Here is a 57671-nt window from a genome sequence, read left to right as displayed (position 1 = left end):
TGTCTTTCTTTTGAATGGCTGCTTTTAATTCTTGGCGGATTGCACGTGTTCCTTGCTCTTTTCCTTTATGATTCATTTTATTTTTATATTCTAGTTTTCCAAATAGCGCTTTTAATTTCTTATGTGCTTGGTGTTTTGTTAATTTTCCATCTTTAACTTGTTGTTTTATAGCATCAATTTCTTGTTTGTGAGCTTTGTAAAATGCTTGGCGTTGTGCTTTCTCTTGTTCTTTTTTCTTTTGGAATCCTGGTGTTTGTCTTAATTCCATCATTAAGGTTACACGAGTTGCAATATCTTTTGTTAATTGATTCTTTAACTGAGGTGTGGCGTATTGATTGATAATGTTTGTGAGTTCTTTCTGCTTTTCTCCTTTTCCCCATTCATGTTTTCTTTCTTTTTGATCTTCTTTTTGAATAGATACGGATGTTTTTGCAGAATTGGTTGTGTGATTGGCAATTGCAGTCCCAACAGTTGGGGCTAATAAAGCTGCTGCTATTGCAGGTGCGATTAAACTTGATTTAACTTTCATATTGAGAGCCTCCTAATTAATTTAGTTTTACAACTCTCAATTTAGCCACATTTTTTGAACAAGCCATGAACAAAAAATGAAAATTTAACCAAAGATTGATTAAAATATTTAAACCATAAATTGGAATCTATTTGTTATGGTTGATGACAATTTATTTATTAAACACTATACTTTGACATATAGTTGCCAATCCCTCCTAATTTTCTTCCTAAATCCTCTAATAAAGAATTTCAAATTAAGGATGAACTAAGATCCACTAAAAACACGTTAGCTCCTTACTCTAACGTGTTTTTTCTCTGTCTAGATCCGATTATAGTCGGCCTTCCAATTCTTAATGGCTTTCTTAATGTCATCCGGCTTTAACCCTTTGACAGCAGCTTCTTTACACAGATCTGTAAACTCACTATCTCCGGCAAATCGTAACGCGACAATTTGACCCATACTGAGTGCGGGATCGAGCAACTCACCGGTTAACACATAATAACGAAGGCTTTCCTCAGCTCGAATGGCCCGGTCTTGTGCCTTAAGTGCATACATTCTCACAAGTGCTGCAATGATAACGATCATAATCATCATCAATACAAGAATGACAGCTTGAAGAATATTGGTTCCCATATTAAAAGCGAGAACCATATTGGTAATGGCAGCTGCCAACGTTACGAGAACTAAAAGTGACAATACATAATGATACACAGGGTGCATACGAATATGATTCTTATAATCTTGAGATTTCATTAATTTCTCCTCCTATTCTCTATCTATCTTATTTACTCCCATTTGAATGTATAACTCGCGACGACGAACGCACCAATGAGCCATCCTCCCAAAATCAACGCTTCAGATCCTAAGCTCATAAACGATGCACCGACATTCATCGTTTCACGTAATGCATGGCTAAGGTGGGCAATCGGCAAAATTTGTACGATCGGCTGCAGGAATTCGGGCATATTTTTGATCGGGAAAAACACGCCTCCCAAAAACAGCATCGGAAAGGATAAAAATCCTGCAATTGGCGCCGCACTTTCCGGCGTTTTCGCAATGCCTGCAATGATAAATCCAATCGCCATAAATGCCAGAGTCCCTAAAATGACAAAGCTAATTAGCGTAAACCATGAGCCTCTTACTTCAACCCCAAAGATTAAGCGTGCCACACCGAGTACAAGGAGAGCTTGCAATCCATTTAGCATGAGCCTTGCTGAAATTTGCGCTGCAATGAACGTAGAGGCTTTTAATGTTGTTCCTTGCATTCTTCTTAGAATCCCGCGTTCTCGCCATGATGCTATTTGTCCGGCAACACCGTTCATATTGTTGCTCATAATCATCATGGCAACGATACCCGGTACTAAAAAGTCAATATATTTTAAATTTAACGTTTCGATTCCCTTTGCAGTCGTCAAAACTACGGGAGTGTAATCAACCTTCTCTTTACTAATGTCATCCACCGCATTATTCACAAGCTGAAGACCGACTTGGGAAACAGCTACATTTGTTTCATTATAATAAACAGGGATCGAGAACGGTTTTGAGCCTGCAGTTGGGTGTGTGAGACTGTCGCCATATCCTTTAGGTATGACCACGACAAGCTGGATATCCCCTTTTTTCAACTGTTCAAACGCTTTATCTTTACTATTTTCTTTTTTTAGATCAATCGCTTCGCTCTTTTTTACAATTGATTGAAACTCTTTCGATTGTATGGATTGGTCTTGATCCACTACACTGATGGATACTGACATTCCATTTCCATTACCTAAAAAGGAGCCTAGCATCACCATTAGAAAGATCGGAAATGCCAACGTCCAAAATAAAACCTGGCGATTGCGAAGAAAAATGCGCAGCTGCGCTAAAGTTAATTGCCAATAGGCTTTCATCCTTCTCTTAGGCTCCTTCCGGTCATATGGATGAACACATCTTCAAGAGTCGCTGTTCGGGATTGCAAATCCATCAATTGAAGCTGTTTTTCGGAAGCAAAGGTTATTAAACTCGTTAATGTGGTTTGCAGATCATCTGTATAAAGAACATATCCATCTTTATGACTGCCAACCTGCTTCACGCCTGGTATGTCAAGTAAATTCACTTCTTCTGCTTCAGACTGGAAACGGAACTGTACGGCACTATCAGACTGAAGATTTTTAACAAGCTCCGAGGGTGTGTCTAAAGCGATAAGCTGTCCTTGATCCATAATAGCAATTCGATCACATAATACATGCGCTTCATCCATATAGTGAGTGGTCATCATAATCGACTTCCCTTTTTCCTTTAAACGAAGGATAATATCCCATAGCGTTCTTCTTGCTTGCGGATCAAGTCCTGTTGTCGGTTCGTCCAAGAATATAACGAATGGATCGTGTACAAGTGCTAAGGCTATGGCAAGCCTCTGTTTTTGTCCGCCGGATAAGCTCTTTATTCGATCTTTCCTTTTATCCGTCAGCAGCATTTCATCAATCAAGGAAGGAATGGAAACATGCTTGGGATAAAAGCTTGCATAAAGGTGAAGGATTTCCTCTACGGTAAGCAGTTCAAATAATGAAGTAGATTGTAATTGAACACCAATTACCTCCTTAACCTTTTTTAAATCATTGATAATATCATACTGGGCAATCTTTGCGGTTCCTTGATCCGGCTTCCTGAGTCCTACTAACATTTCTAATGTTGTCGTTTTACCAGCACCATTAGGACCAAGTAGACCAAACACCTCACCCTTTTTCACCTCAAATTCTATTCCCTTAACCGCCTTAAATTCCCCATAGTTTTTCACTAGATTTTGCACTTCAATGATAACCTCATCAGAACTCATCTCTCACTCTCCAAATTCTTCATTGTCTTTTGTGAAAAAGTTTATATGTAAGAAAAACTTTATGGGCAATGCTCTAACCATTATAAAACGGCGAATGGAAAATCTTTGTCGAATTCATTGAATATTTACAAATAATTCAAAAAATGCCTTTCATTAGCATGAGAAAATGGATTAACTTTTATTGCGTTTTATGCTTCATCCATGCATGGGCGAAGCCGTCCTTTTGGGTTGAACAATGTCTCTAATTGGCATTTGCATTTACCTAAAAAAGAAGAAAAAGGTAATGGTACAGGGACAAAGGCTGCTAAAGAAACGAGGTCTTCACTAGGAAGTACAAAAACAATAAAAGGCAGCAGACAAAAGCCGGTAATACCAACTTTTGTCCACTGCCTTAATTCGTAAGTAAAATTTACTATAATAGGATTTATCCACATGAACTAATTTGAAATCAGATAAAAAACTAGCTTGCGCTTTCTTTCTTGTAAATGTATGTCCAAACATCGGAAGCGTTAGGGTTGATTAAAAGAATTTCAGTTCTTGTTTAAAGCACCTTACTTAAGAAAGCTTTCGTTCTTTCATGATGAGGGTTGCTGAATAATTCATTTGGTTTGTTTTCTTCTACAATATAGCCCCCATCCATAAAAATAACCCGGTCGCCAACTTCACGTGCAAAGCCCATTTCATGGGTAACCACGATCATGGTCATTCCTTCTTTCGCAAGCTGTTTCATAACCTCTAGAACTTCCCCGACCATTTCAGGATCAAGGGCAGAAGTCGGTTCATCAAAAAGCATGATTTTTGGATTCATCGCCAGTGCCCTTGCGATGGCAACCCGCTGCTTTTGTCCTCCCGATAGTTCTCCCGGGTAACTATTGGCTTTTTCTTGCAGACCAACTTTATCTAGTAAATCATAAGCTATTTTTTCAGCTTCTGCTTTGGAAATCCCACGAACCTTTATAGGTCCAAGGGTGATATTTTCTAGGACAGTTTTATGCGGAAATAGATTAAATTGTTGAAAAACCATTCCAACATCTTGTCTTACTTTATTTATATTAATTTTTGGATCTGTGATATTGTGCCCGTTTATCACTACTTCACCGCCGGTAATCTCTTCGAGGCGATTTAGGCAGCGCAGGAAGGTACTCTTTCCCGACCCGGATGGACCAATAACACAAATCACTTCTTTTTCTTGTATCTCAGCATTGATATCTTTTAAAACTTCCACATTTCCAAACGATTTTCTTAGTTTTTTTACAGAGATGATGCTCATCGAAGCTGAAACCTCCTTTCAACAAAATTAGCAAGAAGGGTTAACAGATAAATGATAATAAAATAAATGATACCAACAGCGAGCCAAATCTTAAATGCTTCGAACGTTGCTGAAGCTTGAATTTGCCCCTGCTGTGTTAAATCCGCAATCCCAATAACGGATAAAAGAGAAGTATCTTTTAAACTAATAATCGATTGGTTTGTAATTGTCGGAAGCATTCTTCGAAAAGCCTGTGGCAGGACCACGTAGCGCATCGTTTGTGAACTGGTAAAACCAATTGATCTAGCCGCCTCTGCCTGTCCTTTATCAATTGATTGAATTCCCGCTCTGATTATCTCCGCAAAATAGGCCCCTGCATTAATAGCAACGGTAATAATACCGGCTGTCGTACTGTTCAAGGAAAGCAAATGCAAAGAATTTATTCCAAAATAAATAAAAAACAGTTGTACAATAAATGGTGTTCCGCGAATCGCGTTTACATACACCTTTGCAATCCAGTTCAAAATCTTGCTGGGCGCAAGCCGCAGCAAAGACATTACTAAACCGATTAAAAAGCCAAGAATAATAGCAATAATAAATATATAGATCGTAACTTGAAGTCCTTCTAACAATATTGGTAAAGCTGCAACAATTACATCCACATTTTTCATCCCCTTTCAAACAGAAAGCGCGCTTATAGCGCGCACCCGTATCTTACAGAAATCTTTATTTAGCTAGATAAGTTTTTATAATTTTATCATATGTCCCATCTTTTTTCAGTTCAGCAAGACCGTTATTGATTTTTTTCAATACATCTTGATTTTGCCCTTTTAATACAGCAATTCCATACTGGTCGCCATTCAATCGTTTCCCCACAATTTTTAACCCCAGGTCTTTTTGGGCAATCGCATAGGAGATAACCGGGTAATCTTCAATCAGTGCATCAGCATTTCCATTTGAAACCTCCTGGAACATCGCCGGACTATCGTTAAATTGCACAACTTTTATGCCAAGTTTTGATGCATTATCCAGGGCATATTTTGCACCTGTTGTTCCTTTTTTTACTGCAACAGTTTTGCCAGTTAGGTCATCAACTGATTTAATGGTTGCATTATCTTTTTTAACCACTACAGTTAACCCAGCGTTAAAATAAGGTGTAGAAAAATCAACAACTTTTTTTCTTTCATCTGTAATACTCATTCCAGCAATGGCAACATCAAGCTGATTTGCTTGCATTGCAGGAATAATTCCACCAAAGTCCATTGGAGAAAGTTCAATTTTAATTCCCTGGTTTTTCGCAATAGCATTAATTAAATCAATATCGATCCCCTTATACTGATTGCCTTCTTTAAATTCAAACGGAGGATATGTAGTGTCTACACCCACTTTATATACTTTTTCACTATTCTCTTTCTTTCCTGCTGAATCTTTATTTCCGCAAGCAGCGATCACAAGGGTGAGAATTAGAAGTAAACTAAATAAACCAAACTTTTTCATACAAACCTCCTAATAGTTAAAATTGTGTTAATTCATTAAATTCTTTATTAATATAGCATATATAGTAATTATGAAAAAGTATAATCTTTTGGAATTTCACACCTTTTTAAGCGAAGAACCATGTATTTTAAGTATTTATTATTAAAGAAGAATTTATGCGGACAAGCAGTAAACTTTATTAAAATTTTGAGGTTACATTATTACCATATTATTCTGAGTTTCTTTCTAAAGTCTGCTAAATTGCCCCTGTTTTCATAACCAAGCATACCATTCTTTCGAAATTATGATAAGATTTAAATTATTGGAGGTGGCAATTTGAGTTACATAAATATGGGGGGTTCCTTACAACAGAATGTTGCTGCTAAAACTAACCTTGTATTTACCAATAAGCAATTTAAACATTACAAAGGGCTTTCAATGGTACTACTAGGGGCCGTTCTTTGGGGAGTGTCAGGTACGGCTGCCCAGGTTTTATTTCAACGCTACGGCATTCATTCCGGATGGTTAGTGACGGTTCGAATGAGCATTGCAGGATTGTTGATTTTAGCTGGTATTTCAATGAAATCAGGCCTGATATCAATCTTTACCATCTGGAAAGTAAAAAGAGATGCACTAAAGCTGGTTTTATTTGGAATCATCGGTTTACTAGGTGTTCAGTTTTCCTATTTCGAATCTATTAAATATGGAAACGCAGCAACAGGTACGATCTTACAATATATGGGTCCTGTTTTTATAACCATTTACGCTGCATTACGACGCAAACATTTGCCGCATATCTCACAGGTTATTTCAGTGTTTTTTGCGCTTTTTGGCGCTTTTCTGCTCGTAACAGACGGTAACTGGCAGCGAATTTCTATTTCTCCGTTGGCTGTTTTTTGGGGGATCCTTTCAGCGATAACGTTGGCTTTTTATACGATCTATCCAGGTGGTTTGCTGCAAAAATATAGTGCGGCAATGATTTCAGGATGGGGGATGCTCATTGGCGGTATTGGAATGGGATTTTTCCACCCGATTTGGCGTTTTTCTGGAAACAACTCTTTAAGCACATGGATCCTTGTCAGCTTTATTGTTATATTTGGCACACTGATCGCGTTTTCTGTTTATATAGCCAGCCTTAAATATATTTCTGCTTCGGAAGCTAGTGTGTTATCATGTGGAGAACCTTTATCTGCCACCATCATTGCAGTTCTATTTTTACATGTACAAATGGGATGGGCTTCTTTTGCAGGAGGCCTGTGTATCCTTATTACGGTGACCATTATGGCTCGCAATGGATCAATTGAAAACTAAATTATTCAACGTTTACTATAAATCAAACATATGAAAAAGCTTGGCGGTGATTGCCAATCTTTTTCTATTTCATTAGAATGATTCCCCATAGCAAAAAGGACAACCTCTTTAGGTGCCCTTTTTGTGCCTGGCAACGTCCTACTCTCACAGGGACATGCGTCCCAACTACCATCGGCCCTCCAGAAGCTTAACTTCCGTGTTCGGTATGGGAACGGGTGTGACCTTCTCGCTATTGCCACCAAGCCTACTGCACTGAATAATCTTCCTTGCTGGCTTGCGACGAGCTGAACATCAGCTTCATCGAGTAAGCTTTGGCGCAGGAGCAGACATTCAATGTGCCATGATTATGAAATTAGTTAAATGAACTTTTAATATTGAGGTTCATTCCCTCAAAACAAGATAATATAGAAGAAGTTTTTCTGAACGAGTTCGCTTTACTCATTTTGTCTAGCTCCAGCGACTAGTGTACTTAACGAATCAGCCTGTTTATAATAGCATCGTTCTTGTTATCCAACAACGGAAAATTTTTCAGTTTAAGGTGGCTAATCCGTTATCGTTTTTTTATTTAGTTTTTCCATTAATTATTGTTCTTTGTCGCAAAAAAGAGCAGCTTCATCGCTTAATCAATGCGGATAATTCACCCTCAAAAACTTTTTCTTTTTTATCATTGAAAGCAGATAACAATACTGTAAGGATGCCCGTTTCATTTTTTGTTGCTTTCTTGTCAATAACCTTAACAATTACCTGCAGTTCATCTCCAGGATATACGGGCCTGATAAATTTAAGATTATTCATCCGCGTTCCAGCAATGACATCTTCGCCATAGATTCCTTCTTCAACCCAAAGCTTAAATGTAAGAGCTAGAGTATGTATACCTGAAGCAATAATTCCATGAAACCTTCCCTGGTTTGCTTTTTCCTCATCTAAATGCATATATTGAGGGTCAAATTCTCCTGCAAATCTCATAATATCCTCTTTTGTTAATTTAAAAGACTTTGTTTTGAAAACTTGTCCAATTGACAGCTCATCTAACTTCATAAATACACCTCTATTCACAATTGTTGTCCTTTTTATATTACCATTAACATACTCAATAAGTGAAAAATAAGTAACCAATCTGACTTTTTTAAACTCCTATTCTTTATATTGGTTGTCTTCGTTCTAAAGCTCTACCACTATTTAAAAATAGGTATTACTAAACACTAATGCATAATAATGCTATGGGAGTGAAAATTTAGATTAAAATCCTTTTTTGGGAGGTAATGGTATTGTCAACAAACCATCAAATAGAACTAACATCAGCAGAAATAGCAAGCCTTTGGTCGAATTATATGAGTGACACCGCAGCAATCTGCACAATTGGAACCTTCTTATCCCATGTGGATGATACAGAAATTTGTTCCGTCCTCGAATTTGCCATGCAGCTATCTCAAGGTCACGTTCAGAAATTACAATCTATGTTCACCGAGGTACAGCATCCCATTCCAGACGGATTTTCAGTAAATACAGATGTTAATAAAGAAGCGCCTCGATTATATACAGATGATTTTTACCTTTTCTTTATTCAAAATGTAGGGAAAATGGGTATGGAATTCTACACCATGAGCCTGTCAAATTGTGCCCGTTTGGATATATGTGAATACTTTACTGAATGTTTAAATGAATCAGCAAGGCTCCTCAATAAGGCTACTGAAATTATGTTAACAAAGGGAAATTTCATCCGAGCACCATTTATTCCTGTATCGAAAAACGTGGAATATGTCCAAAAGCAAGATTATTTGGCAGGATGGTTTGGTCATCACCGCCCTTTAAACGCGATTGAAATGTCCCAAATTTATTTTAATCTGATACAAAACCAGTTAGGCCGAACGTTGCTTATGGGATTTAGTCAGGTGGCGAAATCCAAACAAGTCCGTGATTATATGGTAAGGGGAAGAGATATTTCTGACAAGCACGTTGAAATTTTCAGTTCATTATTAAGTAAAGAATTTCTTCCTTCGGCTAGTGCGTGGGACACAATGCCGACTGAGTCTACTGTTTCGCCATTTTCAGATAAACTGATGATGTTCCATACCTCCACATTAAATACCATAGGAGTTGCCCATTATGGCAGAGCTCTAGGTTTAAGCCCAAGACGTGATTTAGGAGCCAATTATGTTAGACTAACAGCGGAAATTTCACAATATGCGGAAGACGGGGCAAATATTATGATCAAAAACGAATGGCTAGAGCAACCGCCTCAAGCAACCGACAGAGATCAATTAGCAAACGGATAAGGATTTAGAAAATAAATTTAAGAAGCTTTCTACATAGCATTAGAGGTGTGACCCCCATTATGTTAAAGCGTTAACGCATCGGGGGTCAGGCACCAGAATTAGAATGTATGTTTAAATAGAATCTTTAATCATTAGATTGGAATGACTGGTCTAAACTCATATAGCGATATTCCATCAGATTTTTTAAAACAGATATTTGCTGTAATAATCGCTCTCCCTCATTCGTTTCCCGAACCTTTTTTCTCTCGAGTTCTTTATCAACCACTCTCTTTACTGACAATACATCTGACCCTTTTTGTAGGACATCTTTTTTTGAATGAAACTTTTCATGGGCGACAAGTTGCATACCATAGGAATTATATAATAACGTATATCCAGCAATACCAGTTGTTGATTGATAAGCCTTGGAAAATCCCCCATCAATGACAATCATTTTTCCATTTGCTTTGATTGGATTCTCTCCTTTAATTTCTCTAACAGGTGTATGGCCATTGATGATATGACCTTCGTCCGGATTAAGATTGAATTCTGCTAAGATTTTACGGCAGATTTCCTCTTTTTCACGTAAATGGTAGTATGGGTTTTTAATCTCCTCATGGGTTTCTTTGTCCTTAATGAAATACCTTTCAAATGTCGTCATCGCTCTTTTTCCAAATAATGATGAATGTGCTCCTGTCCATAAATACCAAACCATATCTGTTGCAAGATCATCTGTCTGTTCAGGATGTGCAAAAGCATGTCGTAAATAACGTTCAAAAATATCAAATAAATCATGACCAGCATAGGTCTGATTTTCAATCACCATTTTTTCCATATTTCCGTTTTCATCAATTGGGATACAGCCATGTATTAATAGGTTCCCATTATATTTCAAATAAAGACTGCCTTTCTTCACAAGAAAATTCATATGTCTGGCCAACTTTTCCGAATGCTGGACAGAAAACAATAGCCTGTCCATCACTTGCTGTTCTTCCTCTAATAATTCACCAGGTTGTTCTGGATTAATGGTAGCAAAGCAAGTATTTTCCAGTGGGTACGTTTTCCCATTAATTGTTATTTCGTTTTTGCCATAATCAATTTTCTCAAGCAAAAGCCGTTCTGACATATTAAAATATGGGCGTCTCTTTATGATTGGCATTTCAAGCTTAAACTGAATCATCGCAATCGCTTGATGCATTTTTGTGATTTGTAAAAGTTCATGATCAGATTTTTTTTTATCCGAATGGCTCTTGGGTCTAAATCCTGGATTGTCCCCATAGTACTTTTCCGCCAGATTCAGAAGTGGGATAAGGTTTATTCCATACACATCTTCAATAATACTTAAATTGTCGTATCTGGCACAGATACGAATGATATTAGCCAGACAAACCTTTGATCCAGCAAAGGCACCGATCCAGAGAACATCGTGATTTCCCCATTGAATATCTACAGAATGATAATTGATTAGAGTTTCCATAATTTTATCTGGTTTAGGTCCGCGATCATATATATCACCCACGACATGGAGATGGTCAACCACCAGCCTCTGAGTCGTATAAGCCAGACCTGTAATGAGCTTATCAGCCTGACCAAGAGAAATAATTTGCTGGACAATTTTTGTATAATATTGTTTCTTATTTGCAGATTCATCCGTTTTGTATAGCAGCTCTTCGATAATATATACAAACTGTTCAGGCAATGCTTTACGTAATTTGGAGCGTGTATATTTAGATGAGGAATAAGAAATAAGCTTAATCATCCGGTCAATGGTTTCTGTGTACCACTGGTGTAGTTCTTGTTTATTGCCACACTTATCTCTAATTAACATTAATTTTTCTTCAGGATAATACACTAATGTCGCAAATTCATTAATTTCTGTATCAGATAGTTCAGCTTCAAAAAGGTCTCGTATTTTCTCTTTTACTCTGCCCGAACCATTTCTTAACACATGTTGAAAAGCGTTATACTCTCCGTGTAAATCACTAACAAAATGCTCTGTCCCCTTTGGCAGATTGAGGATGGCCTCAAGATTAATAATCTCAGTTACCACTTTTTCTTCACTATCATATTTATGAGCCAGTAAATCTAAGTATTGTATGTTCAACTTTATGGGATCTCCTTTATAATTTTCTTTATTTGTTTTTTCTCGAAGATTACGCTTAATTCTAACATATTGAACACCCTCCCTAAAATTCTTTAGAATTTTTGAGGAATGCGATTCCTAAAAGGGGCCACTAAGAGACTTAGCAGCATCAGACCATTGACCGTTCAACCAGGCAATAGTTTTTCAACTTTCTATCGTAGACAAATCTTTTTCCACTAAGTCCGGAAGAGCCACTGGTGAATTTTTTTGTAACTAAATGATTTCCAAGGTAAATACAAAGTCTAACAGATTCATTCCATTCATAAAATAAAACACGATGTCCTTTTAACTCTTAAAGTTCTACTATCAAATTTGAAGTAATTTTTAAATAATCTAGTAAAAAATGACGTTATAGGGAGTGTTTTATTTTGTTTGACTTTACTGATCAAGTTCCTTTTGATGGGGTAGAATTTGCCGAAAATCCTGAACCTCGCTGCCCATGTGTATTATTACTTGATACCTCAAATTCCATGACAGGGCAACGTATAAATGAATTAAATAAGGGATTACAAACCTTTAAAGATGAACTTATGGCAGATTCTATGAGTATAAAACGTGTAGAATTATCGGTTGTAAGTTTTGGTCCTGTTAACGCTGAAACAGACTTCCAAACTGCTGATCTATTTATCCCCCCTACTCTTCAGGCAGATGGCATGACGCCAATGGGCGAAGCAATCGAAAAAGGGATTGAACTGATCCAACAGAGGAAAGAAAAATATAGAGAAAACGGTATTTCCTATTATCGGCCTTGGATGTTTTTAATTACAGATGGGGCACCCACTGATCATTGGCAAAAGGCGGCGAATTTAATTAAAGATGCTGAAACAAATAAATCGCTTATGTTTTTCGCTGTCGGAGTTGAAGGAGCCAATATGAATATATTAAAGCAAATTTCAGTTAGGGATCCGCTTAAATTAGATGGGTTACGATTCAGAGATCTATTTTCTTGGCTATCCAATTCATTAAGCTCGGTTTCAAGATCTACTCCAGGTGATTCAGTTCCCCTAGAAAACCCAGTAACACCAGGTGGATGGGGAATGATTGAATGACAACAAAAAACGATTGGAAATATACTTATGTATCAGTGATTGGAGCTTCTCATCAGAAAAGTAACTCACCATGCCAAGATTCAAGTATATGTCAGGTCATACACGAGTCAAACGGTGAAAAAGTACTAGTTGCCGTTGTATCCGATGGTGCTGGAAGTGCGAAGTTTTCTGATCAGGGATCATCTTTAGCATGTTCATTATTTGTAAAAGAAGTGACAGACTATCTTGCTGGAGAGAAACGAGTAAAAGACTTAGAGGTGTCATTTTTTAAAAATTGGATTGACCAATACCAAGACGTAATAAGCTCCCATGCAAAAGATTTTAAGGCAACTATTCGTGAATTTGCATGCACATTAGTAGCAGCTGTTGTCGGAAACGATCATGCTGCTTTTTTTCAGGTTGGTGACGGAGCTATTGTCATTCTTGATCCAGAGCCAGAAAATGGTGAAGATCATTACAAATGGAGCTTCTGGCCTGCTAAAGGCGAGTATGAGAATACCACCTTTTTTATTACAGATCCTAAGGTTAAAAAAAATATCCAATTTGATGTTTTACCGAAGAGTGTCGAAGAAGTTTCATTATTTACGGACGGTATTCAGCATTTAACACTCCACTATCAATCAAAAACGGTGCATCATCCTTTTTTTAAACCAATGTTTCATGTTTTAAGAAAAGTAGAGAAGGGTAATTTCGTGAATTTGAATTCCTCCTTAGAAAAATTTCTTAACTCTGAAAGGGTAAATGAAAGAACGGATGATGACAAAACATTATTATTAGCCTCACGAAAAGAGGTGTGAGACGAATGGTAATGACTAAAACTACAGTTTCAAAATATACAGATAGCAATGGTAACATGATTAAAATTGGAAAAGTGATTGGTAAAGGTGGAGAAGGAACGGTTTATGAAGTACTAGGGAAACCTGGGGCTGTCGTAAAAATCTACCACAAGATTGATGAAGAACGGTCAAAAAAGATAACATGTATGACGAATCTGAAAAATGAAAGGCTTTTAAAATATACGGCTTGGCCAACTGAGACAGTAAAAGATGAAAACGGTAAAGTGATCGGTTTTTTAATGCCTGCTGCGAATGGAAAAGAGGTTCACATTCTTTATAGTCCGAAAAATCGGCTCAATGAGTTTGATCATGTGAGTCTCCCCTTTCTGATCCATACCGCGGCAAATATTGCACGAGCATTTGCTGTGGTTCACGATCATGGTCAAGTCATTGGCGATGTGAACCACGGTAATATTGTCGTGGCAAAAGACGGAACAATCAAACTGATTGACTGCGATAGTTTTCAGATTGGCAGGGATGGACATTTATTTTTGTGTAAAGTTGGGGTTGGAACACACCAACCTCCTGAATTACAAGCTAAATCTTTATCCCATACAATCCGTACAACCAATCACGATTATTTTGGCTTAGCCATTATTATCTTTCAGCTTTTGTTTATGGGAAGGCACCCTTTTTCCGGTCAATATACAGTTACAGGAAATATCGAAATGCCTATTGAAAAAGCAATCGAACAGTATCGTTTTGCTTACGGAAAAAATGCCAACCAAAGACAAATAAAACAACCTCCAGGTACACTTCCTCTTGATTTTTATTCAAAGGAATTGGCAGATCTCTTTGAGAAGGCATTTTCCCAATCAAGTACGAATAATCGGCCAAATGCAGTTGAATGGATTGCCGCCCTTGAAAAAGTAAATAAAGAATTCATTCGTTGTCCAATCAATCAAGCTCATACATATGACAGAGCTCATGATCAATGTCCCTGGTGTGACTATGAAGCGAAAACAGGGCTAGTTCTGTTTTCATTCATTGTAAAAACAAACGGGGACAATGACAATGCATTTCAAATGGATTTAATGTGGAAAAGAATAAGTAATATCCCCCCCTTTTTCAATCAAGAATTGCCTGATCCATATAAGAATTTCTACACGCCAGTAGAAGAAATTCTTAAGGCAGGAAGAAAATTTAAACGAATAAAAAGGATAAGAATTTTGGAAGCAATCATGATCGGTATCACTTCAATATTGTTAACTTTTTATGGTGGAATGGGTTTTTATCCACTAGGTGGTATTATTGTTTCTTTTCTTGTCGGTACAAGAAAAATAAAAACGGTTCATTTGAATGAAATTCAGAAAAGATATGAAACGATCAATCAAAAATGGGAATCGGTTTTAATGCGTTGGAAAAAAGAAGCCTCAACAGATCAATTTTATACGAAGCTAAATGAACTAAAGGAATACAAATCAAAATATGAAGAAATTCCATATGTTCGTGCAAAAAAACTAAAGCAACTTGAAAGTGATCAGAGAAGTCATCAACTTAATGAATATCTTGATAAATTTACGATTCAATCCAGCAACATCGATCATATAGGACCCAGTAGGAAAGCCGTTCTTCAATCATATGGAATTGAAACAGCTAAAGATATCTCCAAACAATCATTAGTAAGGGCTCCTGGGTTTGGGCCATTTATAAATGATCTAATCGAATGGCGAAAAAGTATTGAAAAACATTTTTCATTTGATCCAAAGAAAGGTATTCCAAAATCTGATTTGTACGCACTGGAAAAGGAAATGCATGCTTTAAAATGTGACCTGGAGAAGAAATTAACGGAAGGTGAAGCAGAATTAAATCATATTAAAACCAACATTCTAACTTGCAAGGAAAATCTTAAAAAAGAGGCTGATGAATGCCTGCAAATATTAGGGCAATTAAAGGCCTATGTTCAATCTTAACAAAATGTCTTATCGTTCTTATAAAGGGATTGCCCATCCATTTTCGAAAAGTTCAATAAGCTGTACCAAATTTTTTGGTGCAGAAGCTACTGCTGCCTTTCTTGTTCGGGACTTGTATTTTCAGATTCTCCATTATTACGAGCAGACCATGAAACTGACTAGGAGGAATCCCCCTAGTCATTTATTCATTGTGGTTATTCTTTTGTAACTTGTTGCTTTTAAGAAGTTAGCATGGGGACGGTTCTTGCGTCTCTCGGAATGACACAAAAGAAGAACCGTCCCCTTTTCAACCTCAAGAAATATATGCATTTGTCCAATATTTTCGTGAATGTATAAACAATTATGAGCCCTTGGGTATTCAGAAGCTAATTTCATCCGTGAAAAAGGATACCATTCCTGAAATCAAAAGTTCCCTAAATTTTTTACAAACAGAACTGCAAGCCACCCTAATATCGATTCATTACAAATACAGCAATAGTGTGATAGAAGGGAAGTTTTCAGCTATTAAAAAGCCGAGTATTATATCCTTTAAAAACTGATCCGTATTTACCCAAATAGACCCAATCCCGATGTTTTTACGCTGTTTTTACATTAATTATAGTGTAAACTTCTTCGCAGGTCTGTGTCTTGCCAATATCAATTTTAAGCTGATACTGTAAAATAGCGTTCACATAAAACTCTTTGAATATAATAAAAACTTACTTATAAGTAATGAAACTATGGATTAATACAAAAATCCGCATCAGGTATTTTTCTTGTAACTGGTGCAACCATCAGTGTATCCCTATTAGTTAGAATTAGAGAAGTTTGTGGAATTAGCTGGTTAAGCACTACCTCAAAATTTATTTTTCTGTTTTATGATAGTAGTCTAATGATTTTCTTAGGGAAATTTAATGCAAATAAGTTTAAAAAGTATGGTATGTTATTAAAGTCAGATAATTCAAAAAAGGAGATGCTAAAATTGAAAAAGAAATTAACTTTATTAATTACTGCGTCTATATTGAGTATCGCAATGTTAAGTGCGTGCGGAAGCAATTCAAGCCAGGCGAATCAATCATCAACAGCAAAAGTTGCTACAAAGAAAGACGAAACTTCAAATATTACATCATCTAAATCGAAAACAGATGCCAATAATACAACACCTGCTAAGACTGCTAATACCTCTGCAGCCCCTGTTGCCGGTGTAGTTGAGATTAACGAGAACGCAAAGAATTTTGAATATGATAAAAAGGTCATTACTGTGAAAAAGGGAGATAAAGTAAAGATCACGCTACATAATGATAATGGTAGTCATGGTTTGGATATTCCTGCTTACAATGTAAATATCCAAGGGAATGGCAGTGCAGAATTTACTGCCAATAAAGCTGGAACATATGAATTTCACTGTTCTGTTATGTGCGGATCAGGTCATTCAAATATGACTGGGAAACTAATTGTTCAATAAAGGATAAGGAGGCTGACTTAAGAGGTCAATAATTAACGACCTTTTTGGGCCAGCCTTTTCTTTACTTAGTAAAATGAAAAAAATCGATTTGGAATTAGAAATCAGCCTTAAAAGTTTTTGAATACTGTCTTTAGCTATTTGAGGCACCCTCTTAGCTATCTATGTAGCGTTGCGAAAAGGCTCTTTCTTTGCCACGATTAACCCCATAAGAGTTTTCTCACATTCCTATTATAATAGCTGTCAATTTAATCTTCTATGTTTCCAAAAGATCAAAAAAACTCATAATGGATTCGCTCTTCAGGAATTTCCCATTGTTTTAGTGCACGATTCACTGCTCTCATAAAAGGCTCTGGACCACAGAAATAAAAGTCAGCTTGTTTAGATGGAAGGACCTTCTGTAGAAAATCAAGTGTGATATATCCTTCTTTATCATATGATTTAGATTCTTTATCTTCATCGGTTGGTTTTTCGTAAAAGAAAAAAGTTTTGACATTTTTATTACTTGCAGCTATATCATTGACATGTTTTTTAAAGGCATGAAACTTGCTATTAACAGTAGCATGAATCCAATAAATTTCCCTATTTGAATCTTCTTTCGTCACTGTATTTAGCATGCTCATTAATGGTGTCAATCCAACCCCTCCGCTAATTAATACCAACGGAAGTTTACAATCCTTATCTAAATAAAAATCTCCTGCTGGAGCAGATATTGGGATGGTATCTCCTTTGTTCACATGTTTATGTAAATACGTTGATACCACTCCAGGAGGTTGCCCTTCTTTCCTTGGGTCTTCACGCCTTACACTGATTCGATAGTAATCTAAACCAGGTCGGTCTGATAAACTATATTGACGGAGATTGGTAAATTGTTGCTCAGAAATTTCCATCTTTAAAGTAATGTACTGGCCAGGAGTGAATTCAGCAATATTACCTCCATCTTTTGGTTTCAAATAAAAAGATGTAATCACATCGCTCTCTTCTACTTTATGATCAACTACGAAATCTTTAAATCCTGCCCATCCACCTGGTTGAGCTACAGTAACCTTATAAAGATCATTTTCCATTCGGATGAATACATCCGATATGACTTCATAAGCATCTGCCCATGCATCCATAATTTCATCTGTTGCAGCATCACCTAAAACCTCTTTTATCGCTCCTAACAAATTCTCTCCTACAATGGGGTATTGCTCGAGTTTGATTTGAAGGCTACGATGCTTTTGACTGATTCTCTCTAAAACAGGCATGATCTGACTAAAATCTTCTATATTGGCAGCAGCCCCATAGACAGCGTCGGCTAAAGCTTTTGGTTGGTGACCTGTTACCTGATGTGCCATATTAAAAATATTTTTTAATTCAGGATGATTCTCAAACATTCGCTTATAAAAGCGTTTTGTAATCGCCTCCCCGTGTTCTTTGACAACGGGTAATGTTGCTTTAATAATTTCTAGCTTTTTTGGATCTATATAGGGCTGAGTGCCTACATGATTTTAATCATTTTGTATGCAACTAGAATTTTATATTATCCGAGGGTAGTTTGGGCGGACCTAAGAAATGCAAATCGAGTGTTCGGATACTTCATTTACGCTATACCATCTTTTTTTGCGAGCTAAAAATTCTAGCTAACCGCTATTGAAAGTAAAAAAGGTCATCAAAAGTGATGACCTTTTCTTGTTAATGTACTCGTTGAATCAACAAGAACCTTCTTTATTTAACCGTGTTTATGGTTTAGGAGCTGGTGGTTGATCCGTAGGAGTAGGCCCCGATGCATTAGGAGCAGGTGATTGATCCACAGGATTAGGTACCGGTGCTTTTGGAGCTGGCGCTTGATCCGCAGGATTAGGTACCGGTGCTTTTGGAGCTGGCGCTTGATCCGCAGGATTAGGTACCGGTGCTTTTGGAGCTGGCGCTTGATCCGTAGGATTAGGTACCGGTGCTTTTGGAGCTGACGGTTGATCCGTAGGATTAGGTACCGGTGCTTTTGGATTCGTTTCCATATTATTTCCATTACCAGAATGGTTATCTTTTTTATCGTTATTTTGAACTGATGGTTGTTCTTCTTTATTTGCACCTTTAATATACAGTTCATTATTTACTCGATATACGTCGCTAGGCTGCTTAAATCTGGGTTTGTCAGTTTCAATTGCTTCCATCATGTACTTAAACATGAGTTGTGAAATTTTAGTAGTATCACCCATCAAATAGTTGCCTCTGCCATTTTTCGTATATCCCGTCCAGACAGCCATCGTGTATTGTGGTGTATACCCTGCAAACCAACTATCATTCGTAGCAGTGGATGGGTATCCAAATTCTTTACTAGTCTTATCATTAAAATTTGTTGTGCCAGTTTTTCCGGCCACATCTAGTCCAGGGACATTTGCAGCAGTTCCTGTCCCAGAATTTACAACTGTCCGTAACATATCGGTCACCATATAGGCTGTGTAATCATGCATAACTCGCTTTGGCTTCGGAGTAAAGTTAACAACAGTGCCATCTGGAAAGACTACTTTTGTAACAAAATGCGGTGCAGTGTAGACTCCATTATTAGCAAATGCACTGTAGGCTCCAGCCATTTCTAACGGATTAACCGAATTGCTCCCAATCGCATTTGATTCATAGACCTGTTTATTAGGAAAAGTAATACCAAGCTGCTCCGCAAAGTTTTTTGCCTTAGCCATTCCAACGTCCCTTAGCGTAAGGAGAGCTGGGATATTGTACGACCATTGAAGTGCTGTTCTAATCGATAACATTCCATGATATTGATGATCCCAGTTATTAATAGGCTGGCCAGTTGAATATGTTGTTGGTTGGTCATCGATTTGATGAGCGGTAGACCATTTTAAATTCTCAATCGCCGGGCCATAATCGAAAATTGGTTTAAATGAGGAACCTGGCTGACGATTCATATCGATTGCAAAGTTGTTTCCCATGAAGGTCGCATTATAATCATTACGTCCGCTTCCGATTGCCCGAACGGCACCAGTCTTTGAATCCAAAAATACGAAAGCGCCCTGAAAACGGGAATTAGGATAAGCAATTATATCATTTGTGTCCATCATTTTATCCGCATAATCCTGCGCTTTTGGATCTAATGTTGTATAGATGGATAATCCATCTACGCTAATGTCGACATTCTTAAGTTTGGCCTTCACTTCTTTAACAGCAGCATCCAAAAATGCATCATATGGCATTCCCTGTTGAGTTGCTTTCGGAACAAGGCCCGTTGTTACCGGGACCTTCATAGCATCCTGCATTTGTTTCTCCGTGATATAGCCCTGTTTATTCATAGAGCTTAAGACAAGATTGCGACGGTTTGTTGCAGCTTTTTGGTTTGCCGGAATGGTCGGATCATAAATACTTGGACCTTGCGGAAGCCCTGCCAGCATCGCAGCCTCCGGCAGTGTCAATTGATTCAAATGGTTTGAGTCAATGCCGTAATAGCTTTTCGCCGCCGCGGCGACACCATAGGCCCCGTCTCCAAGGTAAATCTTGTTTAAATACATCATTAAAATGTCATGCTTAGAGTACCGATTTTCAAGCTGATACGCTAAATCCCATTCTTCCACCTTGCGCTTGATCGTTTTTTGTGGTGTCAAGAATGAGTTTTTGATAACCTGCTGCGTAATGGTACTTCCACCCTGGTCCCCGAAATTCCCCATTAGATTCACTAAAATTGCCCTAATCGTTCCTTTTATATCAATTCCATGATGATGATAGAAATTGGCATCTTCGGTCGCGATAAAAGCATTCTCCAACTCTTGTGGAACTTGATTATACGTAATTTTTGTGCGATTCTGCTTTCCATATTCATAAAGAAAATTTCCCTTTTCATCGTAAAATTTCGTAGCGAGCGGATCTACTAGCTTTGAAGGATCTAATTTAGGTGTATCCTTAACCATCTCGGCAAACGTAATGGCTCCTGCTCCAACTGTTAATGCCCCAACCAGCACACAAGCAAGGATAATTTTTTTCAACAAGGATCCTTTTTTAGATGACTTACTGCTATTTTGTTTATTTTGTATTGTTTTTTCCAATTGTTTTCGTTCTTCGCGAGAACGATATTTTTCTTCTGACATTCATCTACTCTCCCATATTTAAGTTTCAAAAACGTTGAGAAACTATATATAGTAACCGTTTATTTACCTTAGGTATAAATTGATGAGTATGACATTTAGAACAATTCTTTTCATGTAAAACCCGTAAATAACCTATTAATAAGAATTTATACTATATTCCTCCTAATCGGTCTTCGCAAGAACCTATTCATTTTGATCTATCATTTCAATATTTTTGGTCTGTGTAGAGATATGCTTTTGAGTGCTATCTAAGAATCAAAAATTAACACGCTTTAAAATGAAAAGGTGTCATTATTACTGCTTCTCATGTCCGTTAATGCTTATTGCGAGATTTGTTTCCATTTCTCTACACAAATCCCTATTTCTTGTAAAACCTCTCCCTCTTTACACATCTAGCCCGTTTAATATATTTCCACACTTAATATCATTTTTCAGAATATAGCAAACAAAATATTTCTTCAATTAAAATCTCCCTTTCTACTAAAAAAAATTTTTCAATTACTTTTAGTAATTTTAATTCATTAAATTAATTAATTCTTCTTTCACTAACGCACTCACTCGTTTAAGTCCAAGGGTTCACAATACTTTATATTGTTGAGATAAAATTCCCAGCTCTTTTTACATTTTATTTGTTACTCTCAGTCAATGAATTTATATTTTTAGTCACCTTTTCACTATATGAGTAATCACCATAACAATATGGATATCTCGATTTAAAAAGCCTTTTTTTGCAAGTATAAATCTTAGGGTTCTTTTGAACTTCTAATAGGGAAAAATCTTTGGCTAATTCCTCACTATGTTTTCCTCCATGTTCTGTAACATAATTAATGTAACCAATACCCATATTATAAGCTTGAATAATGGTCGCGAAATCTACCTGTTTTTCCTGACCATAAGTAAGGACTTTTCGAAAATGTTTTACACCTAATTGAATACTTATATTTGGATCTTTAATCGAATTCGGAGATAGACCTATCGATTCAGATGATTGCATTGGGTCTCCACCTTTACCATGACTTTCTTGCTGCATTAATGCAATGAGAACTGGGGTGTATTTTTCAAGATGGTATTTTGCTAATTCATTATGAATAAGCGGGGTGTATTTTTTAACTTTTACAAATGGATCCCTTTGTAAATAAGGGATATCATTGTCCCAATAAAAGTAACTGAATAATACAACTAATGCAGAGATAGACACAAGCAAGACGAAGCTGGATAGATTCTTTTTCAGTCTTCGTGTAATCATTTTTATTTCTCTCCTATTTTTCTTTCCTATCTTAATTATAAAGGATAACTTCTTGATAGTACCTAGAAAAAACCTTCTTATTATGTCAAAATTAGTCTTCCTGATTATTCATTATATTTATTTACCGAAAAAACTAACATATCTTATAAAAACGTTCGTAAAAGTTTTCTTATCAAGACCTAAAAAGTCATAAAAAATAAAGTGCGATACATATTAGTCATGTTTAATATGTATCGCACTTTTACTTATTTCTCAACAATCGCGCCCAATTGTGGAATATTGAATTATGTTTCAAAATATTGTTCCTTAATTTTTTACGTTAGAGTTTCGGTTGATTTGCAAGAACTTGCCGATCTACTGATTTCGGTGGTTCTTCTAACCATCCGTATTTTATAAGTATATTTGCACCATCTTCCGCAAATAACGCAATTTCTGCCGCAAGCCGAGAAAATGTGGTACTTAAATCCATTCTTTGACAAGTTCCTGCTGCCATACCGTAATTTCCTATTCCTACGGCATTCATATAGGTTGTTTGAAACATCATCAATTTATCTGAAAAGGGCGCAACGATATTATCCGTTACATGTGCATCCCAACTCATGGGTGCAGGAATATCTTCATTAATTAGGATTGAACTGAATTTTTCCATATGCTTTTTTGCAATTTCTTTTCCCCTTATAAAAAATTGTTTAACATCCTCATTTTTACAAACTTGTGCAAATGCCATCATCATTGTTTTGCCCAAAGCATTTGTTTGAATGTTATTAAAAAGATGTGTAATTTCAATTGCTGATAAAGGCCGTTTATGCTGTCCTAAAAAATCAAATAGGAAACTTTGTTTTTTTACAAAATCAACGTTTTTAAGCATAGGTATTTGCGGTGTTCGAACATAAACACCCTTTGATAACATAACTTTTCTAGCCTTATCGTGTAGTTCGGAAACGGAAACAAGTAAATCTCTAAAAAATCGACTTACATCTGAACGGGCTGAAAGGCCAATTGCCATACTAACACTTACCATTGCAATTACTTCCAATCTTTGTATATAGATTAGAATAAATGTGTCTGAATACAATCTTGGTGCGTCTACATTTACATCCTTGTCCGTAAATCCTACCGGTATCGGGTGGTTTTCTTTATAAAAAATCTCTGAAATAACTTTGATATCCCTTTGTGCTATATTTAAGGAATTTTTGATAAGAGGGAGGATGTCTTTATCCCTACAAGTATTTTTGAAATAATTCATAACACAAATATCTAAAGTATCGTTTATATATTGTGCCCAAAGAAACCCCAATTCCGAAGCAGAAAGTGGGATATTGTTTTCAGACATTACTTTTTCATCATTCAGATTTGTCATTTCGAAAGTAACCCTCCTCTTCTAACACAGCTTCCATATATTTATGATGGAATTATGTACGGAAATTTATGCAAAAAGGAAAATTTATAAATAACTCAACTTTCGCACCAATAAAATAAGTGCTAATCCTTGATTGTATTAAATTTTAAGTAAATCTATTACATTGCTTGACATGGTTATTAAAAAATGAAAAACACCTCGTTCCTTGGTATAGTGAGATTGACGAGAAATCACTACCACACAGAAGAGGTGTCCTCTATATGATAGACCAAAATAGCCAATATAATCAACTACCAAAAGAACTTGATTCAGTACTTTCAGAGCTTAATATTAATAAGCACTTACGTCATGCAGGCATTAAAAAATCCTTCGGATTTAGTTGTTCATATTTGTTTCAACTTGTCTGATTTTCCAACACAAGAATTGGTTTTCTCTTCTTCAGTCAAAGAAAGCAGACCAATTCCCAGCCAAGGATTCCGTATATCGTTTCTTAAACCAATCGACATTTAACTGGCGACGTTTTTTGCTTCTCTTGAGTTCATTCTCTATTCATAAAGTAGAACGTCTAACAGACAAAAGCCGTCCTAAAGTCTTTATTGTAGATGATTCATCATTTGATAGAAACCGTAGTAAAAAGGTGGAATTGCTGGCACGCTGCCTTGATCACGCTTCTCTTAAAATGCGCTTTTATAAAGGCTTTCGCATGTTGACTTTAGGTTGGTCAGATGGCTACACATTCATGCCAATTGACTTCTCCTTACTCAGTTCCAAGAAGTCTCAGATTAATGGAATCTCGGAAGAGATTGACAAGCGTACTTGCGGTTATAAACGCCGGAAAAATGCGTTGCAGTCAGAACCTGAACAGATTCCTGATATGATAAAGAGTGCTCTGGAAAATGGAATAACTGCCAGTTATGTGTTAATGGATTCTTGGTTTACCCTGCCTCCACTTGTCAAAGCCATTGTTGCACAAGGTTTAGACGTGATTGGCATGGTAAAAGAAACAAAACAGCGATATAACGTTGACGGAAAATTGGTTTCATTAAAGCAACTCTATCACTTAGCTCAACCTATTCAGTTGAAAAAGGGTATCCTTCGCTCCATTTATACAGTTATGGCGAACGGTACACCAGTAAAAGTTATATTCGTTCAAAACAGAAACAAGAAGAGTGAATGGCTTGCCATCCTCAGCACTGATTGCACCCTTTCAGAACAGGAAATTGTTCGAATCTATGGGATGCGTTGGGATATTGAGGTGTTCTTTAAGACAACCAAATCTTTGTTGAAACTTGAAAAAGAGTTTCAGAGTCGTTCGTATGATGGGTTAATCAGTCATACAACCATCGTATTTGCACGTTTTATCGTGTTATCGTGGCAAAACCGCTGTAATACCGACCAACGAACAATTGGTGGTCTGTTTTATGAATTATGCGATGAAATTAATGAACTTGATTGGGCTGTTGCATTGCAACAGTTAATCGAGCTTCTTCAAGACGTCTTAAAACAGGCAAATAAGAAATTCAAAAAGTTAATTCAAAGTCAACTTGAGCAGTGGTTCTCTTGCTTGCCTATTTATATCAAGGCTTATTTGCCAATTTCACTCTGCGAAAGTTGAGTAAATAATAATTGAGGAACTTTCCGTTACCTCATTAAATGGCCCTAAACATAAGGAAAAAGCACAATTCCTGCTGTAGAATTGCGCCCTTTTCTGGAATAACAATATAGTTCTATTAGCTGGTTTTGTTGAATAAGAAAGGCACATTTATATTATGATAAAAATGATTACTACTGTAAGAAACTCTGGTTAATTTTTCCTCTTTTGAGCATGATTTCCTCCAACGTTATCAGATAATAGTTAGTATCCAATAAATCATTATATTTATTCCAATTTATTTTAAAAAGTGTTATTTAATTAGAGAACCAGATGTTATCTTAATCCTCTTAACTCGATTCCAAAGATCAATGTATGAGGCGCCCTCCCCTTTTTAAAAATGAATGAGCTGCGCCTTCTTTAATAATTGCCAATTTTCCTTAAATTACAGAAGTTTATTTTCATGGTAGTTTAAGTGAAATAGTTTACAAATCTTTAGAATCCTGATTGTCCTTTGGAAATATTTAAGTGTAATAGATCATTATTCACAACCGCCAAATGAGCATTAGAATTAATGTGGTTAAAGAGTTTCAGGACCGATTTCAAATGGAAGGTACCGGCATTGTAGAGGTGCACACATGGAGTGTTTTAATGGAACAGGTGAAACTTGTCCAAAAGCAATTAAATATAAATGGATATAATGTAGGATACCCCGATGGATGGTATAGGGCTTCAACTACAAGCGCCGTTCAAAGATTCCAACAAACTCATGGTTTGCAGCCTTAGGAATTTTCGACCCGAACACGTAGGAAATTATTTAATCCCCATGCACAGGATCATATGGATCAGCATCCAAGTTCAAATGACTTAAATTCACTCCATCCACACGTTGCAATACTTGCAAGAAGATTTCTGGAATTAACAAGACCGGGAATGGATTGTTTTGCAGCGTTTAAAATATCCGATTTTTTGTGAAGTAATTCGTATTTTTATATCAATAAAGAAATATGATGTGGAAGCATCGGGTAGCAGGATTTTTATTTTTCCTAACTTACAAGTCAATTCCATAATGTTTCCTTTATCTCCTTTAAAGCTCTGCCAATTATTGAGTTATTTATTCTCCACTCTTTATTGTAAATCCTTCCTAAATTAGCCTGAATTTATGGAAGTCGGACCGGGCTATTCGGGATAAGAATAAATACGATTTAAAAATTTAATAGTTTGTTCATACTTTTTTAATATTAAGTCCAAATCATTATTGTTTAATAGAATTTGGCTATTCATTCTTTCAAAATAGCTTTGTTAATGTTTATTGTGATGAGCTTATCAGACAAATTAATTGTACTAGTAGTGACTTTGTCCGTCATAAAACCGATGAAGGACAGTTTGCTGGTTCCAGTGGTGGATTATGTCCGTCATAGTTTATTGGCTTGCTGTTTTAAGTAGCGTGGGTGGTATTATTAGTATGGAAGGGATACGTTCGCCATTACAACAATGGAAAACACGTTAGACACACTATTTACCAGAGGTATTTAAAAATCAAAGTCAAAGTAATAAGTGAGAGGAGCATTAAAAATGCAAAAGAATGGACTATTAAAAAAAATAAAAAGTAGTCATATTGTTTTTTTTGCCATTGCCGTTGTATTGTTTTGGATCAAAACATATGTGGCATATCAAATGGTATTCAAATTAGGAATAGATGATAATCTGCAGAAGTTCTTATTAGCGATTAACCCAATTAGTTCTGCGTTATTATTTTTGGGCTTAGCGCTGCTCTCTAAAAAGCATACAAAAAAGATTATGATTATGATCAATTTCTTGCTGTCATTTCTTTTATATGCCAATATTGTCTATTATCGATTCTTCAATGATTTCATAACCGTCCCAGTTATGTTACAGGCTAAAGCAAATGCAGGGGATTTGGGGAGTAGTGCGGCTAACTTGATGTCTGTAACAGATATATTTTACTTCACAGATACAATTATTCTAATTGTTCTTGCACTGACTGTATTCAAGAAGACTGTTTCGAATAAGCGTAAAACTTATCAAATCGTCCTATTACTTGCTCTCACTGTGTTTCTATTTAATCTTGGTTTAGCTGAAAAGGATCGTCCACAATTATTATCGCGTTCTTTTGACAGAAACTACTTAGTAAAATATTTGGGTGCTTATAACTTTACCATTTTTGATATCATTCAAAATATTGAAGCAACCAGTCAGCGCGCGATGGCTGGCAGCAGTGATATTACAACTGTAGAAAACTATCGAAATGCAAATTATGCTGCTCCAAATTCAGCCTATTTTGGAAAAGCAAAAGGAATGAATGTTATTTATGTATCGATGGAATCATTCCAAAACTTTATGATTGATTATAAAATGCCAGATGGACAAGAAGTAACTCCGTTTTTAAATTCATTAGCGCATGATGGAAGCACCTTCTATTTCGATAACTTTTATCATCAAACTGGACAAGGTAAAACATCTGATGCTGAGTTCTTAATGGAAAATTCTTTATATCCATTATCGTCTGGCGCGGTATTTATTAATAAGGATCAAAACACATACCAGGCAGCTCCAGCCATTTTAGATCAACAAGGCTATACGACTGCTGTATTCCATGGTAACTATAAGACATTCTGGAATCGAAATGTTATGTATAAACAATTGGGCTATGATCAGTTTTTTGATGCATCCTATTATGATATGTCTAAAGGAAATATTAAGAACTATGGAATGAAGGATAAGCCTTACTTCCAGGAATCAATGCCTATGCTTGAAGGTTTAAAACAGCCTTTCTACACCAAATTTATTACGTTATCAAACCATTTCCCATTTGAAATGGATCCGGGAGATACTAATTTCCCTACGGGTAATTATGGTGATTCGATTGTAAATAATTATTTCCAATCAGCCCACTATATGGATGAAGCCCTTAAACAGTTCTTCGATGCGTTAAAAGCAGATGGTCTTTATGATAAATCAATCATTATTCTTTATGGGGATCATTACGGTCTTTCAGAAAACCATAATGCAGCGATGGCCAAAGTTTTGGGTGTTCCTACCATTACCCCAGTAATAAATGCGAAGCTCCAGCAGGTACCATTGTTCATACACGTGCCGGGTGTAAGTGGCGGGGTTCAGCACCAAATTGGCGGGGAAGTAGATGTTCGCCCAACACTACTTCATTTATTAGGAATTGATACGAAAAATTATCTTGAGTTTGGTTCAGATTTATTATCACCGCAGCATCGAAATTGGGCATTATTTAGAAATGGTGATTATGTATCTAGTCAAGTTACCCAAGTAAACGGAAAATGCTATGAAACAAATACAGGAAACTTAATGACTAACCAAAGTGCTTGTAAGCCAATTAATAATCAGGTTGTAAATGAACTTGATATGTCTGATAAAACAGTAAATGAAGATCTATTGCGTTTCTACACACCTGAAGGATTTAAACCGATTAATCCTAATGATTATCAGTATTTAGGTCCTAAGGGAAAAACAAATCTAAAACAAGTACAAACTACAGGGGAATAAGCGTCACTGGTTCCGTCTCCTATCGCAAAACCTGAAATCACCGCAAAAATGCAACTAAATTTTCAGGACAATTGGCACCGTATTTTATAGTGGTCCTTATAAAAAAATGAAATGGCTCAGTTCTAATGAACTGAGCCATTTCTTATATTAATTTTCAATTGCATCTTCCACTAATGCACCTCGATCGATTAAGTGCAAATCTTCACATCGTCTACAATCCCTAACTTGGAAAAAGTTCCTGACCCCTATTGTGTTAGATGAAATGGATATTGAAATATTTGTACAACAGCTCCTGCTAATCTTCTTTCGCTAATTTACTTTTTTTCCTACCATAAAACAAATATATGAAGAATCCTATGATCATCCATACGACAAACCGAATCCAGGTGATGCCCGGAAGGCTAATAATCAGATAAATGGAAAATACAATCCCAATTAGAGGGACAACAGGAACAAATGGTGTTTTGAATCTTCTTTCAAGCCCAGGACGTTTTTTTCGAAGCACGATTATCGAAGAACAAATTAAGATAAAGGCTCCCAATGTTCCAATATTCACCAGTTCAGCTACCTCATTAATCGGGGTCAACCCTGAAACAATGGCTGTGATTATTCCAATGATAAAAGTTGGACGGTAAGGGGTTTTATACTTAGAATGGACTTTTGCAAACCATTTGGGTAGTAATCCATCGCGGCTCATCGAGAACCAGATACGAGAACCTGCGAGCATAAACGAAAATAATACCGACAAAATCCCTGTAATTGCAGCAACTGATATAATAAAAGAAATCCAGTTTAAACCGATATGACTAAAAGCTTTAGCAATTGGTGCGGCATTATTGAGAATATAGTATGGCACCATGCCGGTAACGACGAGTGACATTCCCATATAAAGACAAAGGGCAATGGTTAACGAAAGGACGACAGCCCGAGGCAAATCCCGCTGCGGATTTTTGGCTTCCTCTGCTGCTGTGGTTAAGGTGTCGTAGCCAAAAACAGCAAAGAATACAAGGGCCGCCCCGCCCATAACCCCTTGAAAACCAAACGGCATAAACGGATGCCAGTTTGCTGGATGAATAAAAAAGCTTCCAATCGCAATAACGAATAAGACAATCACTAATTTTATCACGACCATTAGACTATTAAATTTTGCTCCCCACTGAATTCCTAGTGTAAGAATCCCCGCAATAGCTAAGCTGATTAGTATTGCAATCAAGTCAACTTTATGTCCCGCACCTGTTCCTGGTGCCCCCTGGGCCCATAAAGGAAGGTGTACTCCGAGCTGCTGTAAAATTTCCTGCATATACCCAGACCAGCCAATCGCTACAACGGCAACAACTAAGGTATATTCGAGCAATAAATCCCAACCAATCAGCCAAGCTGCTCCTTCTCCTAATACAGCATAACTGTAGGTATAAGCGCTGCCTGCCACCGGAATTAAACCGGCAAATTCAGCATAGCATAAGGCAGCTGCTGCGCTTGCGAGTCCTGCGATAATAAACGATAATATGACGGCCGGCCCTGCATGTTTAGCTGCAGCAACGCCGGTCAATACGAAAATTCCAACTCCAATGATCCCTCCCAAGCCAATGGACGTAAGCTGCCATAATCCTAAAACCCGTTGAAAATCTGTGCTGGAATTGCCTTCTTGCTGTAATTGTTCAATAGACTTTCTTCTTGATAATGGATTCATGGTCTACCCCCTTTTCTTTCAAATAACTGAAAGGATTTTGGATTTAAATAAAGTTATGAATTTTCAAATGACTTTATACAAAAAACCTTTAACTCTAACGTTATTGTAAAATAAACGTAAAAAAGGAAGCTGGTTCTGAATTATTCGTAAAATACTTTCAAATAATACTTAAATAACCATCTATGTTCCGGTTTAATTAATGAATTTACAAGGACGCTTCTATCACATCTTTAGAAAAGACGTTTTTTTTATCATCAATTAATGAGGGTGTCATGTTTAAATTTAGGAAAACGGCCTCCAGAACCGGGCAAAATATCCTTATAGAGTACTGTTACGGACAAAAAGGCCGCCAGAACCGAGCAAAGTGTCCTTATAGAGTGCTGTTACGGACAAAACGGCCGTCAGGAACGAGCAAAGTGTCCTTATAGAGTGCTGTTACGGACAAAACGGCCGTCAGGAACGAGCAAAGTGTCCTTATAGAGTGCTGTTACGGACAAAACGGTCGCCAGAACCGAGCAAAGTGTCCTTATAGAGTGCTGTTACGGACAAAACGGTCGCCAGAACCGAGCAAAGTGTCCTTATAGAGTGCTGTTACGGACAAAACGGTCGCCAAAACCGAGCAAAGTGTCCTTATAAAGTGCTGTTACGGACAAAAAGGCCGCCAGAACCGAGCAAAGTGTCCTTAAAGAGTGCTGTTAAGGACCAGTTATTAACTACTTTGAATCGTGTATAGATGAAACCATATTTGTAAAGCCTTCTACTAATGAGTAATATCGATGGAGGAAAAGGATTAGACATATGTTTTCATTACGTGGGGACGCCCATAAAATTTATCTGAAACTAAAAAGGGTATCAAACTTTGGACATTCGTTTAAATCAATACAGGAAATAAAACAAATTGAAGAAATTCAAAGTTTTTATCATTCTATTGATAGTCCTACACTTAAAAAAATTTATTTTTGCATGATAAAAGAGAAAAATGGATCTGGAATCATTCCCATTCTTATATCTTCCGGACCATGGCTCCTTCTCTTGTTTTCAAAACAATTACAAGATATTCTTTTCAAAGACGGGAGTTTACTTTGGGTCTTCTTTATTTTTGCCTATATATTGCTTATTACCATAAGTGTGATTCTTCATTTTATTGAAAGATCTTGGGCTTCCGTTCATATTGAAATTATTCAAGAAATTTTAAATGAACGTAAAGAACAATCTTAATATCGTCACCCGTTATGAGATTGGTATTCCCTGATGAAATACCATTTTCCAGTTACCTTCAATCTAACTTCCAAGTGGGACCCCGTAATGCATGTTTATTTCGTTATTCTAAACGTGCGGTGGGAGTTATCAGGTAGGAGTTTTGGAATCATGGTTAAAGGATGGAATGCCTTCTCCGTCTAATGTAATGGCTAAAGAATTGGGGAATTTGCTCGAGAGGACACATATAGTGATAGTGGTACTCAAACGAAAACAGTATATATGCTGTAATTATCCATATTTATGAAGCAATAGTTACTATACTTTAATAGTCACAAAATTTCGGTTTGGAAAATAAAATAAAAAAATCTTCCAAGACGGAAGATTTTTTTATTTTAAATTGGGATATCCTTGCTGGCGCAATGCCTCATACACCAATATAGCAGCTGTATTCGAAAGGTTCAGTGAACGAACATGATCATTCATTGGTATTCTCAAAAAATGATCTTTATTTTTTCTTAGTAAATCTTTTGGTAAGCCCGTTGTTTCTTTTCCAAACATAAAATAATGTTCCTTTGACCCGTCACTGAAATCAAAGGATGAATGTGTTGTTTCACCAAATGTCTCAATATAGTAAAACTCCCCTTGATTTTTTGCAAAAAAGTCATCCAATGAGTCATAATACGTTATGTTTACAGACTGCCAGAAATCTAAACCTACTTGTCTGATCATTTTTTCATCTGTTGAAAAGCCAAGTGGTCGGATTAAATGCAAGGCTGTATCCGTTGCGGCACAGGTACGTGCAATATTTGCAGTGTTAGCCGGAATTTCTGGTTGATATAGTACAACATGTATTGCCAAGAATGGTCACCTCTATCTTATTTTACACTCCAAATTATAGCATATTGTTATGCTGATTCATGGTGGTTGGGAAATGAAATAGGCGCTTTTTGGACTAAGTGACCTCTAGGCTGCAGCTCATCCACTCTTCTTCAACTAGCGGTTATTTGGTTAGTTGAACAAAAAATAAATTATCGGACAAAAAAAGACTCCTGGAATATAGTAAAACCAAGGGTCTTACCTTAAAAATAGACATAACCTAGTTATGAACTTTTTCTAGGGCTAATTTTATACCAAAACCTATTAGTACAGTACCTGTGATTCCTTCAACAAATTTTTTCGTTTTAGGTCTTTTCATAAAAGCACTGATATGATTGATTAAATAAATATAAAGTAAAAACCATATGGCAGTCATTACAGTATAAGTGATACCCATTATTAGAAAAGGAAAAAAGGTACTGCTACCAGAACTAACGAATTGAGGTAAAAAGGTTAAGAAAAAGACAGCAACTTTTGGATTTAGGAAATCAGTAAGGAACCCTTGTTTAAAACAAGATGTGTTTTTAATTTGGCTTTTTATGTCCATCTCAAAACTGGCTGTTTCATCCTTTTTCTTCAAAGACCATAATGCTTTAACACCTAGATAAGTTAAGTAAACAGCACCAACGTATTTGAGGACAGAAAACAATAATGCTGATTTCATTATGATTGCTGATAGTCCTAATGTAGCAGCAGAAGTATGGATAAAAAGGGCACAACAAGTACCTAGAGCTGTTTTAAGACCACCGATTTTCCCATCTGAAATAGTATTTTTTGTCACAATAGCAGTATCGGGACCAGGTAAAATAATCAAAAACACACACAACATTATAAACGGATAAAAGTTTACCAATTTATCATCACCTTTCCAAATTGATATGGTCAGAATTTTTAAACAGTATTATAAATTATATAGTAGTTCTGTATTTATTTAAACCTTAATTCTTTTCGATTTAATTCCTTGTTTAATGGGTTCTTTAACACAAAAGGAAATTAAAAAATTTTAAAAATTTAAAAGGAGAGAATAGAAAATGTGTGATTCAAACAATGGAAATTGTTCTTGCTGTCCGCAAGCACATATTTTCAAGGAAGAAATTTGTGGACTTTTCGATAATGGTGTTGGAACTTCAACTTTTTGGAGAGCACCAACTGTAGGACTTCAATGATTATATTGAAGGTACTTTTGAAATTTCCGTTACTAGCGGATCAGCATTAATTCAAGCTCCAGCCGTATCCCCAACAGTTAACGCCGAAAACTCAACCTAATCACTGTATTAAATCCTTCAACATTTCAAATCAGGAAACTATAATGTTTTATCTTCATATTGTTGTTTATTTTTTAAGAAAATTCATCGGGAGGTCCTATTACAATTGTTTCATCAATTGGGGATAATACTTTGTTTATTTTCCTTGCATTTACATCATACGCCAGTTGAAAAACATCCGGCGGAGTGAATCTTAATACATCTGCTCCCTCTACGGATTGAATTTTCCCATCATTAAAGTTAACCATGAGATGAGCTTCCTCGGTAACACATGTAATCCAGTGCCACCATCCCTTAGGCAGGAATGTGACCTGACCAGGTTTGACATGATAGGTCTGTAACTTCAGAGTGTGGGGATTAAGAATAGAAATGATGACTTCGCCGGAAATAACGAAATCGAGTTCATCGGCATTTGGATGCCAGTGTGGCTCACGAATAAAATCCTTGGAAAGATAGAGATCATTACAACGGTTTGAGAAATTGGTTTCAAAACTTTTGCCAACTCTTTCGCATTAACACCGTAAGCCAATTGGAATACTTCAGGAGGAGTCTTGCGAAGCATATCGGAGCCAAAGATATTTTGGCGCTTTTCATTGTCATATACTGCCACAATATGTGTTTCTTCCGTAATGGAAATAATCCAATGCCACCAGTTTATTGGTATAAAAACCACATCTCCTGGTTTCACACGATAAGTCAGTAATTGAGGGGTAATCGGATCTAGAACAGAAATAATGGCTTCACCGGAAACTACATAAGACAGTTCAGCGGCATTGGGATGCCAATGTGGTTCCAAAATGTGGTCCTTACTTAAATAGATACTATCCAATCCAATATTTTTCATGATTGGTAATTGTGATGAAGTAACTTGGAAAATAATATTCTCTGCATTCCTTCTAAAAAACACACTATTCTTTGAATCGAAGAATAAATTGGGGGATTTCGTTTTAAGCTTTTTCCCTGATACTCCTTTGCTAGTTGGTTTTTTGTTGCTCTTTTGATTACGATCCATTTTTAACGTCCTTTCCTTCCGGTAATTACAGCACTCGCGACGATAACCTGCAATATATATATGCTGGACATGAATAGTTGGACACAGAAAGGACGGGCTTGAGATTTAAGATTGACCATCATGTGTTTAAACCGTAGAACTATACTACAAATACTGATGGCTTTAATTGATTTAAGTAACTTCATTATACAATGGAAAAAATACCGCAGAAAACTGAAGGAGCAAAATCATCAGGAATTGCCATGGCTAATGATGCTTTCAACTGCGGATGTCTAACGTAAAAAATTGGACGATGAAATGTTGGCTGAACTGGAGAAATGGGCGATGAATATTGAAGAAGTGAGAGAAGCGTTAATCGAATGGGAAAATCTAAGCTCGAAAAAGAAAAACCGGGTTGAGTATGAAGCACGCTTAAAAGAACTTCGCGATCTATTGAATAATTTTTAAGGATATCACAGAATGGGAAGAAGGAATTGAAGTAGGAATTGAGCAAGGCATCCAGAAAATAGCAAAAAAATGTTGGAGAAAGGAAAACCCATTTCTGAAATTGCTAAAAATGACCGGATTCCTTTCCATTATAGAAATGTTATTACGGTAGGCGACGACACTTTTTGTGTATAGTACGATGGCAAAAACCCATGTCCTGGTAGGGTGGGTCGTACAGCCAAAAAATAAAATAGGACCAATCGATTTTGTGATTGGTCCAGTTTTTCTTAATCTTAATAAGTTGTATACCACTCAAGCCGTTTATTCGTTCGTGTTCTTGTTCGTTAGCCAAGAACACGAATGAAAGAAATAAATATTTCTATCTTCATAAAGGAAGATTGAATTGCCATGATACTCCGAATCGGTCATTTAGCCAGCCAAATTTCTTGCTAAAGCCATAATCGCCAATTGGCATTAGGGCTTCCCCACCATCAATAAGTTTCTGATAAAGGTTGTTAATTTCCTCTTCAGTCTCACATGTAACAAAGATTGAGAATGAAGGAGTAAAGGAAAACTGATGTTTTACATTACTGTCAATGCACATGAATTCTTGCCCTTTTAAAGCAAAAACAGCTTGCATCACCGTTCCTTCATCTCCGGCTTCATTTGCTCCATATCGAACGATACTTTTAATCTCTGAATCCTTAATTATTGATGTATAATAATTTATTGCTTCTTCTGCTTTTCCACCTTGAAACATTAAAAATGGTGTGACCTTTCCCATTATAAACAACTCCTTAGTTGATAAATATTAAGTCAAAACTTGCCTTCAGCAATTTTATGAATATGTATGATGAATTTGTTTCATTATAGGATAGGTATTCTTCATATAGAACTCTTCCTAATTTAATTATAGCAAATAAAAAATGGTTAATATAGACTATTTATTCCCATTTACTACTGGTAAAATCAATAGAACATTAATGGGTTAGGAGAGATGTGGAATGAGTTCTTTGGTTCTCGGTTTTCAGGAAATGGAAAAAACACAGCTTTTGCTCGTTGGCGGAAAAGGGTTGAATTTAGGGAAATTGTCAAAAATTCAAGGAATACACGTACCAGAAGGATTTTGTGTGACAACAGTGGGATATCAAAAAGCTATCGAACAAAACGAAAATTTTCAAGCATTATTGGATCAACTAACACGGCTAAAAGTAGAGGATCGAGATCAAATTGGTACAATTAGCAGGAAGATTCGACAACTCCTTATGGAAGTAGAAATTCCTTCCGATGTTGCGTGCGCAGTTGCTCACTATCTCTCCCAGTTTGGCGAGGAACATGCTTATGCAGTGCGTTCTAGTGCAACTACTGAAGATTTACCATATGCCTCTTTTGCTGGACAACAAGACACCTATTTAAATATTATCGGCAAAGAAGCAATCTTGCACCATATCAGCAAATGTTGGGCTTCCCTATTTACGGATCGGGCTGTAATCTACCGCATACAAAACGGGTTTGACCACAGTCAAGTTTATTTATCCGTTATCGTTCAAAGGATGGTTTTCCCGCAGGCTTCAGGGATATTATTTACCGCTGATCCGATTACATCTAACCGAAAGCTGCTATCAATCGATGCCAGTTTTGGACTTGGAGAAGCACTGGTCTCTGGCTTGGTATCAGCCGATTGTTATAAAGTACAGGAAGAGGAAATCGTCGATAAGATGATAGCAACCAAAAAGATGGCTATATATGGACGAAAAGACTGCGGAACAGAGACCGTGCCGATCGATCCTGATCAGCAAAAGACTCAAACCCTTAATGAACAGCAAATTTTACAACTGGCACGCATCGGAAGACAGATCGAAGCTTATTTTGGTTGCCCACAAGATATCGAATGGTGTTTGGTTGATGATACATTTTATATTGTCCAGAGTCGCCCGATCACGACTCTATTCCCCGTCCCTGAAGTGAATGATCAAGGAAATCACGTCTATGTATCTGTTGGTCATCAACAAATGATGACCGACCCCATAAAACCATTGGGATTGTCTTTTTTTCTGTTAACGACTCCCGCACCCATGCGTAAAGCTGGTGGAAGGCTGTTTGTTGATGTCACACAACAACTGGCTTCACCTGTCAGTAGAAACATTTTATTAAATGCCATGGGACAACACGATCCGCTCATGAAAGACGCACTTATGAACATTATTGAGCGAGGAGATTTTATAAAATCGTTGCCAGATGATAATAAAGCACCGAGTCCCACTAGAGGCAATACAGATATACTGGCACAAATTGAAAACAATCCATCAATCGTTTCTGATTTGATTAAGCGTAGCCAAACATCCATTGAAGAGTTAAAACAAAACATCCAAACAAAATCAGGATCAGATTTAGTTGATTTTATTCTAGAAGATATTCAAGAATTAAAGAAGATTTTATTTGACCCACAAAGTTCTGCTGTATTTATGGCTGCTATGGATGCTTCTACATGGATCAATGAAAAAATGAAAGAATGGTTAGGTGAAAAAAACGCAGCAGACACGCTTTCTCAATCTGTACCAAACAACATTACGTCGGAAATGGGACTCGCACTATTGGATGTCGCTGATGTGATTCGACCTTATCCAGAAGTCATTGATTATTTACAACATGTAAAAGATGATAACTTTTTGGATGAACTGGGTAAGTTTAAGGGTGGACAGATAGCTAGAGAAGCTTTCTATGCTTTTCTCAACAAATACGGAATGCGATGTGCCGGAGAAATCGATATGACTAGAACTCGATGGAGTGAAAAACCAATTACCCTTGTCTCCGTGATTCTAGGTAACATCAAAAACTTTGAGCCTAATGCAAGCAATCGAATTTTTGAGCACGGGCGGCAGAAGGCTTTGAAAAAAGAACAAGAGTTATTAGACCAATTAAAGCAATTACCGGATGGTGAACAAAAGGTCAAAGAAACAAAACGAATGATCGGCCTAATCCGAAATTTTATCGGGTATCGTGAATATCCAAAATACGGCATGATTTATCGCTATTTCGTTTATAAGCAGTCTTTACTGAAAGAGGCCAAACAACTCGTGCAAGCGGGCGTTATTCATGAAAAAGAAGATATATACTATCTCACTTTTGAAGAACTTCGCGAAGCCGTACGCACAAATAAACTGGATTACCAGATCATCAGCAAACGAAAAGACGAGTACAAATTATATGAAAAACTAACTCCCCCACGTGTGATCACGTCTGATGGTGAAATCATTGCGGGTGAGTACAAACGAGAAAATCTGCCAGCAGAAGCTATTGTGGGTTTACCTGTTTCTTCCGGAGTTATCGAGGGACGCGCTCGTGTCATCTTAAACATGGAAGATGCTGATTTAGAATATGGAGATATATTGGTCACCTCCTTTACTGACCCTAGCTGGACACCATTATTTGTATCCATAAAAGGTCTAGTTACCGAAGTTGGTGGTCTGATGACTCATGGAGCAGTGATCGCACGTGAATATGGCTTACCAGCTGTTGTCGGTGTAGAAAATGCAACCAAATTGATAAAAGATGGGCAACGAATTCGCGTGCATGGGACAGAGGGGTATATCGAAAAACTGTAATAGCTGGGAACGCAGCAACCATAACTAGTGAAATTGTGTGGCTTCAAAGTCCTTTTTTGCGTTTTTTACGATCACTTTTAAATATTCTATCCAACAGGAACATTTAAACGAAAGATTCGCAATAGCTGTATGAAGAAAAATGGATATGTTACCGGAATTTGGGAAAAGTTATGGATAATTCCGAAAGGAGACTTACTTAAAATATGGTAAAACTTATTTTATGGGCTTTCTTTTTATTACCCTGGCTTTCCTTATTCTTCTTAAATAACTCTGCTATTCGCAGATTTATGCCTGTAGCCTTGTTAGCAACCGTAATAAACACCATAATATACCAAATTGCTTGGACGTATGATTGGTGGAAGTATAAAGAAACTCTTTTTTCGTGGGATAAGGTAGCACAAATACATACTGTTTATGGTGTTTTTTTGGTTGGAACTATATGGATATTTTATTTCACATTTCGTAAATTTTGGATTTATTTCTTTGTTAATTTGATTGTAGATTGTATCTATTCATTTGGTCTCAGAACATTATGGAAAAAACTTGAAATTACAACCGGTCCGGGGAACTTATCTCCTCTTGAAGGGATTCTAATTATGACAATAATTGCTATCGCTCTTTACGTTTACCAGTTGTGGCAAGAAGGGCCAAATGGTGGAGAAAATAAGATTAGAGAGGAATAGTTTTCTGTAACTAATCAGGGCCTTAGTGGAACAAAAATTAAACGAAAAGCCTGTATCATGATGATTAAATATTCGATACAGGCTTTTTTTGTTTTACAATTCCATGAATTCACTCGCAATTACTTCTATTCTTTTACGATTTCCAATACCATTTTACCCTTAGCTTTGCTGCTTAGAATCTGGGCTTGTGCTTTTGCCGCTTCTTCTAGCGGCAGTATTGTTCCTACCAGGGGTTGCAGGCCCCCGTTTTTCAGTGCAGCTTCAACTGCAGCCAAACTTTGTTTAAATTCTGCCTCTGGCGCATTCCACACGGCCATGCCAAGGATATCGGCTTCTTTGGCCATTGTCAGGCGAGGATTGAAATCCAATGAGCCGCGGTTGCCTACTACGACCACACGGCCAAACTTGTTTAAATATTTTAAATCCTCCTCCAAATTTACATTGGCGAGCATCTCAATGATTACATCCACGCCGGGACCTTTTGTAATGGAAGAAATGGCTTCCAAATAACCTGGCTGATTGTGGTTAAGTACGACATCAGCTCCCGATTTTTCAACTAATTCCATGCTTTCTTCCGTGCCGGCAGTTCCGATTACTTGTGCGCCTGCATATTTTGCCAGCTGGACGGCCAAGATCCCTACACCGCCTGAGGCACCATGCACCAGTACAGTTTCTCCCGGCTTTAGTTGTCCCCGGTGAAAAAGTGCACGATAAGCAGCTGTTACTGGAACACCAAGCGCTGCTCCTTGTTCGAAGCTGACTGATTCCGGCAATTTATACACAGCAGTGTCATCACAAACCATTTTCTCCGCATATGTACCTGTTTTTCTTTTAGCTAAAATAGAAGCGACAAATACACGATCGCCGATCTTGAGCCTGTTGACACCCGGACCAACCTCATCCACCACACCTGCACCATCAAATCCAGGGATATATGGAAACTCCGGGTTGAAAAAAGCATACCCCCCTGCCCGTATATAAGCCTCAGCCGGATTTACTCCGGCATAAAAAAGCTTTACGCGGACTTCGTTTTCAGCCGGCACCGGTTCTTCAACCTCAACCAGTTTTAACACTTCAGGATCCCCAAAGGACGACATTTGAATAGCTTTCATTTTAGTTCCTCCTCGCTTCTTTAAAATAATCTTAGAATTTCAAAGTACTGTTATTTTTCTTTTCCAAAAAAACTGCACGTTTGATAACTAAATAATAGCGAAATATGGAAAAATAAAAAAGGAGAATAATGAATTTATCAGGGTATAAATTCGTTTATGACTTTTGCTATTTCACTGACTTCTTGTTTTACCTCTTGTCAGCAACAATAACATTGTGAAATTGTCATACGGGGCAGTCCTATTTTATATCCTATAGAAAGAATAAAAATCCTTAAAGTCTTCATTATAAAGGAGCGGAATAGATGATTCTTTCTAAATTTATAGATGAACTCCCCATTCCCTCAATTTTACAACCTCTATGGAAAGATCGGTTTTATACTTATTATGAAGTAAATATGACTGAATTTAAGCAATCTCTACATAGTGAACTGAATGATACTACTGTATGGGGCTATGAAGGCAGATATCCTGGACCTACCATTAAAGTGGAAAGCGGAGAAAAAGTATTCATCAAATGGATCAACAATCTTCCTGAGAAACATCTTTTACCGGTTGACTGCACAGTGCATGGCGCCCATACGGATGTACCGGAAGTGCGAACAGTCGTACATATTCATGGCGCAAGTGTTGAATGGGAAAGTGATGGATACCCGGAAGCTTGGTTTACAAAGGGATTCCAACAAGTAGGGCCTCATTTTACAAAACAAGTATATCAATATGATAATTACATGCGGGCTGTCACTCTCTGGTACCACGATCATGCGCTTGGTATAACAAGACTGAATGTGTATGCTGGATTAGCAGGGTTTTACCTGCTTTCGGATCATCACGAACGTTTATTGAATCTGCCAACCGGAAAATATGATATTCCACTAATTATCCAAGACAAGAGTTTTAATATAGATGGATCACTTTATTACCCAAAGCAGCCAAGAAAACCTGTTCCAAATTTGGAAACATCGGTAATACCTGAATTTTTTGGAGATAAGATCCTTGTGAATGGCAAAGTATATCCATATTTAAAAGTAGAACCACGTAAATATCGATTTAGGCTGCTTAACGGTTCCAACACCCGCTTCTATAGAATTAAGCTTGATTCGGGTCAGCTTATGTACCAAATTGCAACCGATGGAGGATTAATGCAACACCCCATAGGAGTTAAAGAAATCATGTTATCACCCGCAGAACGAGCAGATATGATCATTGATTTTACTAATCTCGAGGGAAAAAATATGATTATGACCAACGACGCCCCCACTCCTTTTCCAACTGGAGAACCAGTAGATGAAAATACAAGTACGGTGATGCAATTTAGAGTAACTCTTCCTCTGGCTACTATTGATACGAGTGTAATACCGGCACATATGATGCCATTTCCAAAAATAAATGAACAGTCAGCTTCCAAGATACGATATCTTTCATTAAAAGAAAAAAAAGATCAATACAACCGTTCGATTATGTTGCTTGATGATAAACACTGGGATGCCCCTATTACAGAAAATCCTAAATTGGGGCAGACAGAAATATGGTATCTTATTAACTTAACAAACGATTCACATCCTATTCATCTTCACTTAATTGATTTTCAAATCTTAGACCGGAGAGATTTCGATGTAGAAAAGTATAAAAGGGAGAAAATAATCCACTATACAGGTCCGGCAATTCCTCCAGAACGACAAGAAAGAGGCTGGAAAGATACCGTCCGGGCTAATCCTAACCAAATAACCCGGATTATTTTGAAGTTTGGTACTTATACTGGATTATATGTATGGCATTGTCATATACTGGAGCACGAAGATTATGAGATGATGAGACCTTATATGGTTATCCGCTGACAAATCCCACCGCTTTAAATCTGGTAGTTGTCAACGTTGCCTTCTCCATGTTTTTTCAATCATTTAAATTGTGCCATTATAAAACCGTATATTTTTATAACCTCTTAAAAAGTTTTTTCCCCTAAGGCAAGAATCACTAATAAATTGGGCAGGCTGCTACTCTCTTGAAGAAGAAATTTATTGCAATTTTTAGTTTGTTTTCTGCACAACGATCAGCTATTTCCGAATGTATTCGAGTTCGAGATCACTCAAAGGATAGGTTTGACAGAGAAAGACATGTCCATTCTTTTTTTCCTCATCTGACAAAGCCTTGGCTGCCCAATCATTCAATTTATAGTGCCCTTTTGTTATTTTCATTTTACACATTCCGCAACCACCGCCATTACAACCATAAGGCACTTTTACCCCTTGCAGTTTAGCAACCTCAACAACGGACATAGTTTCGGGACAATAGAAACTTTCATTTTTTAAAGTTATTCTAAACACTTCCATTACCTTCTTTCTATGTTATAAATTTTAGGAATCATGAAACGAATCTAGTTTCCTATTTTCCTAACACCATTTTTCTATCAAAAATCTGGAACAGTTTGATAAATTATCAAACTTAGTTATGTATTAAATTCATACATTTTCGTAACTGAACAAAACTGACCTTCACGTCTTGTATACTTATCCGTTTGATTCATCCTTCTCTTTTCATTAATAATACGCCACCAATCAGAAAAGTTACATACACCCCCCGTGAAAAAGTTGCCTGACCCTTAGTGTGTTAAAGTGTTAACGCATCGGATAATTTTACAAAATCTCATATTGTTGAAGGTATAGTTCCCAAGGTACCAAACGAAACGAACTAGAATTAATCGATCCTTAAACTATACATTTAAAGTCTGTACCGGTCATCATAATACAGGCTTTTTTCTGCCAGCAGAAAGCGGTGCACAGTTCAATAACAAACGCAGAATATGTCGATGGATTTACAAAAACTTAAATAGATTAAACGGCATTTTTATGATACAAATAAAGCAAGTTCTTTTATTTAATTCTTTGTACCAATGATGAAGACATTCCTCTTAAAACTTCAATAGGAATGAATTGGAAGCAATAACGAACTTTTATTTCGCTTTATTTGCCATAAGTACAAGGAGGTAATGCCGATTATGCAAAATAGTCAAGGATATTATGAATCTGGTAGATTTTTCATGAACATCGTCTCTTTTGTTCTCAATCCGATTGCAGGATTGTTCCTGTATATCGCCCTTTTTGTTCTTACTGCCATTGGGGTTTACTACATGACAAAAAATAACCGGAAAGAACTTATTTGCCACCAATACAAAGATAATATTATATATTTGAATTCTGCTTCCAAGGAATACCATAAAAATCGAAGAGTAATCTGAAGTTTGTACTGAAAATGATTTTTTCCTCCATATGAAAAAGCCACTCAAATTGTTTTAAATAGAATATTTATTCATTTAACTGCTAATAGTATAAAAACCACAATTTGCCTTGCAACCACTCTCATTTCATTAAAAAAGTTAGCTGCTTTGAATAAGGTGCCTGCCCACAGTGTGTTAAAGCGTTAACGCATCGGGGTACAGACACGTGCATCAGATTCTCCCCCATTAGTTAAAATTTAATGTTTTTGTAGATTTATAGTAACTCTTATAACAAAGCTACCCTGTTAAGCTGAATTTTTATTTTGTTGAAGAAACAAACAGCCTGCTATGGCAGCCCGGCTATTCAAGTAATGCACCCATTACATGAATAAGATCCTGTATTCTTTATTTAAGCAGATTCTTCATTTTATTAAAAGTTAAACGATTGCTACGATTATCTTGGAATTTGTATACAATCCCACGAGCTAGCAGATATTATAATTATCGATTTATGGGAGGGTATAAAATGGTGGGGAAACATAATCCAAGATTAACATCTTCTGAAATTTCCGTAGTTTGGAGTAGCTATATGAATAACAGTTTTTCTATATGTATTATGGAATACTTTTTGGCTAATGTTGATGAACCAGAAGTAAAGTCAATTTTAGAATTAGCATTCAATATTTCACAAAAAATGTTAAATATGAGCAAGGAAATACTAAAAAAAGATAATCAACCAATTCCAGTTGGCTTTACTGACAAAGATGTATTTCCAACTTCTCCTCGTCTATATTCAGATGCTTTTTACTTATATTATGTTAAACATATGTCAAAAGTTGGTTTATCTATATATGGTGTGGCTTTGGCAACTGCCGCAAAATCTGATGTCCGTGATTTCCTAAGTCAAGCGATACAATCCTCAATAGAATTATATAATAAAACAGCCGATGTTTCATTATCAAAGGGATTATTTGTAAGACCGCCATATATTTCAACTCCTGATAGTGTTGATTTCATTGATAAAAAGAAGTATTTAGGTGGTTTATTAAATTTAAATAATAGACCTCTGAATGTTATCGAAATTACTCATATTGCAGCAAATATTGAAGCAAATGAAGTTGGTAGAGCTCTTTTACAAGGTTTGGCCCAAGTAGCGAAGTCTAAAAAGGTTAGTGATTATTGTAATAAAGGTAAAGAAATATCTAAAAAGCATGTTCAACTGTTTTCATCCATGTTAACTGAGGATGACATTCCTGCTCCAAAAGCATGGGACCTTGAAGTCACAGATTCAACTTTCACCCCTTTTTCTGATAAATTAATCATGTTTCATATTACCTTGTTAATTGCATCAAGTATTTCGAACTATGCAACTGCTTCAGCAGCAAGTTTAAGAATGGATATTGCAGCATCTTATGTCCGTTTAACAGTAGAAAATGCTCAATACGCCAAAGATGGTTTAGACTTAATGATTAAAAACGAATGGTTGGAACAACCTCCGCAAGCCCCAAACCATAAAGGTTTGGTAAAGGAATAGAGTGTTTAAGGAGGAGTGATACAACTTTAAAATGATAAAAAATAGGATTTATCGATGTGGGTAAAGATGCAATCTCAAAAATAATTATGGATTTGCTATGTGGGATGCGCATAAGGATCCCACGGGGAATCACCCCTCCTTTCCTTTCTTCTATTTGTCTTTGGACCGTTTTTTTGAAGATTGAAGTAATCTACTCTTCTAGATTGAAGATTTTTGGAATGTAATTTAAAGATGTATTTTTATCGATGCTATATTTGGTTCCTGGTGTATTAAAGGTTTTGAAGTTATCGCTCCCTTTTCCCCCCCGTTCACACCGTCCATTTGACTTTCACCGCATACGGCGTTCCAACTAATCCAATTCATTCAATTCTATGTATTTATTTAGATTGATGTTGCTTTCTTCCAAACTCAAATCGTTGCGTACCAGCTTTAATGGGCGAACAGCCCAACCCTTGGGACCGACCTACCACAGCCCCAGGATGCGATGAGCCGATATTGAGGTGCCAAACCTCCCCGTCGATGTGGACTCTTGGGGGAGATAAGCCTGTTATCCCTAGGATAGCTTTTATCCCTAGGATAGCTTTTATCCGTTGAGCGATGGCCCTTCCATGCGGAACCACCGGATCACTAAGCCCGACTTTCGTCCCTGCTCGACTTGGGCTGATCCCGTTTCGCTCGCTGCTACTAAGGGAATTGCAATTGCTTTCTCTTCCTCCGGGTACTTAGATGTTTCAGTTCCCCGGGTCTACCTTCATTACCCTATGTATTCAGGTAAAGATACTGTTCCATTACGAACAGTGGGTTCCCCCATTCGGGTGCCTGACCCTCTGTGTGTTAAAGCGTTAACGCATCAGGGGTCAGGCACCCGAATTTAAGTATGATCGCACTATCTTTCTTGGAAGCTATATTTTTAAAGTATTTACAAGATTATCTGAATATTTATAAAATTGTTATAAATATCACCATTACTATTTATATGATGCTTTATAATAATACGAAGGAGAAAAGTATCACTCCTATTCAATTGGAAAGGAGGTGGTAACCATGTCACTTGCTGATTTTGATGATATTTATCGGTTATGCAGTGATTATATTAAAGATGGTGTGTATGAAGATAGCACAATGATGCGATTAAATCAGCTATCTAGCAAATTACTTACGTATCCAAACAACTTCAAGCTTGACGCGCTGGGAGAGTTAGAAGAAAAAAGAGATGAAGTCTTTGTATAACAAAATAATTCGCTATATGGCAGGTAGTTAAACCTCTTTATTCTTTATACTGTTTATGAAAAAATGTTTTATAAATGTAAAAAAGCCACAAGTATACAAGTAATGTTAAAAACTTGTATATTTGTGGCTCATTAACGTTATTCGTAAAGTGAATGTTAAAGTTCAGGAATATTTTCCATTTTTCTTCAGGATGTATAATTGTGCTTTTTTATAACTGTCTACTCGACAGGGGTCACCCTTTAGATTATTTGCTACTGACAATTACTGTATCTCCTTGGGTATTCATAGACCAGCCTAGAATATCAACAGCAGACTGAAGCGGGATATAAGTGATTCCTGTCGGGCTCTTCCAATCAGGTGTTTTTAAATGAACTGGTTTTCCGTCAACGAATGCTGTATTTCCTTGTACTTTCCATTCAATTTGCTTCTCGGGTGTTTTGAGGAGCAGGCGATTTTCTTCTGTATGCGTGACGTTGCCATTGATGCTGCGGGCAAAATCGTCTAATGGAACCATAACATTGCCTTTCTTATCAACAAATGGGACCTCACCAAAATGGCTTACTCCTAGCAGAGCATTGTTTAGTTGAACTTTGACCAAGGTTCCATTGGCAGATTGGTTAGTCAAATCGCCATCATTATACATGTAAGGTAAAAAGTTCGGATGTTTAAAATCAAACATATCCAAAATGTTGTTGGCATTTGTATCCTTGCTGTTTAACGCCGGCAAATTATAGTTCCACTCAAGGAACTTTAAGATGGAAGTATGGTCGTATTGAACGTGACTGACATAGTTTTCCTTCGCATAAGGAGATATGACTATAGCGGGAACGCGTGGTCCATCTCCTTGTAATCCATCTGCATTAGGAGTTACGGTTGGTGGTGCCACATGATCATAGAATCCGCCGCCTTCATCATACGTAACAATAATGGCCGTATCTTTCCAATATGGGCTATTCATAATTTCGTTAATTGTGTCAACTGTAAATTCTTCTGCAGATGGTGTACTTTGATTACCAGTACCAGGGTGTTCATCGTCACCATATCCAGCTTTTATAAAACTAACTTCAGGTAGACTGCCGCTTTTAATATCCTGCGCAAAGTTGTTGTAATCCTTTAAGTTGTTATTATATTTCCCATCCTCATAGTTTTGAAAATACTGGAATGGGTTGTGGTGAGGCGAATATTTCTTCGCTTCATCTGAAGTCGGATCTGCCTTTGCTGCATCCCATCCTCCAGCATACCAAGCCCAGGACTGGTTTGCAGCGCTTAACTCATCACCAATGTTTGTATAGGTCAGGTTATATTTAAGTCCATTCGTGCTGTCTCCGCCAAATGGACCGTTTTTAGGCGATGGATCACCGGTAATTTGAGAGTTAGGGTTTGTGTTACTTGACGTTTGACTTCCATTTCCAGACTGCCCCGCTACTAAATAGAGTGCTCCTGGTGTCGACGGACCATAGACAGGTTGAAAATAGTTATCCGCTAATGCATAATGCTGAGCATATTGCCAATAAGCCGGAATATCATTGTAATCAAAATATGACATTGCTAATAAGCCTTTATCATTCGTGTCGGTTGGTTTACCACTATCATGATTAACCTGATAGAACTTGTCCATTTTACCACCATCTACCATGGAGATCATTGGACCATAACTATGGTTAACATCTGTTTCTTGAATAGCCGCTTTCCCTGTATCATGCCAAGGATAAACCGGAATTCCATTTGCATCAGGATTATAGACATCCCCATTAGCATCTCTCGTTACATTCCCTGTAACGTATTTAAAGTTTCTTACATCCTTAGGTGTCCCGTTAAGCGGTTTGAATCCCTGAGCATAAGGGTATGTTCCAAAATAGTTATCAAACGTACGATTTTCTTGAAAAATAACCACAGTATGTTTGATAGGAGAAGCTGTTTTCGTTTCTGCAGATGATAATTTCTCTGCTGATGTCGGTTTTATTTCTTCAGCATTTGCTTTACCCACAATAGGTGCTGCCAAAAGCGACAATGCACTTAAAGACACAGCAAAATTTCGTAATCCTTTTCTCACTAAGTTCCCCTCCGTTACAAGTTTGATTTTTTCTACTATATAAAAGCTAACAAATGTTTGTAAATTTAATAGGAATAAGAGTATTAATTTATCGTAAAAAAAAATAGGTCCTGTGGACCGCTACTATAGAACCATCCTCCAGTCATTTTCGAAATAAGTCGATATTTGCGATAAATAAATATTACTAGAATTCACCTTCGACTGGTAAAATAGATCGATTGTTGTATACAAGGAGCGGATTGCCGTGAATAATGAAGATTTACTTAAAAACATAGAAAAGCTGCGAAAAAAAATGATTGCCGCTGGTTTGTCCAAGGGGTTTACCTCTGAAGAAACTATCAAGCTTAGTAAAAAGCTCGATCAATTACTAAATCTACAAATGAGAATAATAGGGAAAATATCTGCTTAATCAATGGACTATTATTAAAGGATCAGATAGGAGAAGAAAAAGCTTGTATCTAACATTACTTAGTAGATACAAGCTTTTGTATTAAAAATATATTTTGGTCTTTTCATCTTAACGAATATTATTTGCCTGAAATGCGGTTTTGAATATCGTAGGTGAATGGATTTGACAGTGTTTTAACATAATTTACGAAGGCGTCAATGTCTACAGGACCTACTGTCCGGTTCTTGCCTTCTTTCAAAACAAAATATTCATCGCCGCCATCCGCCATAAAGTTATTAACAGTTACCGTATAGGTTGCCGCCATATCAAGTGAAGTACCATCAGCTTTATTAATTTGAAGAATTCTGCTGCCTGCCGGTTTGCTGCTGTCATACGAATAGGTCAAGCCGGAAAGCTGAAGCATCCGTGTCTGGCTGCCCCACTGCTGTTCAAGCAATTGCTTGATTTGAGCACCTGTCAGGTCCATTTTTACAAGGTCGTTGTTAAACGGCTGCACTGTGTACAAATCCCCCCATGTAAGCTGCCCTGCCGGCAGATCAGCACGAATTCCGCCCGGGTTCATAAAGGCAAAATCAGTATTCATCGCTTTAAGCATGCTGTCTGCTATTAAATCGCCTAATGCTGATTCACCTGCTGCATTTTGGACACCTGTAATCGGATTTGAAGCATTACCAACTACCTGTTTAACAATTGGCGCAACTTTTGCCTCGTATTTATCAATCATCGATGTAATCGTTGGGTCAGGTTGGATTCCTTCGTGGTAGGTCGTCACAATTTCTGCGCTTTTGCTGACAATATCCTTTGTGCGCGGATCGATTTTCAGATCCACATCAGAGAAAGCTGTTCCGTATGAGTATGATTGAACCAGTAGCTTTCCGTTTACAGTTGCATTCATGTACGCATGATTGTGACCGCCAAAGATTACATCTACATCACTGTCGACTTTATTGGCGATATCAACCAGATCACCTGCTGCATTTGTTCCATCTGTTTTTGAAGTTCCCGGGTCATGTGCTAAAACAACGATTGCATGAATTCCCCGCTTATGCAGCTCCGCTACGGACTTGTTGATCGCTTCTGCCTCATCTGAAAATTTAACGCCCGCTACTCCGCTCGGTGTCACGATGGTAGGAGTAGAGGAGAGTGCAACGCCAATGATTCCAATTGGCATACCGTTTACTCTTTTTACTACGTATGGCGGAAGAATCGCTTTCCCCGTTTTCTCGTCTATGACATTGGCTGCAACGTAAGGAAAATCAGCACCTTCAAAATCGTTTCCGGTTTTCGGATTTTTGCCGCCATAAACTAAACGCAGCATTTCATTTACGCCTTTATCAAATTCATGGTTACCTAAAGTACCTGCGTCAAAGTCAAGTTTGTTCAGCACTTTAATTGTTGGTTCGTCCTGCAGCAATGAAGATGTAGGGGCACTTGCGCCTACCGCATCACCTGCATGCAAAAGCAGAGTGTTCTTCGGATTCGTTGCCTCGCGCTGTTCCAGATAGGCAGCTAAATAGTCAGCTCGTCCTACTTCCTTGCCGCCGACTTTACGTGTTACGTCTAACTGGCCGTGCAGATCGTTAATGCCCAGCAGCTGCACATCAATAAGCATATTATTTTGGTGTACATTCTCATCCCCTTTGCCCTGCTGATTCTGTGCAGCAAATACGGATCCTGCTGACATGCCAAGAGTAATGGCAACAGCTGGTACTACTTTGCTCATCTTTTTCCAAACCGCAGATTTCCCCATTCTTGCAACCCCTTCTCGTTTTTTTAATAGATTAGTAGTCTTTTAATAGTATATCTTCAGAATATTGAGTTTCCTTAAACCCTTTGTAAGCGTTTTGATAACTTCATATATTGAAAGTATAAATTCGAATGGGGATCACTACGTCCCTAAAGCATTGTAATTGTTGTTTGTGTTGTACATAGTCACAGCCTGATGAATAGGACTAAAGTAGTGATATAAAAATGTAAGAAAGGTTCAAAATTATCCATCTTTAGATACCAGTCTCTTTGTAACTTTGGTTTCCCTATTCTCGCACCGAAGAAGAAGGAAAAAGGTATCCAATGATTTTTTGGATACCCTTTTCTTTTTAAAATTATCTCGTTAAACAAGGTTTTCGAGCGGTGCCTAGTACTAGGATTTACCTGGGGCCAGTGAATTTTCCAAAAGGTCCTTCCACTTCTCTTACACAAAGTTCGTAGCCTTCCAAGACAATTTCACTGCGAGCCGGGGATATCTAACTCGCCTCGTTCACCCTTTGTTCATTCAATTGGTTCACCTTTTAAAGCGCCGGCAAAGTCATAGATAAGGTGCCTAACCCCCATTGTCTAAATTGTATTTTTAGCACATAGGGCAATTAATTAAATTATTTGTGTGTTTTGGATTAACAGTTTCAAAATGAAAAATCTTCTCCGGATCATTGATTTACATAATATAATTATCGTTATCTATTTTGATAAACCTATCTTTATAGATTCATTCAATATGGATTAGGACTGAACGTTGACGGTTAAAGTTGGCACAATCTTTGTACCAATTGATGCGGTATCCTTCTCAGGAGTTATTAACAAAAACTGTACTGTCCCGTTTAAATTACATGTATAAGAGTTACCAGAAGAAATTCTGTTTGCATTGGAAGTATTTAAAGATCCCTCCCCACCATCAGTAAAAATCTCAATATTACCTTGATCGAATGCCTCTTTGGTTTTTGCATCAGCTGAAACAAAGGCGATTGTTTGTCCAACTTTAATAGTAAGTGTATTTTGTCCTGTTAAAACTACATTTCCGTTATTGTCCAATTTGAAGAGCACTTGAACAGCACCGGCAGGAGCTTGCTGTGAAGCAGGTGTTTTAGAGTCAACATACTGTTCTCCTTGAAGTGATAACTGATGCATTCCAAATTCCTGACTGCCACTTACAAGAAGTACGTTATCCTTTTGCTTGATTGACATTTCATCGATTTTTAATTTTTCCTCCAATTTACATGTGCCATTTTCATCCACCGTCAAGGCTAATGCCTGCCCGTAACCTGTACTGCCGCCTACATCTGCTGCTATGAGAGCAAGCGCCCGTTTTTGTGATGCTGATCTTGTCACAAAGATAGATTGGAATTCGTAAAATGGATAGATATCATTGTCTAAGATATCTCCGGACCATTTGGTCACCCAGTTTTCGGAATCACTGCTATACTTTACCACAATCACTTTTCCCTTTCGGCCATTGGTATTGTCCTCTCTGGCAATCCCCGCAACAACGACCTCTTGTTTCGGAAACTGAATCACCTGAGATTTTTTCAGCTCCCAACCGGGGGCAAGCGAATCAACTGCCGTTTGATCAAATGCCATTCTACTCTTTTTAACATCTGTATTATCACTTTTGTTTACAGGTTCAGTCGATTTCGTCGGATTTTCTGAAACAGCAGACTTTTCCTGCCTTATCCCACCAAACTGACATCCACCCAAAAATGCAGCAGTCACTACTATGACCGCTACTGCACCTCCAAAGATCCATTTAGAATTTGACCATTTTTTCAATACCATTCCCCTCCTAATTTTCACCCGATCGATTCTTTACATCACCAAATACAGTAAAGTAGAAATATAATAACAATAAAACGTGTATTCAAAAACACTTAAAATATAAAGCATCGGGATATTCTTTTTGAATCACCCACAACTGAGTGTTCAGTTTCCTTAAAAAGTTCATTTAGAACCCGCACACTTCTTACGAACAACACGAAACAACTCATTTTTTTGGTTTCTACCGTCGAGTATGGCTTCCTCTTCATCCTATTTAAATGGTAAAATACCATCTGAGGAATGTTATAAAAAAGGGCCATTTACTTCTTTTGATTCTTCTTTTAACTTTAAATAACTTAATCTAGTAAAGGTCCATTAATGAGAACCACTTTTCCTGAACAGTCAGTAAGAAATATGTCCCTAAATAAACCTTAAAACAATATTAATCAGGCCAAGCCCAATGGTTAATCCTATTAAAATCTTAATAGTTGTTCGGTATTTTTTATTTTCTACGTCTTGTTCAAATATCTTTTTTTGTAAACCATCGATTTTCTTTTCCATTTTATGGACTTCTTCCGAAAAAGTATCTCTCGTTTTTGTAGATATTACCTTCACTTCACTTAGATTTAAATCAAGCTGATTCTCTAAATTCTTCTTTTGATCAAAATAAAGTTTTGTATTTTCAGATGAAAGTAGTTTGACGTTTTCAATTAATTGATGATTGATATTCCTCTGAATACCATTCAAATCTTCTATTTTACCGCACATTTCCTCAAAAGCATTTTTATTAGAAACCTGAAGTTGTGCTAAGTCTTGTTTTAAATTTTTATTTAATGTAAGTTGTTTTTCAGAAAAAACATCATAGCGATCGATTATTTCTTTGTTTGTTTCCTTCAAGTTAGTAGTAATTTCCTGAACATGCCTATTAACTTTATCCTGATTGGAATTTGTCTTTTCAATTGCTTGGTACAGGCCTTTAAACTCTTTTAAAGCCTCACTTGTGGCTTTTATCTGTTTCGAATGATTTTCAAGCTCGTCAATTGTCTTATTTAATTTTTCTAAGTTTGCCATTGAATAAATCACCGATTTCTTTTAATTTCTTATTTGCACTTTGAAGGTATAATCCCAAACTATATTCATCCTTAAGTTCCTGATAAATAGTAAGAATTTTGTCTTGATAAAAATAACAAAGAATTTCACTTAATAAATTCCCATTTTTCTGATCAAGATATGAGCCAAGTTTTAATGTTTCGGTTAAAATACTCTGCTGAACATTCTTTTCAAAGGTTTTAATATTATTAAAAGCAGAGATTAAGCGATCCTTGCCAGCTATTTCCGAAAAATCATCTGTAAGTAATCCAATCATTCCACTTAAGTAATTTAACCCAGTATTAAAACGATAACTTTCTAGGAAACGAACTAAAGAGGATTTTACTGATTCTATAGTTGAATAGTCGATTAATTTTCCTGATTTATCAAAGAAAACATGAAACCAGTTCGTATAAGAACCTGGATTTTGCGCTATATAGTCAAGAACGTAAACAGAATCTGTAAACTTAAAATATTCTTCAATTTTTTGTTTTAATGCTTCATTGTCATTTTGATATTTTGTACAGTAATCTACCAAGGTTTTCAACGACTGTCGACGATTATAAAAGACATTGTCATATGTCCATTGAACAAGAATTTTAAAAATCCTTTCACCTACATCCTTTTGATTATCTTGATATATTTTTACATATCTTATATAGTTTTCATTTGATGAATCATCCAAGCTAAATGATGGATCGTATTTATGGATGTAACCCAGCAGCTCAGTACGAATCGTATCAATCGTAAAGTAGCCAAATTTCACTTCGAAGGAACCAAAATCTCCCAACTATTAACAGTCCAGTCTTTTACGATTCCTAGAATAGAAAGACGGTAAATGGCTTTTTGTGTTTCATTAAAATTAAGCTCTAAAACATGACAGGAAACAATTTTTGTTTGCCCCGCTTCCGCATATGTATCAATAACCTTATTCATAATCTGAGTTTCTTTTTCAACACCCTGATTATTTTGTATCCATAAGAAAAAGTTACTTAAAATATCCCCTTGTCTTTTATATCCAACAGCTTTTAGGGTGCTATTTATTTCATCAATAGTGGTGTCTAATTGAAAAAGTTTATTATATTCTTCGTCGCTGATTTTGTCCTTGCTAAAAAGGATAAAATTTGTTGCCTTTTTACCATCACGACCAGCACGACCTGCTTCTTGGTAGAATGATTCAAGTGAACCAGGCAAACTATAGTGAATGGTGTAACGGATATTACTCTTATCTACTCCCATTCCAAACGCTTTGGTCGCAACTAAAATCGGTACCTCATCCTTCTTAAAACAATCTTGTATTCCTGTTTTGTATTTCGTGAATTTTTGGGCTGAAACCATTTCCTTCTTAGGTTTTTCTCCTGAATAAAAAGGTATATTCGTTTGGTATTTTTGCGAGAGTTGGTTTGACAACTCATAACAGCCTTTTTTTCCATTTACATTTATTGTAAAAATAATACCCGAATACGTGTACTTATCCCTTTTTTTTACGATATCGGCCTTGTTATTCATTGCATTAATAATACTCGTCAAGTATTCATATTTTTTGTTAGGGTCCACATCTACAAGATTGTATACCTTAAAATTAAGTTCTGGTCTGGTATATTCTAATAATGTTTTTACATTGCTTTTATCCGTTTGAAATTCGATCAGGATATCTTTTAATACATTAAAAGATGCTGTCGCCGATAAACCCACTAGCAGACCAGTTGGACAATAATATCTAATTGTTTTAGAAAGATGCAAGTAGGAAATACGGAAATCATGACCCCATTCGGACAAACAGTGTACTTCATCAATGACAGCTAAGGCTATGGTACGTTCCCTATTTAATTTTTCTAGATAAACTCTGAATTCCGGAACCTGAAATCGTTCAGGAGAGATAAAAATAAATAAATATTTACCTTCGGAAAAATCGGATTGAACCTGTTTCTTCTCCATTGTATTCAAATCACTTGAAATAAAATTAATGCGTGTAATGGAAGCGTTATTGAGATTTTGAACTTGGTCGCGCATGAGAGAAATAATCGGCACAACAACAAAACTAATACAGGGCTGCAGAATTGCAGCTAATTGATAACAAAGTGATTTTCCGCCCCCTGTTGGTAACAATCCAACAGTAACTCTACCGGAAAGGATATTAATGATAATCGGAAGCTGGCCGTTTTGAAACTTTTTATGTCCAAAAATATTTTCAAGTAAAAAGACCAATGCCGGAATATCGATATCCTCGCCGTCAGAGATTATCCTGTAATGAATAGGATCGGATGTAGAGATAGAAAAGTAATCTTGATTAGAAAAATAATCTCCTCGAATAAAAATAACATCTTCTACTAGTTTATTTTCGTCAGTCCAGCGTTTACGCAGACTAAAATCTAGTTTAATGCCGTCTTCAGTTGAAAATTCATCTACATACCTAATTTGAACTTTTGGTGGTGTAAAGGACTTTTTTAGTAATTTGTAAAGGTGTTTCAGCCACAGGAAAAGATCCTTTAAAGCCCATTCTAACACCCTGGAACCCTCATGATCTTTCACTTGTAATTTCCATAAAGAATCATTCAAGTTTAGGACATCATTTTCCAGCACAGATAACAAAGTCAACTGCCAACGCATAACTGCTGCAGATTTCACAGATTCATTCAGTACAAACTGATCAAATGCTAATTGATAAGGAAGTAATGCTGTTTTATATTTGTCTAATTGATGCTTAATCATGTTGATTTTATGCATATAACCAGAATTTCCGCTTTCGATCTCATTGGTGGATATTCTAACCGTTGCAATCCCAAATTTGTTAAGGAAGAAATCTCTCCGTTTATCTTTTTCCACCTCTGACTCTTGATCATGCTGCATACCATCAATTTCGATAACCAGTTTTGCTTGTGGCAAATAAAAATCAACCGCTCTTTTTACAAATGAAGAATGCTCTCCTGTAATCTCCGTTATTTCACATTCAGGAATCATTAAGTTTTGAATAAATTTATAATCAACTAAGTCACGTGGTAGTAATGAAGAATAAAATTTCAAGGCGGGATTGTATCCGGATTTTCCATCACCTTTTATGGTATCGTACCGGATTTGTGTTTCATTACTATTAAAATAGATGGGAGTAGAATGAATACCACTTTCACAATGGAGGTTTTCTTGTAGGAATCTTGACATTTTCGTAGGATTGCCGCGTTGTAAAATGTTTTTTAGAATACAAATAGCAGGATCTTTTTTTATAACGTCTTCCATCATTTTTATATTTTGAATAACAAAATTAGTATCCCCATTTATGTATCCAGCAGTGAATTGTATCATACTCATAATCCCCTAAAATAGAATATTCATATATTATTTTACAATAGAACGTTCTATTAAAAAACAGATTATGGAAGATAATCCATTTATTTATTTTTCGATTAAAAAGTTCACTTAGCGCCTATTTACTTCCCATACCTCTTTCCATTGAAGATAGTGGAACTGCATTTTCCACTGGATCTTAGAAAGACGACTTTCCTGTCAATCATAGCGCCTGCAATCAGAAAAGTTACAAACAGAACATTCGTTCATTTAACTGCCTTTTATTTAAATGCGTTACGTTGTGTTTTTAGCACATAGTACAATTAGTTAATTTATTTGAGTATTTTGTGGATAAAAGTTTTATGGTGAATCCTAAATTTTCTCCAAATTATTAGTTTACATAATATAATTATTGTTATCTCCTTTGATAAAATGACCGATCTACCGAAACTCAGCATCCATCAAACCCTGAACTTTAGATCAAAACATGCCATGGTCAAATGAAATAAGCCGTATATTCGATTAAAAAAATCATGATATACGGCTATTTGTGATACGTACCGGAAAGGTGCGCATATTTATTATAATTCGGGCTTACAAACAACCCACTTATTGTTCCATTCATGCACTTGTTCGTAATATAAGGTTAGCCAGAAT

43 protein-coding genes, 1 rRNA gene, 2 pseudogenes and 1 other annotated feature (1 of these 47 running past the window's edge) are annotated in these 57671 nt (G+C 36.7%); of the genes and pseudogenes, 18 read left to right on the top strand and 28 right to left on the bottom strand.

From position 1 onward, the window contains the following. The 7 genes from JN080_RS19205 to JN080_RS19175 form a co-directional block, all read right to left on the bottom strand. Window positions 1–529, bottom strand: the 5' portion of a protein-coding gene (locus tag JN080_RS19205; protein WP_256237587.1) for a hypothetical protein. It extends 92 nt beyond the left edge of the window; the window shows 529 of its 621 coding nt (coding positions 1–529); it begins with the start codon at window positions 527–529; its stop codon lies beyond the left edge, outside the window. Window positions 530–829: 300 nt separating this feature from the next. Then, window positions 830–1264, bottom strand: a complete 435-nt coding sequence (locus JN080_RS19200; protein WP_256237586.1) for a DUF6526 family protein — start codon at window positions 1262–1264, stop codon at window positions 830–832. A gap of 32 nt (window positions 1265–1296) precedes the next feature. Then, on the bottom strand, window positions 1297–2397 hold the full coding sequence (locus tag JN080_RS19195) for an ABC transporter permease (RefSeq protein ID WP_256237585.1): 1101 nt from the start codon (window positions 2395–2397) through the stop codon (window positions 1297–1299). Next, on the bottom strand, window positions 2394–3323 hold the full coding sequence (locus JN080_RS19190) for an ABC transporter ATP-binding protein (protein WP_256237584.1): 930 nt from the start codon (window positions 3321–3323) through the stop codon (window positions 2394–2396). Before JN080_RS19190 ends, JN080_RS19195 begins: the two co-directional genes overlap by 4 nt. A gap of 541 nt (window positions 3324–3864) precedes the next feature. Then, entirely contained in the window at window positions 3865–4593 is a 729-nt protein-coding gene (locus JN080_RS19185; RefSeq protein WP_305474373.1) for an amino acid ABC transporter ATP-binding protein, read from the bottom strand. Continuing rightward, a complete protein-coding gene (locus tag JN080_RS19180) occupies window positions 4590–5234 on the bottom strand; it encodes an amino acid ABC transporter permease (RefSeq protein ID WP_256237583.1) in 645 nt (214 codons plus the stop codon). Before JN080_RS19180 ends, JN080_RS19185 begins: the two co-directional genes overlap by 4 nt. A gap of 64 nt (window positions 5235–5298) precedes the next feature. Continuing rightward, complete coding sequence (locus JN080_RS19175) at window positions 5299–6069, bottom strand: transporter substrate-binding domain-containing protein (protein WP_256237582.1); 771 nt, start codon at window positions 6067–6069, stop codon at window positions 5299–5301. 315 nt (window positions 6070–6384) lie between these two features. On the opposite strand from JN080_RS19175, the gene JN080_RS19170 reads away from it, so the two are divergent. Beyond that, entirely contained in the window at window positions 6385–7359 is a 975-nt protein-coding gene (locus JN080_RS19170) for a DMT family transporter (protein ID WP_309144699.1), read from the top strand. Window positions 7360–7484: 125 nt separating this feature from the next. Here JN080_RS19170 and rrf read toward each other — a convergent pair. Both rrf and JN080_RS19160 read right to left on the bottom strand, forming a co-directional pair. Continuing rightward, a 5S ribosomal RNA gene (gene rrf / locus JN080_RS19165) occupies window positions 7485–7602 on the bottom strand. Window positions 7603–7971: 369 nt separating this feature from the next. Further along, the gene (locus JN080_RS19160) at window positions 7972–8397 is read right to left on the bottom strand and encodes a MaoC family dehydratase (protein WP_256237581.1); all 426 of its coding nucleotides are present in this window, start codon (window positions 8395–8397) and stop codon (window positions 7972–7974) included. Window positions 8398–8627: 230 nt separating this feature from the next. On the opposite strand from JN080_RS19160, the gene JN080_RS19155 reads away from it, so the two are divergent. Beyond that, window positions 8628–9635: a DUF3231 family protein gene (locus tag JN080_RS19155; protein ID WP_256237580.1), complete on the top strand. Its 1008-nt coding sequence runs from the start codon at window positions 8628–8630 to the stop codon at window positions 9633–9635. A 124-nt stretch (window positions 9636–9759) separates the two neighbouring features. Here JN080_RS19155 and JN080_RS19150 read toward each other — a convergent pair whose 3' ends face one another. Next, the gene (locus JN080_RS19150) at window positions 9760–11718 is read right to left on the bottom strand and encodes a fructose-1,6-bisphosphatase (protein WP_256237579.1); all 1959 of its coding nucleotides are present in this window, start codon (window positions 11716–11718) and stop codon (window positions 9760–9762) included. Between the two features lie 407 nt (window positions 11719–12125). Here JN080_RS19150 and JN080_RS19145 point away from each other — a divergent pair, with 407 nt between their 5' ends. The 4 genes from JN080_RS19145 (at window position 12126) to JN080_RS19130 (ending at window position 16999) form a co-directional block, all read left to right on the top strand. Beyond that, the gene (locus tag JN080_RS19145; protein WP_256237578.1) at window positions 12126–12806 is read left to right on the top strand and encodes a vWA domain-containing protein; all 681 of its coding nucleotides are present in this window, start codon (window positions 12126–12128) and stop codon (window positions 12804–12806) included. Continuing rightward, the gene (locus JN080_RS19140; RefSeq protein ID WP_256237577.1) at window positions 12803–13603 is read left to right on the top strand and encodes a PP2C family serine/threonine-protein phosphatase; all 801 of its coding nucleotides are present in this window, start codon (window positions 12803–12805) and stop codon (window positions 13601–13603) included. The genes JN080_RS19145 and JN080_RS19140 overlap by 4 nt, the downstream gene beginning before the upstream one ends. Window positions 13604–13608: 5 nt before the next feature. Beyond that, complete coding sequence (locus JN080_RS19135; RefSeq protein WP_256237576.1) at window positions 13609–15555, top strand: helix-hairpin-helix domain-containing protein; 1947 nt, start codon at window positions 13609–13611, stop codon at window positions 15553–15555. A 961-nt stretch (window positions 15556–16516) separates the two neighbouring features. After that, on the top strand, window positions 16517–16999 hold the full coding sequence (locus tag JN080_RS19130) for a cupredoxin domain-containing protein (protein ID WP_256237575.1): 483 nt from the start codon (window positions 16517–16519) through the stop codon (window positions 16997–16999). A 269-nt stretch (window positions 17000–17268) separates the two neighbouring features. On the opposite strand, the gene hmpA is transcribed toward JN080_RS19130, so the two are convergent. From hmpA to JN080_RS19110, 4 genes are all read right to left on the bottom strand, one after another. Next, the gene (hmpA, locus tag JN080_RS19125) at window positions 17269–18465 is read right to left on the bottom strand and encodes an NO-inducible flavohemoprotein (protein WP_256237610.1); all 1197 of its coding nucleotides are present in this window, start codon (window positions 18463–18465) and stop codon (window positions 17269–17271) included. A gap of 255 nt (window positions 18466–18720) precedes the next feature. After that, window positions 18721–21075: a PBP1A family penicillin-binding protein gene (locus JN080_RS19120; RefSeq protein WP_256237574.1), complete on the bottom strand. Its 2355-nt coding sequence runs from the start codon at window positions 21073–21075 to the stop codon at window positions 18721–18723. Window positions 21076–21700: 625 nt separating this feature from the next. After that, complete coding sequence (locus tag JN080_RS19115; RefSeq protein ID WP_256237573.1) at window positions 21701–22321, bottom strand: lysozyme family protein; 621 nt, start codon at window positions 22319–22321, stop codon at window positions 21701–21703. Window positions 22322–22640: 319 nt separating this feature from the next. Further along, entirely contained in the window at window positions 22641–23654 is a 1014-nt protein-coding gene (locus JN080_RS19110) for a DUF3231 family protein (RefSeq protein ID WP_256237572.1), read from the bottom strand. A 287-nt stretch (window positions 23655–23941) separates the two neighbouring features. On the opposite strand from JN080_RS19110, the pseudogene JN080_RS19105 reads away from it, so the two are divergent. The 3 genes and pseudogenes from JN080_RS19105 (at window position 23942) to ltaS (ending at window position 28812) form a co-directional block, all read left to right on the top strand. After that, window positions 23942–25296 (top strand): annotated as a pseudogene (locus JN080_RS19105) (IS4 family transposase). Window positions 25297–25923: 627 nt separating this feature from the next. Beyond that, on the top strand, window positions 25924–26058 hold the full coding sequence (locus JN080_RS19100) for a peptidoglycan-binding domain-containing protein (RefSeq protein ID WP_256237571.1): 135 nt from the start codon (window positions 25924–25926) through the stop codon (window positions 26056–26058). A 789-nt stretch (window positions 26059–26847) separates the two neighbouring features. Next, a complete protein-coding gene (ltaS, locus tag JN080_RS19095) occupies window positions 26848–28812 on the top strand; it encodes a lipoteichoic acid synthase (RefSeq protein ID WP_256237570.1) in 1965 nt (654 codons plus the stop codon). A 295-nt stretch (window positions 28813–29107) separates the two neighbouring features. Here ltaS and JN080_RS19090 read toward each other — a convergent pair whose 3' ends face one another. Next, window positions 29108–30502 (bottom strand): amino acid permease, encoded by a 1395-nt coding sequence (locus tag JN080_RS19090; protein ID WP_256237569.1) that lies wholly within the window; start codon window positions 30500–30502, stop codon window positions 29108–29110. A gap of 798 nt (window positions 30503–31300) precedes the next feature. On the opposite strand from JN080_RS19090, the gene JN080_RS19085 reads away from it, so the two are divergent. Beyond that, the gene (locus JN080_RS19085) at window positions 31301–31720 is read left to right on the top strand and encodes a hypothetical protein (protein ID WP_256237568.1); all 420 of its coding nucleotides are present in this window, start codon (window positions 31301–31303) and stop codon (window positions 31718–31720) included. A gap of 369 nt (window positions 31721–32089) precedes the next feature. Here the strand turns inward: JN080_RS19085 and trmL are convergent, their stop codons facing one another. The 4 genes and pseudogenes from trmL to JN080_RS19065 form a co-directional block, all read right to left on the bottom strand. Continuing rightward, entirely contained in the window at window positions 32090–32560 is a 471-nt protein-coding gene (gene trmL, locus JN080_RS19080) for a tRNA (uridine(34)/cytosine(34)/5-carboxymethylaminomethyluridine(34)-2'-O)-methyltransferase TrmL (protein ID WP_256237567.1), read from the bottom strand. A gap of 238 nt (window positions 32561–32798) precedes the next feature. Further along, window positions 32799–33431 (bottom strand): LysE family translocator, encoded by a 633-nt coding sequence (locus JN080_RS19075; protein WP_256237566.1) that lies wholly within the window; start codon window positions 33429–33431, stop codon window positions 32799–32801. 498 nt (window positions 33432–33929) lie between these two features. Continuing rightward, a pseudogene (locus JN080_RS19070) lies at window positions 33930–34304 on the bottom strand (cupin domain-containing protein); the annotation flags it as partial. Then, a complete protein-coding gene (locus JN080_RS19065) occupies window positions 34187–34855 on the bottom strand; it encodes a cupin domain-containing protein (protein WP_256237565.1) in 669 nt (222 codons plus the stop codon). The pseudogene JN080_RS19070 and the gene JN080_RS19065, both read right to left, overlap by 118 nt. 297 nt (window positions 34856–35152) lie before the next feature. Between JN080_RS19065 and JN080_RS19060 the strand changes: the two genes are divergently transcribed. Beyond that, window positions 35153–35302, top strand: coding sequence for a hypothetical protein (locus JN080_RS19060; protein WP_256237564.1), 150 nt, complete (start codon window positions 35153–35155; stop codon window positions 35300–35302). Between the two features lie 364 nt (window positions 35303–35666). Here JN080_RS19060 and JN080_RS19055 read toward each other — a convergent pair whose 3' ends face one another. Then, window positions 35667–36065, bottom strand: a complete 399-nt coding sequence (locus tag JN080_RS19055) for a VOC family protein (protein WP_256237563.1) — start codon at window positions 36063–36065, stop codon at window positions 35667–35669. A gap of 220 nt (window positions 36066–36285) precedes the next feature. Here JN080_RS19055 and ppsA point away from each other — a divergent pair, with 220 nt between their 5' ends. Both ppsA and JN080_RS19045 read left to right on the top strand, forming a co-directional pair. Continuing rightward, complete coding sequence (gene ppsA, locus JN080_RS19050; RefSeq protein ID WP_256237562.1) at window positions 36286–38886, top strand: phosphoenolpyruvate synthase; 2601 nt, start codon at window positions 36286–36288, stop codon at window positions 38884–38886. A gap of 203 nt (window positions 38887–39089) precedes the next feature. After that, window positions 39090–39569, top strand: a complete 480-nt coding sequence (locus JN080_RS19045) for a hypothetical protein (RefSeq protein ID WP_256237561.1) — start codon at window positions 39090–39092, stop codon at window positions 39567–39569. A gap of 125 nt (window positions 39570–39694) precedes the next feature. Here the strand turns inward: JN080_RS19045 and JN080_RS19040 are convergent, their stop codons facing one another. Further along, window positions 39695–40681, bottom strand: a complete 987-nt coding sequence (locus tag JN080_RS19040; protein WP_256237560.1) for an NADPH:quinone reductase — start codon at window positions 40679–40681, stop codon at window positions 39695–39697. 302 nt (window positions 40682–40983) lie between these two features. On the opposite strand from JN080_RS19040, the gene JN080_RS19035 reads away from it, so the two are divergent. Beyond that, on the top strand, window positions 40984–42516 hold the full coding sequence (locus tag JN080_RS19035) for a multicopper oxidase family protein (protein WP_256237559.1): 1533 nt from the start codon (window positions 40984–40986) through the stop codon (window positions 42514–42516). A 216-nt stretch (window positions 42517–42732) separates the two neighbouring features. On the opposite strand, the gene JN080_RS19030 is transcribed toward JN080_RS19035, so the two are convergent. Then, window positions 42733–43002 carry a 2Fe-2S iron-sulfur cluster-binding protein gene (locus JN080_RS19030; protein ID WP_256237558.1) on the bottom strand — a complete coding sequence of 90 codons (270 nt, stop codon included), beginning with the start codon at window positions 43000–43002 and terminating at the stop codon, window positions 42733–42735. 671 nt (window positions 43003–43673) lie between these two features. Here JN080_RS19030 and JN080_RS19025 point away from each other — a divergent pair. From JN080_RS19025 to JN080_RS19015, 3 genes are all read left to right on the top strand, one after another. Next, the gene (locus JN080_RS19025) at window positions 43674–43913 is read left to right on the top strand and encodes a hypothetical protein (RefSeq protein ID WP_256237557.1); all 240 of its coding nucleotides are present in this window, start codon (window positions 43674–43676) and stop codon (window positions 43911–43913) included. Window positions 43914–44418: 505 nt separating this feature from the next. Further along, entirely contained in the window at window positions 44419–45426 is a 1008-nt protein-coding gene (locus JN080_RS19020) for a DUF3231 family protein (RefSeq protein WP_256237556.1), read from the top strand. Between the two features lie 304 nt (window positions 45427–45730). Beyond that, window positions 45731–46309: a sequence feature (23S ribosomal RNA rRNA prediction is too short), on the bottom strand. A gap of 161 nt (window positions 46310–46470) precedes the next feature. Next, on the top strand, window positions 46471–46656 hold the full coding sequence (locus JN080_RS19015) for a hypothetical protein (RefSeq protein WP_256237555.1): 186 nt from the start codon (window positions 46471–46473) through the stop codon (window positions 46654–46656). A gap of 244 nt (window positions 46657–46900) precedes the next feature. Here JN080_RS19015 and JN080_RS19010 read toward each other — a convergent pair whose 3' ends face one another. Continuing rightward, complete coding sequence (locus JN080_RS19010; RefSeq protein ID WP_256237554.1) at window positions 46901–48709, bottom strand: phospholipase C; 1809 nt, start codon at window positions 48707–48709, stop codon at window positions 46901–46903. 244 nt (window positions 48710–48953) lie between these two features. Between JN080_RS19010 and JN080_RS19005 the strand changes: the two genes are divergently transcribed. Next, window positions 48954–49118: a Spo0E family sporulation regulatory protein-aspartic acid phosphatase gene (locus JN080_RS19005; RefSeq protein WP_256237553.1), complete on the top strand. Its 165-nt coding sequence runs from the start codon at window positions 48954–48956 to the stop codon at window positions 49116–49118. Window positions 49119–49236: 118 nt separating this feature from the next. On the opposite strand, the gene JN080_RS19000 is transcribed toward JN080_RS19005, so the two are convergent. The 5 genes from JN080_RS19000 to JN080_RS18980 form a co-directional block, all read right to left on the bottom strand. Beyond that, entirely contained in the window at window positions 49237–50868 is a 1632-nt protein-coding gene (locus tag JN080_RS19000; RefSeq protein WP_256237552.1) for a bifunctional metallophosphatase/5'-nucleotidase, read from the bottom strand. 746 nt (window positions 50869–51614) lie between these two features. Beyond that, entirely contained in the window at window positions 51615–52658 is a 1044-nt protein-coding gene (locus JN080_RS18995; RefSeq protein ID WP_256237551.1) for a hypothetical protein, read from the bottom strand. A 405-nt stretch (window positions 52659–53063) separates the two neighbouring features. Continuing rightward, the gene (locus JN080_RS18990; RefSeq protein WP_256237550.1) at window positions 53064–53714 is read right to left on the bottom strand and encodes a hypothetical protein; all 651 of its coding nucleotides are present in this window, start codon (window positions 53712–53714) and stop codon (window positions 53064–53066) included. Then, window positions 53689–54522 carry a hypothetical protein gene (locus JN080_RS18985; RefSeq protein ID WP_256237549.1) on the bottom strand — a complete coding sequence of 278 codons (834 nt, stop codon included), beginning with the start codon at window positions 54520–54522 and terminating at the stop codon, window positions 53689–53691. The genes JN080_RS18990 and JN080_RS18985 overlap by 26 nt, the downstream gene beginning before the upstream one ends. Continuing rightward, complete coding sequence (locus tag JN080_RS18980; RefSeq protein WP_256237548.1) at window positions 54495–57032, bottom strand: RecQ family ATP-dependent DNA helicase; 2538 nt, start codon at window positions 57030–57032, stop codon at window positions 54495–54497. The genes JN080_RS18985 and JN080_RS18980 overlap by 28 nt, the downstream gene beginning before the upstream one ends. Window positions 57033–57671 lie beyond the last annotated feature (639 nt).

The organism is Bacillus sp. EB600 (assembly GCF_024494385.1).
GTDB lineage: Bacteria > Bacillota > Bacilli > Bacillales > Cytobacillaceae > JAEVLT01.
The sequence above is the reverse complement of the archived record's forward strand: the minus strand, read 5'-3'. Positions and strand labels throughout refer to the sequence as shown.

Excerpts from the sequence above, each read along its gene's own strand:
- JN080_RS19120 (WP_256237574.1), bottom strand. The coding sequence starts at position 21,075 with ATGTCAGAAGAAAAATATCGTTCTCGCGAAGAACGAAAACAATTGGAA.
- JN080_RS19135 (WP_256237576.1), top strand. The coding sequence starts at position 13,609 with ATGGTAATGACTAAAACTACAGTTTCAAAATATACAGATAGCAATGGT.
- JN080_RS19090 (WP_256237569.1), bottom strand. The coding sequence starts at position 30,502 with ATGAATCCATTATCAAGAAGAAAGTCTATTGAACAATTACAGCAAGAA.
- JN080_RS19190 (WP_256237584.1), bottom strand. The coding sequence starts at position 3,323 with ATGAGTTCTGATGAGGTTATCATTGAAGTGCAAAATCTAGTGAAAAAC.
- JN080_RS19200 (WP_256237586.1), bottom strand. The coding sequence starts at position 1,264 with ATGAAATCTCAAGATTATAAGAATCATATTCGTATGCACCCTGTGTAT.
- JN080_RS19040 (WP_256237560.1), bottom strand. The coding sequence starts at position 40,681 with ATGAAAGCTATTCAAATGTCGTCCTTTGGGGATCCTGAAGTGTTAAAA.
- JN080_RS19110 (WP_256237572.1), bottom strand. The coding sequence starts at position 23,654 with ATGTCTGAAAACAATATCCCACTTTCTGCTTCGGAATTGGGGTTTCTT.
- JN080_RS19025 (WP_256237557.1), top strand. The coding sequence starts at position 43,674 with ATGCAAAATAGTCAAGGATATTATGAATCTGGTAGATTTTTCATGAAC.
- JN080_RS19015 (WP_256237555.1), top strand. The coding sequence starts at position 46,471 with ATGTCACTTGCTGATTTTGATGATATTTATCGGTTATGCAGTGATTAT.
- JN080_RS19055 (WP_256237563.1), bottom strand. The coding sequence starts at position 36,065 with ATGGGAAAGGTCACACCATTTTTAATGTTTCAAGGTGGAAAAGCAGAA.
- JN080_RS19035 (WP_256237559.1), top strand. The coding sequence starts at position 40,984 with ATGATTCTTTCTAAATTTATAGATGAACTCCCCATTCCCTCAATTTTA.
- JN080_RS19065 (WP_256237565.1), bottom strand. The coding sequence starts at position 34,855 with ATGGATCGTAATCAAAAGAGCAACAAAAAACCAACTAGCAAAGGAGTA.
- JN080_RS19115 (WP_256237573.1), bottom strand. The coding sequence starts at position 22,321 with ATGATTACACGAAGACTGAAAAAGAATCTATCCAGCTTCGTCTTGCTT.
- JN080_RS19160 (WP_256237581.1), bottom strand. The coding sequence starts at position 8,397 with ATGAAGTTAGATGAGCTGTCAATTGGACAAGTTTTCAAAACAAAGTCT.
- JN080_RS18980 (WP_256237548.1), bottom strand. The coding sequence starts at position 57,032 with ATGATACAATTCACTGCTGGATACATAAATGGGGATACTAATTTTGTT.
- JN080_RS19085 (WP_256237568.1), top strand. The coding sequence starts at position 31,301 with ATGTTTTCATTACGTGGGGACGCCCATAAAATTTATCTGAAACTAAAA.
- JN080_RS19140 (WP_256237577.1), top strand. The coding sequence starts at position 12,803 with ATGACAACAAAAAACGATTGGAAATATACTTATGTATCAGTGATTGGA.
- JN080_RS19185 (WP_305474373.1), bottom strand. The coding sequence starts at position 4,593 with ATGAGCATCATCTCTGTAAAAAAACTAAGAAAATCGTTTGGAAATGTG.
- JN080_RS19020 (WP_256237556.1), top strand. The coding sequence starts at position 44,419 with ATGGTGGGGAAACATAATCCAAGATTAACATCTTCTGAAATTTCCGTA.
- JN080_RS19000 (WP_256237552.1), bottom strand. The coding sequence starts at position 50,868 with ATGGGGAAATCTGCGGTTTGGAAAAAGATGAGCAAAGTAGTACCAGCT.
- JN080_RS19100 (WP_256237571.1), top strand. The coding sequence starts at position 25,924 with ATGGAACAGGTGAAACTTGTCCAAAAGCAATTAAATATAAATGGATAT.
- ltaS (WP_256237570.1), top strand. The coding sequence starts at position 26,848 with ATGCAAAAGAATGGACTATTAAAAAAAATAAAAAGTAGTCATATTGTT.
- JN080_RS18990 (WP_256237550.1), bottom strand. The coding sequence starts at position 53,714 with ATGGCAAACTTAGAAAAATTAAATAAGACAATTGACGAGCTTGAAAAT.
- JN080_RS19045 (WP_256237561.1), top strand. The coding sequence starts at position 39,090 with ATGGTAAAACTTATTTTATGGGCTTTCTTTTTATTACCCTGGCTTTCC.
- JN080_RS19195 (WP_256237585.1), bottom strand. The coding sequence starts at position 2,397 with ATGAAAGCCTATTGGCAATTAACTTTAGCGCAGCTGCGCATTTTTCTT.
- JN080_RS19175 (WP_256237582.1), bottom strand. The coding sequence starts at position 6,069 with ATGAAAAAGTTTGGTTTATTTAGTTTACTTCTAATTCTCACCCTTGTG.
- JN080_RS19060 (WP_256237564.1), top strand. The coding sequence starts at position 35,153 with ATGTTGGCTGAACTGGAGAAATGGGCGATGAATATTGAAGAAGTGAGA.
- ppsA (WP_256237562.1), top strand. The coding sequence starts at position 36,286 with ATGAGTTCTTTGGTTCTCGGTTTTCAGGAAATGGAAAAAACACAGCTT.